The 56839-nt window shown below is 71.9% G+C and carries 50 protein-coding genes and 2 pseudogenes (2 of these 52 running past the window's edge); 25 read left to right on the forward strand and 27 right to left on the reverse strand.

Going from position 1 to position 56839, the window contains the following annotated elements; genetic code table 11:
* The 4 genes in view from ACLF6P_RS10245 to ACLF6P_RS10260 are tightly spaced (at most 33 nt apart) and all read right to left on the reverse strand, a layout consistent with a single transcriptional unit that may run on beyond the window.
* Positions 1 to 439: the 5' end (the start) of an adenylate/guanylate cyclase domain-containing protein gene (locus ACLF6P_RS10245; protein WP_415949648.1), read on the reverse strand. 623 nt of this gene lie to the left of the window's left edge; 439 of the gene's 1062 nt are visible here — the first part of the coding sequence; the start codon lies at positions 437 to 439; its stop codon lies off the left edge, out of view.
* Entirely contained in the window at positions 436 to 885 is a 450-nt protein-coding gene (locus tag ACLF6P_RS10250; protein ID WP_415949649.1) for a universal stress protein, read from the reverse strand. Before ACLF6P_RS10250 ends, ACLF6P_RS10245 begins: the two co-directional genes overlap by 4 nt.
* Before the next feature lie 33 nt (positions 886 to 918).
* Positions 919 to 2760 carry a GMC oxidoreductase gene (locus ACLF6P_RS10255; protein WP_415949650.1) on the reverse strand — a complete coding sequence of 614 codons (1842 nt, stop codon included), beginning with the start codon at positions 2758 to 2760 and terminating at the stop codon, positions 919 to 921.
* Positions 2753 to 4666: an AMP-dependent synthetase/ligase gene (locus ACLF6P_RS10260; protein ID WP_415949651.1), complete on the reverse strand. Its 1914-nt coding sequence runs from the start codon at positions 4664 to 4666 to the stop codon at positions 2753 to 2755. Before ACLF6P_RS10260 ends, ACLF6P_RS10255 begins: the two co-directional genes overlap by 8 nt.
* A gap of 164 nt (positions 4667 to 4830) precedes the next feature.
* Between ACLF6P_RS10260 and ACLF6P_RS10265 the strand changes: the two genes are divergently transcribed.
* Positions 4831 to 5298 (forward strand): SCP2 sterol-binding domain-containing protein, encoded by a 468-nt coding sequence (locus ACLF6P_RS10265; RefSeq protein ID WP_415949652.1) that lies wholly within the window; start codon positions 4831 to 4833, stop codon positions 5296 to 5298.
* A 1-nt stretch (position 5299) separates the two neighbouring features.
* Positions 5300 to 6532, forward strand: a complete 1233-nt coding sequence (locus ACLF6P_RS10270; RefSeq protein WP_415949654.1) for an acyl-CoA dehydrogenase family protein — start codon at positions 5300 to 5302, stop codon at positions 6530 to 6532.
* A gap of 36 nt (positions 6533 to 6568) precedes the next feature.
* Here ACLF6P_RS10270 and ACLF6P_RS10275 read toward each other — a convergent pair whose 3' ends face one another.
* From ACLF6P_RS10275 to ACLF6P_RS10335, 13 genes are all read right to left on the reverse strand, one after another.
* Positions 6569 to 8128, reverse strand: coding sequence for an ABC transporter ATP-binding protein (locus tag ACLF6P_RS10275; RefSeq protein ID WP_415949655.1), 1560 nt, complete (start codon positions 8126 to 8128; stop codon positions 6569 to 6571).
* On the reverse strand, positions 8125 to 8970 hold the full coding sequence (locus ACLF6P_RS10280; RefSeq protein WP_415949656.1) for an ABC transporter permease: 846 nt from the start codon (positions 8968 to 8970) through the stop codon (positions 8125 to 8127). Before ACLF6P_RS10280 ends, ACLF6P_RS10275 begins: the two co-directional genes overlap by 4 nt.
* On the reverse strand, positions 8967 to 9920 hold the full coding sequence (locus ACLF6P_RS10285; RefSeq protein WP_415949657.1) for an ABC transporter permease: 954 nt from the start codon (positions 9918 to 9920) through the stop codon (positions 8967 to 8969). The genes ACLF6P_RS10280 and ACLF6P_RS10285 overlap by 4 nt, the downstream gene beginning before the upstream one ends.
* Complete coding sequence (locus tag ACLF6P_RS10290) at positions 9917 to 11539, reverse strand: ABC transporter substrate-binding protein (protein ID WP_415949658.1); 1623 nt, start codon at positions 11537 to 11539, stop codon at positions 9917 to 9919. Before ACLF6P_RS10290 ends, ACLF6P_RS10285 begins: the two co-directional genes overlap by 4 nt.
* A 66-nt stretch (positions 11540 to 11605) precedes the next feature.
* Positions 11606 to 12403, reverse strand: coding sequence for a class I SAM-dependent DNA methyltransferase (locus ACLF6P_RS10295; RefSeq protein ID WP_415949659.1), 798 nt, complete (start codon positions 12401 to 12403; stop codon positions 11606 to 11608).
* Between the two features lie 11 nt (positions 12404 to 12414).
* On the reverse strand, positions 12415 to 13674 hold the full coding sequence (locus tag ACLF6P_RS10300; RefSeq protein WP_415949660.1) for an MFS transporter: 1260 nt from the start codon (positions 13672 to 13674) through the stop codon (positions 12415 to 12417).
* A complete protein-coding gene (locus ACLF6P_RS10305) occupies positions 13671 to 14726 on the reverse strand; it encodes a mandelate racemase/muconate lactonizing enzyme family protein (protein ID WP_415949661.1) in 1056 nt (351 codons plus the stop codon). Before ACLF6P_RS10305 ends, ACLF6P_RS10300 begins: the two co-directional genes overlap by 4 nt.
* Positions 14723 to 15805: a PLP-dependent cysteine synthase family protein gene (locus ACLF6P_RS10310; protein WP_415949662.1), complete on the reverse strand. Its 1083-nt coding sequence runs from the start codon at positions 15803 to 15805 to the stop codon at positions 14723 to 14725. Before ACLF6P_RS10310 ends, ACLF6P_RS10305 begins: the two co-directional genes overlap by 4 nt.
* A complete protein-coding gene (locus ACLF6P_RS10315; RefSeq protein WP_415949663.1) occupies positions 15802 to 16650 on the reverse strand; it encodes a Rossmann-like domain-containing protein in 849 nt (282 codons plus the stop codon). The genes ACLF6P_RS10310 and ACLF6P_RS10315 overlap by 4 nt, the downstream gene beginning before the upstream one ends.
* A complete protein-coding gene (locus ACLF6P_RS10320; protein WP_415949664.1) occupies positions 16647 to 17903 on the reverse strand; it encodes an ATP-grasp domain-containing protein in 1257 nt (418 codons plus the stop codon). Before ACLF6P_RS10320 ends, ACLF6P_RS10315 begins: the two co-directional genes overlap by 4 nt.
* Before the next feature lie 234 nt (positions 17904 to 18137).
* Positions 18138 to 19439 (reverse strand): helix-turn-helix domain-containing protein, encoded by a 1302-nt coding sequence (locus tag ACLF6P_RS10325; protein WP_415949665.1) that lies wholly within the window; start codon positions 19437 to 19439, stop codon positions 18138 to 18140.
* 15 nt (positions 19440 to 19454) lie between these two features.
* Positions 19455 to 20633 (reverse strand): PucR family transcriptional regulator, encoded by a 1179-nt coding sequence (locus ACLF6P_RS10330; RefSeq protein ID WP_415949666.1) that lies wholly within the window; start codon positions 20631 to 20633, stop codon positions 19455 to 19457.
* Between the two features lie 207 nt (positions 20634 to 20840).
* Positions 20841 to 23159: an ATP-binding protein gene (locus ACLF6P_RS10335; protein WP_415949667.1), complete on the reverse strand. Its 2319-nt coding sequence runs from the start codon at positions 23157 to 23159 to the stop codon at positions 20841 to 20843.
* A 296-nt stretch (positions 23160 to 23455) separates the two neighbouring features.
* Between ACLF6P_RS10335 and ACLF6P_RS10340 the strand changes: the two genes are divergently transcribed.
* The 10 genes and pseudogenes from ACLF6P_RS10340 to ACLF6P_RS10385 all read left to right on the forward strand — a co-directional run bounded on the left by ACLF6P_RS10340 (position 23456) and on the right by ACLF6P_RS10385 (position 34146).
* On the forward strand, positions 23456 to 24313 hold the full coding sequence (locus ACLF6P_RS10340; RefSeq protein ID WP_415949668.1) for an alpha/beta hydrolase family protein: 858 nt from the start codon (positions 23456 to 23458) through the stop codon (positions 24311 to 24313).
* A gap of 175 nt (positions 24314 to 24488) precedes the next feature.
* A pseudogene (locus ACLF6P_RS10345) lies at positions 24489 to 26279 on the forward strand (hydroxysqualene dehydroxylase).
* Between the two features lie 353 nt (positions 26280 to 26632).
* Positions 26633 to 28855, forward strand: a complete 2223-nt coding sequence (locus ACLF6P_RS10350) for a glucose PTS transporter subunit IIA (RefSeq protein WP_415949669.1) — start codon at positions 26633 to 26635, stop codon at positions 28853 to 28855.
* 160 nt (positions 28856 to 29015) lie between these two features.
* The gene (locus ACLF6P_RS10355; RefSeq protein ID WP_415949670.1) at positions 29016 to 29867 is read left to right on the forward strand and encodes a PRD domain-containing protein; all 852 of its coding nucleotides are present in this window, start codon (positions 29016 to 29018) and stop codon (positions 29865 to 29867) included.
* A 72-nt stretch (positions 29868 to 29939) separates the two neighbouring features.
* Complete coding sequence (locus tag ACLF6P_RS10360) at positions 29940 to 30494, forward strand: DUF3995 domain-containing protein (RefSeq protein WP_415949671.1); 555 nt, start codon at positions 29940 to 29942, stop codon at positions 30492 to 30494.
* On the forward strand, positions 30484 to 30993 hold the full coding sequence (locus tag ACLF6P_RS10365) for an RNA polymerase sigma factor (protein WP_415949672.1): 510 nt from the start codon (positions 30484 to 30486) through the stop codon (positions 30991 to 30993). The genes ACLF6P_RS10360 and ACLF6P_RS10365 overlap by 11 nt, the downstream gene beginning before the upstream one ends.
* Entirely contained in the window at positions 30990 to 31490 is a 501-nt protein-coding gene (locus ACLF6P_RS10370; protein WP_415949673.1) for a hypothetical protein, read from the forward strand. The genes ACLF6P_RS10365 and ACLF6P_RS10370 overlap by 4 nt, the downstream gene beginning before the upstream one ends.
* Before the next feature lie 235 nt (positions 31491 to 31725).
* Positions 31726 to 32283, forward strand: coding sequence for a GlcG/HbpS family heme-binding protein (locus tag ACLF6P_RS10375; protein ID WP_415949674.1), 558 nt, complete (start codon positions 31726 to 31728; stop codon positions 32281 to 32283).
* 100 nt (positions 32284 to 32383) lie between these two features.
* Positions 32384 to 32980, forward strand: a complete 597-nt coding sequence (locus tag ACLF6P_RS10380; RefSeq protein WP_415949675.1) for an ankyrin repeat domain-containing protein — start codon at positions 32384 to 32386, stop codon at positions 32978 to 32980.
* Entirely contained in the window at positions 32977 to 34146 is a 1170-nt protein-coding gene (locus ACLF6P_RS10385) for a hypothetical protein (RefSeq protein ID WP_415949676.1), read from the forward strand. Before ACLF6P_RS10380 ends, ACLF6P_RS10385 begins: the two co-directional genes overlap by 4 nt.
* Before the next feature lie 111 nt (positions 34147 to 34257).
* Here the strand turns inward: ACLF6P_RS10385 and ACLF6P_RS10390 are convergent, their stop codons facing one another.
* A complete protein-coding gene (locus tag ACLF6P_RS10390) occupies positions 34258 to 34461 on the reverse strand; it encodes a hypothetical protein (RefSeq protein WP_415949724.1) in 204 nt (67 codons plus the stop codon).
* Positions 34462 to 34514: 53 nt separating this feature from the next.
* Between ACLF6P_RS10390 and ACLF6P_RS10395 the strand changes: the two genes are divergently transcribed.
* The 4 genes and pseudogenes from ACLF6P_RS10395 to ACLF6P_RS10410 form a co-directional block, all read left to right on the forward strand.
* Positions 34515 to 34733 carry a MerR family DNA-binding protein gene (locus ACLF6P_RS10395; protein WP_415949721.1) on the forward strand — a complete coding sequence of 73 codons (219 nt, stop codon included), beginning with the start codon at positions 34515 to 34517 and terminating at the stop codon, positions 34731 to 34733.
* A gap of 307 nt (positions 34734 to 35040) precedes the next feature.
* Positions 35041 to 35796, forward strand: coding sequence for a GNAT family N-acetyltransferase (locus ACLF6P_RS10400; RefSeq protein WP_415949677.1), 756 nt, complete (start codon positions 35041 to 35043; stop codon positions 35794 to 35796).
* A complete protein-coding gene (locus tag ACLF6P_RS10405; RefSeq protein ID WP_415949678.1) occupies positions 35793 to 36869 on the forward strand; it encodes a lysophospholipid acyltransferase family protein in 1077 nt (358 codons plus the stop codon). The genes ACLF6P_RS10400 and ACLF6P_RS10405 overlap by 4 nt, the downstream gene beginning before the upstream one ends.
* Positions 36870 to 36963: 94 nt before the next feature.
* A pseudogene (locus ACLF6P_RS10410) lies at positions 36964 to 37329 on the forward strand (DedA family protein); the annotation flags it as partial.
* 180 nt (positions 37330 to 37509) lie between these two features.
* Here ACLF6P_RS10410 and ACLF6P_RS10415 read toward each other — a convergent pair.
* Both ACLF6P_RS10415 and ACLF6P_RS10420 read right to left on the reverse strand, forming a co-directional pair.
* Positions 37510 to 38067 (reverse strand): YbaK/EbsC family protein, encoded by a 558-nt coding sequence (locus tag ACLF6P_RS10415; protein WP_415949679.1) that lies wholly within the window; start codon positions 38065 to 38067, stop codon positions 37510 to 37512.
* A gap of 199 nt (positions 38068 to 38266) precedes the next feature.
* Positions 38267 to 39022, reverse strand: coding sequence for an acyltransferase (locus ACLF6P_RS10420; RefSeq protein WP_415949680.1), 756 nt, complete (start codon positions 39020 to 39022; stop codon positions 38267 to 38269).
* Between the two features lie 165 nt (positions 39023 to 39187).
* Here ACLF6P_RS10420 and ACLF6P_RS10425 point away from each other — a divergent pair, with 165 nt between their 5' ends.
* Entirely contained in the window at positions 39188 to 39727 is a 540-nt protein-coding gene (locus tag ACLF6P_RS10425) for a gamma carbonic anhydrase family protein (protein WP_415949681.1), read from the forward strand.
* A gap of 66 nt (positions 39728 to 39793) precedes the next feature.
* Here the strand turns inward: ACLF6P_RS10425 and ACLF6P_RS10430 are convergent, their stop codons facing one another.
* A complete protein-coding gene (locus tag ACLF6P_RS10430) occupies positions 39794 to 42331 on the reverse strand; it encodes a beta-glucosidase (protein WP_415949682.1) in 2538 nt (845 codons plus the stop codon).
* Between the two features lie 372 nt (positions 42332 to 42703).
* A complete protein-coding gene (locus ACLF6P_RS10435) occupies positions 42704 to 43156 on the reverse strand; it encodes a DUF4442 domain-containing protein (RefSeq protein WP_415949683.1) in 453 nt (150 codons plus the stop codon).
* Positions 43157 to 43311: 155 nt separating this feature from the next.
* On the opposite strand from ACLF6P_RS10435, the gene ACLF6P_RS10440 reads away from it, so the two are divergent.
* Complete coding sequence (locus ACLF6P_RS10440; RefSeq protein ID WP_415949684.1) at positions 43312 to 44409, forward strand: hypothetical protein; 1098 nt, start codon at positions 43312 to 43314, stop codon at positions 44407 to 44409.
* Between the two features lie 63 nt (positions 44410 to 44472).
* On the opposite strand, the gene ACLF6P_RS10445 is transcribed toward ACLF6P_RS10440, so the two are convergent.
* The 3 genes from ACLF6P_RS10445 to ACLF6P_RS10455 all read right to left on the reverse strand — a co-directional run bounded on the left by ACLF6P_RS10445 (position 44473) and on the right by ACLF6P_RS10455 (position 47054).
* Positions 44473 to 45312: a spermidine synthase gene (locus ACLF6P_RS10445; RefSeq protein WP_415949685.1), complete on the reverse strand. Its 840-nt coding sequence runs from the start codon at positions 45310 to 45312 to the stop codon at positions 44473 to 44475.
* A gap of 269 nt (positions 45313 to 45581) precedes the next feature.
* Positions 45582 to 46442: a patatin-like phospholipase family protein gene (locus tag ACLF6P_RS10450; protein ID WP_415949686.1), complete on the reverse strand. Its 861-nt coding sequence runs from the start codon at positions 46440 to 46442 to the stop codon at positions 45582 to 45584.
* Positions 46443 to 46643: 201 nt separating this feature from the next.
* Positions 46644 to 47054: a hypothetical protein gene (locus tag ACLF6P_RS10455; protein WP_415949687.1), complete on the reverse strand. Its 411-nt coding sequence runs from the start codon at positions 47052 to 47054 to the stop codon at positions 46644 to 46646.
* A 205-nt stretch (positions 47055 to 47259) separates the two neighbouring features.
* Here ACLF6P_RS10455 and ACLF6P_RS10460 point away from each other — a divergent pair, with 205 nt between their 5' ends.
* The 7 genes from ACLF6P_RS10460 (at position 47260) to egtD (ending at position 55068) form a co-directional block, all read left to right on the forward strand.
* A complete protein-coding gene (locus ACLF6P_RS10460) occupies positions 47260 to 48189 on the forward strand; it encodes an aldose 1-epimerase family protein (protein WP_415949688.1) in 930 nt (309 codons plus the stop codon).
* 9 nt (positions 48190 to 48198) lie between these two features.
* Positions 48199 to 49635, forward strand: coding sequence for a sugar porter family MFS transporter (locus ACLF6P_RS10465; protein WP_415949689.1), 1437 nt, complete (start codon positions 48199 to 48201; stop codon positions 49633 to 49635).
* Positions 49636 to 49717: 82 nt separating this feature from the next.
* Complete coding sequence (locus ACLF6P_RS10470; protein ID WP_415949690.1) at positions 49718 to 50524, forward strand: hypothetical protein; 807 nt, start codon at positions 49718 to 49720, stop codon at positions 50522 to 50524.
* A gap of 68 nt (positions 50525 to 50592) precedes the next feature.
* Positions 50593 to 51966, forward strand: a complete 1374-nt coding sequence (gene egtA / locus ACLF6P_RS10475; RefSeq protein ID WP_415949691.1) for an ergothioneine biosynthesis glutamate--cysteine ligase EgtA — start codon at positions 50593 to 50595, stop codon at positions 51964 to 51966.
* A complete protein-coding gene (gene egtB / locus ACLF6P_RS10480) occupies positions 51963 to 53348 on the forward strand; it encodes an ergothioneine biosynthesis protein EgtB (protein ID WP_415949692.1) in 1386 nt (461 codons plus the stop codon). The genes egtA and egtB overlap by 4 nt, the downstream gene beginning before the upstream one ends.
* On the forward strand, positions 53348 to 54103 hold the full coding sequence (gene egtC / locus ACLF6P_RS10485; RefSeq protein ID WP_415949693.1) for an ergothioneine biosynthesis protein EgtC: 756 nt from the start codon (positions 53348 to 53350) through the stop codon (positions 54101 to 54103). The genes egtB and egtC overlap by 1 nt, the downstream gene beginning before the upstream one ends.
* Positions 54100 to 55068 carry an L-histidine N(alpha)-methyltransferase gene (egtD, locus tag ACLF6P_RS10490; RefSeq protein ID WP_415949694.1) on the forward strand — a complete coding sequence of 323 codons (969 nt, stop codon included), beginning with the start codon at positions 54100 to 54102 and terminating at the stop codon, positions 55066 to 55068. Before egtC ends, egtD begins: the two co-directional genes overlap by 4 nt.
* Before the next feature lie 62 nt (positions 55069 to 55130).
* On the opposite strand, the gene ACLF6P_RS10495 is transcribed toward egtD, so the two are convergent.
* Entirely contained in the window at positions 55131 to 56216 is a 1086-nt protein-coding gene (locus ACLF6P_RS10495) for an alpha/beta hydrolase (RefSeq protein ID WP_415949695.1), read from the reverse strand.
* A 181-nt stretch (positions 56217 to 56397) separates the two neighbouring features.
* On the reverse strand, positions 56398 to 56839 hold the 3' portion of the coding sequence (gene tuf, locus ACLF6P_RS10500; RefSeq protein WP_415949696.1) for an elongation factor Tu. Its footprint extends 752 nt past the window's final position; the window shows 442 of its 1194 coding nt (coding positions 753–1194); its start codon lies off the right edge, out of view; its stop codon occupies positions 56398 to 56400.

Below are 56839 nucleotides of genomic sequence, written 5' to 3' on the forward strand. Positions count from 1 at the left end.
GGTCGTCGGTGTGTTCCATCAGCCAGGCCCACAGCGTGTGCACCTGCCACTCGGCGAGCCTGGACAGATGCTGGCCGAGCGCCCTGGTCATCATCGTCTCGCTGTCCTCGGTGATGAGGCCCGCGGCGATGAGGCGCTCGCCGACCAGCAGGGCGGCGACATCGGCGTCCGTGAAGCTGACGGCATCGTCGTCGACCAGCGGGAATCCCAGGGCCCGCCAGATCTCGTGGGTGCGCTCGGGCGGCACCCCGGACTTGGCGACGATGTCGGCCCTCGTATGGATCCGCTCGCCGCCGAGCAGGATCGGCTCGACGCGCCGCCACAGGGCCTCGGCCTCCTCCGCGGATTCCACCGGCTCGTGCGGCTCCGCCGAGTGCGGTGACTTCGGTGGCTGCTGCCATTCCGGGGGCTGCGGTGACTCCGGCGGTGGCGCGGTCATGTGGTGTGCACGATCAGTACGTCGAGTCGGGCCTTGCGGGCGACGTCCGCGGGCACCGAGCCGAGAATGCGTCCGGTGAGCGAGCGCAGTCCGCGGTTGCCGACCACCAGCAGATCGGCCCGGTGCTCCTCGGCGACCCGCGTCAGGGCGGCCACCGGATCACCCTCGACCGCCACCGTCCGCACCGGGTCGGCGCCCTGGGCGACGGCCCGGTCCCTGGCGCTCTGCAGGGTGTCCATGGCGGGCGCCGAGCCGACGACCTGGTAGGCCTCGTCGCCGAGCTGATCACGTGCCTTCGCCAGATCACGGCCGCGCATCGGCAGATAGGCGCAGGCCACGACCAGCTCGGCCGCGCAGGAAGCGGCGAGCCGCGCCGCTTGTTCGACAGCGCCGAGAGACGACGGTGATCCGTCGGTGCCCACGACGACGGTGCGGTATCCGGGCATGAACCAGACTCCTTGCTTCGGGATCCACTTGTTTCACCGAGCGGCCTGGTGCCGCCCGCCGGGCGGGGTCACCCGCCATTCGCCGAAGGCGCCCTCGGGCACCACGGGCCTGCGGGGCGCGACCACCACCGGGGGCAGGTACCCGGCGTTCTGGTCCGGCCTCGGGTCGGGCTCGCCCCGGTTCGGCCACAGGGCCATCGCCCGCTCGGCCTGCGCCGTGATCGTCAGCGAGGGGTTGACCCCGAGGTTCGCGGAGACCGCGGCGCCGTCGACCACCGAGAGCCCCGGATGTCCGTACACCCGGTGGTAGGGGTCGATGACGCCCTCCTGCCGATTCGCCCCGATCGGGCAGCCGCCGAGGAAGTGCGCGGTCATCGGCCGGCCCGTCAGCTCCCCGATGTTGGTCCCGGCGAACCCGCCGATGCGCTCGGCGAGCAGCTTCGCCGCCTCCCAGCCCTGCGGGATGTGCACCGGGTTGGGCGTCCCACGGCTCTGCTCGACCGTGAGGCTGCCGCGCCGGGTGAGCCGGGTGGTCAGGGAGTTGTCGTGGGTCTGCATCACCAGGCCGATGATGGTCCGCTCCGACCAGCGGTAGGTCGTCGCGGTCCTGGCCACGAGCACGGGGTGCCGGGCGAAGGCAAGGAGCGCGGCGAGCGGTTTGGGGATGCGCTGCGAGTACTGCGGTACGCAGATCAGCGCCATCAGATTGGAACCGCGGCCGTAGCGGACGCTCTCGATATGGGTGGCCTCGTCGGTGAGCATCGACGAGGTGATGGCCACGCCCCGGGTGAAGTCCGGTTCCTCGCGGGTGCCGCGCGCCCTGCGGTACCGGCCGGGGAAGGTGAGCGCGCCCACCAGCGCCTCGGAGTTGGTCCGGGTCAGCTCGCCGAGGCACGGGGACAGTCCGGGCAGGAGGTTCCGCCGGCGCATGTCGTGCAGCAGCGTCTGTGTGCCGTACGTGCCCGCCGCAAGGACGACGTACCGGGCGCGCAGCACCCGCCGGGCCCGCCTGCGGCGCTTTCTGGGCGTGGGCGCGGCGGTCACCTCGAAGCCGCCGTCGGCCACTTCCGTCACCGCCGTGACCGTGGTGAGCGGGTGGATCACGGCGCCCGCCCGCTCGGCGAGGTACAGGTAGTTCTCGGTGAGGGTGTTCTTGGCGCCGACCCGGCAGCCCGTCATACAGGACCCACACTCGGTGCACGCGGTGCGCGCGGGGCCCGCGCCGCCGAAGTACGGGTCGGGAACCTCGGCGCCGGGCGCGCCCCGCGCCTCGCCCGAGCCGTCTTCGCCGTCACCGAAGAAGACCCCGACCGGGGTGAGCCGGAAGGTGTCCCCCACGCCCATCGCCTCGGCCGTCGCCTTCAGATGGACGTCCACCTCGGTGGTCGTGGGGTTCTGTCTGACGCCGAGCATGCGCCGGGCCTGGTCGTAGTACGGGGCGAGTTCACTGCGCCAGTCGGTGATGGAGGACCACGGCCCGTCCTGGAAGAAGGCGGGCGGCGGTACGTAGAGGGTGTTGGCGTAGTTGAGCGAGCCGCCGCCGACTCCGGCGCCCGCGAGGATCATGACCTTGCGCATCGCGTGGATGCGCTGGATGCCGTAGAGGCCGAGGCGTGGGGCCCACAGATAGTCGCGCAGCGCCCAGGAGCTGGTGGGCAGGTCCTGCCGGCCGAAGCGGCGGCCGGCTTCGAGGACTGCGACGCGGTAGCCCTTCTCGGTCAGGCGCAGCGCCGAGACGGATCCGCCGAATCCGGACCCGACAACGATGACGTCGTAGTCGTAGTCGTCCTCGCTGGACAGCTCGTCGGCGCGGCCGGATGCTGCCGCACGTCCGGATTCGCAGCCGGATTCGCGGCCGTATGTCCCATCAGCCATAGAGCGCCTCGATCCGGTCCCCGTACACGTCCGCGACAGCCTTTCGTTTGATCTTCAGCGAGGGGGTGAGCAGACCGTTGTCCTCGGTGAACTCCCCCTCGACGATGGTGAATTTGCGGATGGACTCGGCCCGCGAGACGGACTCGTTGGCGTAGTCCACGGCCTTCTGGACGCCGGCGATCATCCGTGGATCGCGGATGATCTCGGATATCGGTGTGTCCTTCGGCATCTTGCGCACCGCGAGCCAGTACTCAACCGCTTCGGGATCCAGGGTGACGAGTGCGGCCACGTAGGAGCGGTTGTCGCCGACGACCATGCACTGGCCGATGGGCGGCCGGCTGCGCAGCCGGTCCTCGAGCTGGGTGGGCGAGACGTTCTTGCCGCCGGAGGTGACGATGATGTCCTTCTCGCGGCCGGTGATCCTCAGATAGCCGTCCTCGTCGAGTTCGCCCAGGTCGCCCGTGGTGAACCAGCCGTCACGCAGGACCTCCTCGGTCGCCTCGGGATTGTTCCGGTAGGAGTCGAAGACGATGCCTCCGCGGACCAGCACCTCGCCGCCGTCACCGATGCGTACCGCCGTGCCGGGCACCGGCAGGCCGACGGTGCCCGGGCGCGGGCCGAGCGGCGGGGTGACGGTGGCCGCGGCGCTGGTCTCGGTGAGGCCGTAGCCCTCGAAGATGACGATGCCCGCCGCCATGAAGAAGAGGTTGAGCCGCCGGTCCAGCGGTGAGCCGCCGCTGATGGCGTAGCTCAGCCGGCCGCCGAGTTCCTTCCTGACCCGGCGATAGACCAGCAGGTCGTACAGGGCCCAGGCCAGGCGGAGGCCGAGTGTCGGTCCCTTGCCCCGGTCCAGGAACTTGTCGAGGAAGGCTTCTCCGTAGCGCACCGCGATCCGGTCCGCGCGCTCGAAGGACGAACCGCGGCCGATCTTCTCTGCGGTGGCCCGTGCGGTGTCGTGGATCTTCTCGAAGAGATAGGGGACGCCGACGACGAACGTCGGCTTGAAGGAGCGCAGTTCGGGCCTCAGTTCGTCCGGCTTGATGCTCGGGCAGTGGCCGATCTCGATCCGGCCGATCATGCAGGCGAGCTGGATGGTGCGGCCCAGGACGTGCGCAAGGGGCAGGAAGAGCAGGGTCGACGCGACCTGTCCGGTGACCTCCTTGAAGATGGGGTGCAGCAGCTCGACCGTGTTGGCCGCCTCGGCGAGCAGGTTGCCGTGGGTGAGGACGCAGCCCTTGGGCCGGCCCGTGGTGCCGGAGGTGTAGCAGATGGTGGCGACGGTGTCGGGGGTGAGTGCCGCCCGCCGACGGCCGACCTCCTCGTCGGGTATGTCGCGGCCCAGTGTGGCGAGTTCGAGGATGGCGCCCTCGTCGAGTTCCCACTGGCGGGGCGGCTCGGACAGCCGGGAGACGGCCTCCTTGGCGGTGAGGGTGTGGTCGGCCGTCTCCGTGATCAGGTAGGCGGCGCCGGAGTCCCGGATGATCCATTCGATCTGGTCGGCGGAGGAGGTGGCGTAGATCGGCACGGTCTGGCCGCCGGCCGCCCAGATGGCGAAGTCGAGGACCGCCCATTCGTAGCGGGTGCTCGACATGAGGGCGACCCGGCCGCCCGGTTCGAGCCCCGCGGCGATCAATCCCCTGGCCGCGGCGGCGACTTCGCGCGCGAATCCGGCGGCGTCCACCGGCCGCCAGGTGCCGCCCGACTTGCGGCGCACGACGACGGCGTCCGGTTCCTCGGCCGCGTTGGTGAAGGGGACATCGGCGGCGGAGCCCGTGCGGCCCGTCGGGGCGAGCGGGGCGGCGCGCACTTCCCGTACGACGCCGTCCTCCCTGATCAGCTCGACGGCGGCCCTGCTCGCCAGATCGCCGCGCTGCTTGGCTCGTTTCAGATCCTTGCGTACGCCCATGGTCGGCTCCGTGGTTGGCCTGACGTGTTGTGACGCGCGGTGGTGCACAGCAACTGCCGTTCCGTCAACTTACCCGCGCGTAAAGAAAATTCAAGGAGGTCTGGCAATCTTCTGACTCGCAAGTAAGCTTACTCTAGAGTAAGTAATCGACCGAGGAGGCCCTCGTGGCACGTGGCAACACCCCCGAGAACCTGGCGGACCTGGACTTCGCGAACATCTCGCCGCAGGAGTTCGCGAAGATCGTCAAGAGCCTGTCCGCCAAGGAGATCAAGGAGATGGCCCAGGACGCCGCCCTGCGCGCACGCGTCCTGCAGGAGGTCTTCGGCCGGATGGAACGGCAGTTCAAGCCCGAGGCGGCGGGCTCGCTCCGGGCAGTGATCCGCTGGAAGATCAGCGGGGTGAGCGAGGCGGTGTACGAAACCGCCATCGCCGACGGCGCCGTCACGGTCCGCGAGGGCCGCTCCGAGGCGGAGCCCCGGGTCACCCTCGTCATGGCCGACGCGGACTTCCTCAAGCTGGTCTCCGGCAACAGCAACCCGGTCACGCTGTTCATGACCCGCAAGCTCAGGATCGCGGGCGATGTCGCCCTCGCCTCCGGACTGACCCGCTACTTCGACATCCCCAAGGCCTGACATGTCATCCACCAACAGCTCCGGCTTCTGCCTCGACCTCACCGAGGACCAGCGCGACCTGCGTGACTGGGTGCACGGCTTCGCCGCATCCGTGGTGCGGCCCGCCGCCGCCGAGTGGGACGAGCGCGAGGCGACCCCCTGGCCGGTCATCCAGGAAGCCGCGAAGATCGGCCTGTACGGATTCGAGTCCCTGGCCGACCTGTTCGGCGACCCCTCCGGCCTCTCGCTCCAGATCGCCAACGAGGAACTGTTCTGGGGCGACGCGGGCATCGGCATGGCCCTGTTCGGCACCTCGCTCGCCGTCGCCGGGATCTTCTCCTCCGGCACGCCCGACCAGCTGGCCGAGTGGGTGCCGCAGTGCTTCGGCGACGAGAACGATCCGAAGGTGGCCGCGTTCTGCGTCTCGGAGCCGCAGGCGGGCTCGGATGTCTCCTCGATGCGCACCCGCGCCCGCTACGACGAGGCGAAGGACGAGTGGGTGCTGTCCGGCCAGAAGGCCTGGATCACCAACGGCGGGATCGCGAACGTGCATGTCGTGGTCGCCTCCGTCGAGCCGCCCCTCGGCGCCCGCGGTCAGGCCGCGTTCATCGTCCCGCCCGGCACCAAGGGCCTCGAAGGCGCGAAGAAGATCAAGAAGCTGGGGCTGCGTGCCTCGCACACCGCGGATGTCTTCCTCGACGACGTACGCATACCGGGCAGTTGCCTCCTCGGCGGCAAGGAGCGCCTCGATGCCCGGCTCGCCCGGGCCCGCGAGGGCACCACGGGCGCGAAGGGCCAGGCGGCCATGGCCACCTTCGAGGTCAGCCGCCCGACCGTGGGCGCACAGGCGCTCGGCATCGCCCGCGCCGCGTACGAGTACGCGCTCGACTACGCGGGCGAGCGGGAGGCGTTCGGCCGCCCGATCATCGAGAACCAGTCCATCGCCTTCGCCCTCGCCGATCTGCGCACCGAGATCGAGGCGGTCCGGCTGCTGATCTGGCAGGCCGCCTGGATGGCCCGCGGCGGCCGCACCTTCGACGCCGGCCAGGGCTCCATGTCCAAGCTGCGCGCGGGCGAACTGGCCGTCGCGGCGAGCGAGAAGGCGATCCAGGTGCTGGGCGGGGCCGGCTACAGCCGGGAGCATCCGGTGGAGCGCATGTACCGGGACGCCAAGATCTACACCATCTTCGAAGGCACGAGCGAGATCCAGCGCCTCGTGATCGCCCGCGCGATCTCGGGGCGGCAGATCCGCTGACGGCGGCGGCCCGGGGCGGCCGGCCGAGGGTGCCGCTCAGCCCACGGGCCGGGCGCCCTCCTTCCTCCCGCCCCGAGGCCCCCCTCGCGCGCTTTCCACCAGCGCGACGGTGAGGGGGTGCTTCGGGGCGGTGAGAACCTGCTCCGACGCACCGTCCTCGACGATGCGACCGGCGTCCACCACGGCGATCCTCGTGGCCAGGGCAGCCGCATCGAGGTCGTGGGTGACGAGGACCAGGGACAGATCTCGCCGCTCCCGCATCAGTCCGCCGAGCAGGTCGAGCATGCCTGCCCGGGTGACCGCGTCGAGCCCGGAGGTGATCTCGTCACAGATCAGCACGCGGGGTCGGGCGAGCAAGGCGCGGGCGAGGGCGGCCCGCTGCACTTCGCCGCCCGACAGCCGTGCGGGCCTGCGCCGGACGGTCTCCTCCGTCAGGCCGAGGGCGCCGGCGGTCCTCACCGCCTCGGCCAGCGCACCGGCCCCGGTCAGCCCTCGCAGCCGAACCGCGGTGCGGGCCATCTGCGCGAGTACGGAACGGTGTTCGTCGAAGGAGGCCCTGGCGTCCTGGAAAACGTACTGCACAGCGGCCAGTTGCTCTCGCGTCCGGTCCCGCAGGCTCCGCGGGAGCGGCGTACCGTCGAGAAGCAGCTCGCCGTCGTGGTTCCGGTGGAGGCCGGCCAGGCAGCGGCCGAGCGTGGTCTTGCCACTGCCCGAACGGCCGAGGACCGCGAGGCACTCGCCTGTACGGAGGTGCAACCCGGCGGCGCGGAGCACCGTGCTGCGGCCGTGCCTGGCGGTGAGGCCGCGTACGTCCAGCACCGTCCTTCCCGCGCCGGTCCGCCACGCACGCTCCCCGGCCCTGGCCGCCGTCAGGAGTTCGGCCGTCCATGGATGGCGCGGTGCGAGCCACACCTGCTCGGCCGGACCCGACTCCACCACGTGCCCGTCCCGCATGACCAGGACCTCATCGGCGAGTGCACGGACGACGTCGAGGTCGTGGCTGAGCAGGACGACGGCGATGCCCTGCCCGGCGACGTGCGCCAGCTGCTCGACGATGCGCTGCTTGGTCAGCGCGTCCTGTCCCGTGGTCGGCTCGTCAGCGACCAGCACCCTGGCCCCGAACAGCAGTGCCTGTGCCAGGACGACGCGCTGCTGCTGGCCGCCGGAGAGCTGGTGCGGGTAGCGCGTCAACACCGCGGCCGGATCTTGGAGCTGGGCCAGGGACAGTGCCCGGAGTACGCCCTCCTCCACGGCGGCGCGCCGCTCACGTCGGGGCAGGTGCCGTACCTGTCCGGCGGCGATGTCCCGCAGGAGGGCGCCGACTCGGAGCGCGGGGTTGAGGACGGATCCCGGGTGCTGTGGCACGTAGCCCACCAGCCCCTCGGGTACGCGTACGTGGCCGGAGACCCGGGCTCCGGCCGGGTACGCGCCGAGCAGGGCGAGGCCGGTGGTCGTCTTGCCGCTGCCGGAGGCACCGACCAGCGCGGTGACGCTTCCGCGCCGGACCTGGAGGCTGACCGCCTCGACGATGGGTCTGCCGTTGATCTCGATGCACAGGTCCGCGATCTCGGCGACGATCTCCGTGCCCGTGTTCACGTCCGATTCTCCCTCTTCCCCGGACTCCCCGGACTCCCCGGACTCCCCGGGCTCCCCGGGCTCCCCGGGCTCTTCTCCATTGCGGCGTCGGCCAGAAGGTTGCCGCCCATGGTGAGGGCGACGATCAAAAGCGCGGGCACGACGACTGCCCACGGCTGGACGAACAGTCCGGCGCGGTTGCGGTCCACCATGACCGCCCAGTCGGCGGCGTCCGGTTCGACACCGACGCCGAGGAACGCCGCGGTGGCCACGAGATAGAGCACCCCGGTGAGCCGTACGCCCGCGTCGGCGGCCAGCGTCCGCGTGATGGACCTGCCGACATGGCCGACAGCCGTCCGCCACCAGGTCTCCCCCTGCATCCGCAGTGCCTCGGTGGCCGGACGGGATGCCACCTCGGCCGCACAGGCGCGCACGATACGGGCGGCGTCCGGGATGTTGACGAGCGCCACGAGCAGCGCGAGCCCCACCGTGCCCGGTGTGTAGACCGCGGCGACGAGCAGGATCATCAGCAGCGACGGTACGGCCAGCAACACGTCGAGTGGCCGCATCAGCAGTTCTTCCAGCCACGTACGGTGAGTCAGCGCGCTGATCAGGCCGAGCGGCAGCGCGGCCAGATAGGCGAGCCCGGTCGCCGCGAGCGCGATGACGACCACGGAGCGGCCGCCGAGCAGCACCTGCCGCCCGACGTCCCGGCCGACGAAGTCGGTACCCAGCCAATGCCCGCCGCCCAGGGTGAACGAGGCCGCGCGTTGTCCCGGATCGCCCGCGACCAGCGGCCCGAACAGGGCGAGCAGCAGGGGTACGCCGATGACGACGGTTCCGAGCGCGAAGCGGGTCCTCATGCCGCCACCTCCGCCCGGGGCGCGAAGCGCCGGGTGACCAGGTCGGCGCCGAAGTTGAGGACGACGGTGGTGACGCCGAAGACCACGGCGAGGCCCTGCACGACCGGGACATCGCGCTCGGCCACGGCGTTCATCAGAACGGTGCCGAGCCCCGGGATCACGTACAGCGCCTCGACGACGATGACGCCGCCGAGGAGCCAGTCGATGGTGCGGGCCAGCTGCTGGGCGGCGGGGGTGATGGCGTTGGGCAGGCAGTGTCCGTACCGGACGCGGGCGCCCGGAATGCCGTAGCGGCGGGCCTGGGCGGCGTACGGGGAGGCCAGCGCCTCGATCATGCCCGCACGCACCAGCCGGGAGAGGGAGCACACCGGACGGAACATCAGGATCAGTGTGGGGAGGACCAGCGCGGCCGGATGGGAGAGAAGCTCGCCGCCGTACCCGACCGCGGTCGGCGGCAGCCAGCCGAAGCGCAGGGCGAACACCGTGATCAGCAGCATCCCGAGCGCGAATTCGGGGACCGCGTACACGCCGAGGGTCACGGAGCTGACGAGTCGGTCGACCGGCCGGCCTTCGTGGCGGGCGGCGAGCACGCCGAGGCCGATCGCGACCGGGACGAGGAGCGCCACCGTGAGCCCGGCTAGCAGCAGCGTCGGTCCGAAGCCGTCGGCGATGTACGTCGTGACGGGCCGCCCCGAGGCAAGTGAGGTGCCGAAGTCGCCGCGCACGAGTCCGCCCGCCCAGTCGAGGAGGCGTTCGTGCGCGGGCCGGTCGAGGTCCATGGCCTCCCGGATGGCCGCGATCCGCTCCGGGTCCGGGTGGTCCCCGGCGAGTGCGACCGCGGCGTCGCCCGGCAGCGCCTCGGTGAGCGCGAAGACGAGCAGCACGACGGCCGCTGTCTGTGCCACACCGAGGAGCAGCCGCCGGACGACCCAGGAGCGGTGCCCTCTCATGCCAGCCAGACCTCGTCGAAACGCGCCCAGTCGAGCGAGTTGGCGGGCGCGTCGGACCGGACGCCTCGGACGTTGCGGGCGGTGCCGAGGATCCAGTCGGCGAAGCCCCAGATCAGGAATCCGCCCTCGGAGTGCAGACGGCGCTGCATGCGCCCGTAGACCGCGGTGCGCTCCGCCTTGTCCCGGGTGGACTGCGCCTGCTGGTACAGGGCGTCGAAGTCCTTGTGCTGCCACTTGGTGGCGTTGGTGGTCGAGTCGGTGAGCAGGCGCTGCGCGATGTGGGCCTCGATGGGCATGGCGCCGGAGCGGTAGGAGGCGATGGTGCCGGAGTCGAGGATGTCCTTCCAGTAGCTGTCCTTGCTGCCGGTCCTGATCTCGACGGTGACACCCGCCTTGGCCGCCTGGTCGCGGAAGATCGCGGCTGCCTCGGTGAACCCGGAGGCGACGGGTGAGGTGTCGAGGGTGACCTTCAGGTTCTCGGTCCCGGCCTGCTTGAGCAGCTCCCTGGCCCGGTCGAGGTCCTGTGCACGCTGCGGGAGGCTCTCCGCGTAGTACTCGTATCCCTTTCCGAACAGGTCGTTGCCGATCTCGCCCGCGCCGGACAGGGCTCCGTCGACCAGTTCCTGGCGGTCGGCGATCAGGAAGAACGCCTCCCGCACCCGCTTGTCGTCGAACGGCGCCCGGTCGGTCTTCATCGCGAAGCCCTGCATGGCGCTCTTGCGGAGGCGCACGATCTCGATTCGGCCCCTGCCCTCATGCGCGCGGGCCGTGGTGGGGCCGAGTTCGTGGGCGTATTCGACCTGGCCGCCGAGCAGGGCGTTGCCGCGTGCGGACTCCTCGTTGGCGACGAGGAACTGCAGTTCGTCCAGGTAGGGGGCACCTCCCCAGTAGTCGTCGTTGCGCTTGAAGACGGCCGAGGTGCCGGGTGTGAAGGAGACGAAGCGGAAAGGGCCGCTTCCGACCGGCTTGTGGTCGAAGTCCTGCTCACCCCGCGGCACGATGTAGGCGCCGAACGCGGCCAGCACGTTGGGGAATTCCGCGTACGGCCGCCGCAGGACGAACTCGATCGTACGTGCGTCCAGCGCCCTGCTCGCTTCGAGATCGATCGGCTCCAGGGAAGCCTTGGCGCGGAACGCCTTCTTCGGATCGGTGATGCGGCGATAGCTGTACAGGACGTCGTCGGCGGTGACCGGCTCGCCGTTGTGGAAGGCGGCCTGGCGCAGAGTGACCTTCCACCGGTCCAGGCGCGCGTTGGGCTCCCATCCGGAGGCGAGGCGTGGCACGGCGGACAGGTCATGACCGTGGTCGGCCAGCTTGTCGAAGAGGGCCTTCGCGCGAGCGGCGTCCGAGAAGAGGTTGGCCCGGTGCGGGTCGAGGGTCTCCGAGGCGCCACCGCCGGCGAACGCGGCACGGAGCCGTCCGCCGCGCTTGGGCCTCTCGCCGGCCTTGCCGGCCGGGTCGGCGGCGGGAGCGTTGCCGGTGCAGCCGGTGAGCGAGAGCGCACCGAGACCGGCCGCACCTCCGGTCAGGGCGAGGAACCCGCGGCGGTGGAGGCCGGGGAAGCGGGCAGGGGCGAGCGGCGGCTCAAGGGTGTTCAGCGGTGACTCAAGGGTGTTCATCGGCGTGGTCCTTGCTGCGCTGGTGCGCACGGTTGTCGGTGTGGAGCGGCAGATCGTCGAGTGAACTCAGTGGTGATGCGCCAGACGCGCGATGGCATGGAGCCGGTCGGCGCCGGCCGTCTCACCAGGCGGGTCGCCCTCGCGCCACGGGGGCGTGGTGCGGGGACCTGGTCCGTCGTGCAGTGCGAGCACGTCGAAGCCGTGAGCGGCCAGGAGGCCACGCAGTTCCTGGGGGAACAGCAGCCGCCATGCGGAGTGCTGCTCGACGGGTGCGCCCCCTTCGCCCACGGACCACACCCGGCTGCGGCGCAGGAGCTGCGCGGTCCTGTCGAGGCGCATGGTCGTGGTGGCGCGGTAGCTGATGCCGTCGGCCTCGAAGCCGCTCACCGAAGGGGTGTCGAGCAGTTCCGTACGGCCGAGGAAGAAGGCGCCGTTGCGCATCTCCGTGACCAGCAGGCCACCGGGCGTCAGGGAGCGGCGGCACGAGGACAGGAAGCCGTCGAGCTCGTCATTGGTGTGGCAGTAGAGCAGGGCGCTGTCCAGGCAAACCACCGCATCGAAGCTCCCGAGATCGAAGTCGCGCAGATCGGCCCGGACGTACTCGGGTCCTGGGTGGCGCTCACGGGCGTACGCCAGCATGGCCTCCGACAGGTCCGCGCCGGTGACCGTACGGCCGGTCGCATGCAGGTGGCCGGCGTCCCGGCCCGTGCCGCAGCCGATGTCGAGGACGCGGGGCCCCGGAGCCCCGTACCGCCGTAGACAGTCCTCGGCCCAGCGTCCGGCGAGCCGCCCGGGATCGGGGAAGCGGGCTTCGTACAGCGCGGGATGGTCGGTGAGCAGGTTTCTCGTGCGTCGTTGTGTCATTCCGTGTCTCCTCATGCCGCGAGCGGCGAGCGCTCGGCAGGGACGGGCAGGGCTCGGCGGCGGTGCAGCCAGGCGACAGCGGCGGCGGAGACGAGGCCGAAGCACAGGCAGCAGGCCCAGGGCAGCCACCGCAGTCGTGTGTCCTCGCCGACGTCCATGGCCCAGCCGACGAGCGCGTTCCCCACCGCGGCGGCAATGCCTGACACCATGTAGAACAGCCCGAAGCAGGTGCCGGTGAGCTCCGGTCGGGCGAAGCCGGGGGTCAGTTCCATCACGAACGGCTGGGCCATCATCACGCCCGTGTAGAGCAACAGGGCGCCTGCCAGCACGGGCAGAGCGCGCAGAGCCGCGTCGACTGGGCCGGCGGGGGCGGTCTCCGTCCCCGCCACCATGATCGGCGGCACGAAGGACAGCCCCATCAGCGCCAGTCCGGCACCGATCCACCGTGCCCTGCTGCCCCTGTGCTGCAGTGCGCGGGTGAGACGCAGCTGGAGCAGCAGGTTGCTCAGCGTGCCGACGAGGAAGATCAGACCGGCCGCACCGTCCCAGCCGGTGGCGCGCCTCGCGCCCTCGGGAAGCAGCAGGTACAGCTGGTTCTGCAGGGTGAAAAGCCCGACCATGGCCAGGGCGAAAGCCAGGAAGCGGCGGTTGCCGATCACCTCACGCCAGTCCGCGAGAAGGCTGTTGCCGGTCGGCGGGACCTGGCGGGCCGGAAGCACCATGGCCTGGGCGATGGTGAGGACGGCGAAGATCCCGGCCGCGGTGAGCGCCGACGCGCGGAAGTCGACGAGCAGCAGGGCGCTGCCGATCAGCGGACCGAGCAGCGCGCCCGTGGTGGCGAAGACGTGGAACAGCGCGAACGCCTCTGCCTTCCGCTGCCCCGCCTCCAGGGCGAGATACGCGCGCACGGCCGGGTTGAACAGTGCTCCGGCGAATCCGCTGAGCACGGAAGCGCCCAGTAGTACGGGCAGGCCGTCGCCCAGTGCGAACAAGGCGAAGCCGACGGTGCGAAGGGCGCACCCGGCGATGATGACGCCCCGTGCCCCGAGCCGGTCCGAAGCCGACCCGCCGATGAGGAACAGCCCCTGCTGGCTGAGGTTGCGGATCCCGAGCACGATGCCGACCACCACCGCCGACATCCCCAGGTCCTCGCTCATGTGCAGGGCGAGGTAGGGGACGAGCAGGTAGAACCCCGTGTTGACTCCGAGCTGGTTGACGAGGAGAAGCCGGATCGCGAGCGGGAACCGCCGCATCTCGTGCCATGTCTTCATGGCCGTGGCTCCTCGGTGCGGCGGCGCACCCCGAGGCCGGGCTTCCGTTCGGCGCGTACGGTGCCGTCGGTGCCGCCGATGCCGGTCCACGGGTCGTGGGCGAGCAGCAGATGCCCGTCGAGGTCGATCCACCGGGCGCGGTCCGCGAGATGGACGGCGGGGGCGATACCGAGCGTGCTGGCGGTCAGGCAGCCGAGCATCAGGTCCGTGCCGGTGCCTTCGATCAGTTCGGCGATGCGCAGCGCTGCGCCGACCCCGCCGCACTTGGCGAGCTTGACGTTGATGCCCTGTACGCGTCCCGCGAGGCGGCGGGCGTCCTCGAATCCGACCGCGTCCTCGTCGGCGATGAGCGGGAGCGGTGAGCGTGCGGCGAGCTTGGCCAGTCTCTCCGGGTCACCGGGTGCGAGGGGCTGTTCGACGGCCTCGACGCCGAGTCCGGCGAAGAGGGGCAGCAGCCGCTGCGCGGTGGTGAAATCCCAGGCTCCGTTGGGGTCGAGCAGCAGGCGCACGTGAGGGGCGGCCGCGCGTACGGCGCGTACCCGGTCGAGGTCGTCGGCCGGGTCCGGTGAGCCTGCCTTCACCTTGAGGACCGTGAAGCCGTGCCGGGCGAGGCGGCCTGCCTCCGCCGCAGCGACGTCCGGAGCCGTGATGCCGATGGTGCGGGCGGTGGCCGCGGATGTGGCTGTGGCCGAGCCGAGGAGCCGGTGCACCGGGAGGCCCGAGCGCTTGCCGATGAGGTCGAGCAGTGCGGACTCGACAGCGGCGGTCACGGCCGGTGGAACCCCGGCGCCAGGACGGTCCGGGTCCCCGAGGGCGTCGAGTGCGCTCTCGGGGTCGGCGAAGCCTGCCAGCCACTGCGAGTCCGCGTACAGCAGGTGCCCCAGGGTGTCGGCGTCGAGACCGTAGTACCCGCTGGTGACGGCCTCTCCGTAGCCGTGGAGGCCTTCGTGTTCGAGGTCAAGCCACACTGCCTCACGGGCAGCCATCGTGGCGCGGGATATCCGTAGTGGCCGGGTGAGTTGGAGGTCTACGGTCTGCTGGCTTGCCTTCACCGGTTCACTTTCGGGGTGTCGTCGAGGGGGTCGGTGACGGCCCGGCACCGGGTCCAGCCCGTCGCCTCCGCTGCCGCGGGATGCGGGATCTCCACCGGGCGGGTGGTGGTGGTCGCGAGGTCGAGCCGGTGGGCCGCCACGAAGCCGTCGTCGTACACGCTGCCGAGATAGCGGTGCGGCCCGTCGGGGAAGACGGTGGCGACCACCGCGCCGGGGTGGACGCGGGAGGCCCAGGCCGCGACGAGGGCCACGGCTCCGGTGCTCCAGCCACCGCTGACGAAGTTGCCGACGGCCAGACGCCGGCAGGCGTCCGCGGCCTCGGCGGGTCCGACCCAGTGGACCTCGTCGAAGGCTCCGTAGGCGACGTTGCGTGGATGAATGCTGCTCCCGAGGCCGCGCATCAGCCGGGTCCTGGCGGGCTGGCCGAAGATCGTCGACCCGGTGGCATCCACTCCGATGAGCCGGAGCCCGGGCCACCGCCTTCGCAGGGGGCCGATGATTCCGGAGCTGTGGCCTCCGGTGCCGACGCTGCACACCAGCACGTCGAGATGGTCGAGCTGGTCGGCGAGCTCGGCCGCGAGCGACTGGTAACCCCTGGTGTTGTCGGGGTTGTTGTACTGGTCGGGCCAGTACGCGTCCGGCAGCAGCTCAAGGAGCTCGCGCAGCCTTCCGAGCCGGGCGGCCTGCCAGCCACCCTCGGCAGCGGGTCGGTCGACCAGCTCGAGCCTGACTCCGTGGGCCTGCAGCAACTGCCGCATCGACGGCTCCAGTTCGATGTCGCCGACCAGCACGATCGGGTGCCCGAGTGCCTGTCCGGCGAAGGCAAGGCCCAGTCCGAGCGTGCCGGAGGTCGACTCCACCACCGGGGCGCCCGGGCGCAGTTCGCCGCGCTCCTCCGCGCCGAGCAGCATGGACACGGCGGCCCGTGACTTCATCCCACCCGCGCCGAGGCCTTCGAGCTTGGCCCAGAATCCGGGCTGTGGGCAGGGCAGGTCGACGGTGACGCGGGCGAGCGGGGTGCGGCCGAGCAGGCCGAGGAGTTCCCGGTTGCCGGGGTGGGTGAGAACGGCCGCGGTCACAGGGCGGCTCCGAGCTGAAGCCGCCCGTACCGGTGGATGACACCCGGGCCGCCGTCCAGCCAGAAGAAGGGGTACGGCTCCGCGCACACGGCGCTCACTCCGGAACCGATGAGACGCGGCAGCACCGCGCTGCCGGTCTGGGCGAACATCACCAGAGGCTTGCCGTGCCGCAGCGCATGCTCACGCAAGGCCTCGAAGCTGCCGTTGCCGAGCGTCATGCCGGACACGAGGAGGACATCGCAGCGGACCGCCTCGGCGAGAGCGTCGGTGTGGACCGGCTCGCCCCATTCGGTGGTACCGCCCTTGAGGTCGCAGGGTACGTATGTCAGGTCCCGCGCCCGCAGTGCCTCGAGGATCGAGTTCACCACTCCGACGACGAGCACCCTGGCCTGCGGCCCGGCGTCGATCAGCTCCACGACGGCTCGCGCCCGCGCGCGGGACTTGGCCAGGGAGGGGCCGGCGGGCAGGGGGCAGGTCTGCGCTCCGTTGACCGGGGCGTGCGGCAGGATGTGCATCAGGTACGCGTCCAGGGCGGCCACCCGCACGGCCGGCAGGTGGTGCCGGAGGAGCCGGGCGACATCGGCCCCGACGCAGTCCTCCACGGCCTCGTCGGGCAGTGTGCCCGGCTCGACGGCGCAGGAGCCCACGGCTTCGGCCACGCGCAGACTCAGTACCTCGTTGCGGTAGCCGCCGCTGCGTCCGGCATGCCGCACCGCCTGCCGAGTGGTGAACGCCACCGCGACCCGCAGCTCGTGCGGGTCCGGCCCCATGTCCCCGGCGAGAACACGCCGGACAAGCTCACCGTACGAAGCAGCCGTGGCCCGCATACCGGTGACGGCGGTCATCGGCGCACCACCCGGGGGCTGAGCTCGGCCAGCAGAGCTTCGACACGGCCGCGGGCGCCGAGGCCCTCCGCGTCGCCGGCCATGACGTGGCCCAGGTAGTCGTTGTTGCTGTCGGCCGCCTTCGCCGCCCTGCCCGGCTCGGCGAGCTGGAGCTCCAGCAACCCGGCTGCCTCGCGCAACTTCTCGACGCCGTCGACCGCCTCCAGCACTCCCTCACGGTCCGACATCAAAAAGCCGATGGCGGCGCTGTGCAGACCGGTGTCCCGGCGCGTCAGGTCGGGGGTGCGTCCGAGGGCCACGTCGATACAAGCGGCGGCGAGGTCGATCCCGGTCACGTGCCGTACGAGTTCGGTGATGCGGTTCCCCGCCGGCCGGGGGTTGACCTCGATCACACGCGGCCCGTCGGCGGTCAGCTTGATCTCCGTGTGCGCCACGACTGCGTCGAGGCCGAGTGCCTTCAGGGCGCTCAGGGCCGTCTCCGCGGCCGCCTCGGAGTCGGCCGGCGAGAGTTCGGCCGGATGCATATGGCCGGTCTCCACGAACGCCGGCGCTCCCGCGACGCTCTTGTCGGTCACGCCCACCACGTGTGCGGTGCCGTTGTACGACACGGTCTCCACGCTGACCTCGGGCCCCTCGAGCAGCTCTTCGAGCAGTACGGCGGCGGCGCGGCGCTGCCCACGGGCATTGACCGGGAAGGCGTCGACCGCGCGGAAGGCATGTGCCAGCGCGGACTCGTCGTCGACGCGCCGTACGAACATCCCTGCGCACAGGTCCACCGGCTTGAGCACCAGGGGGTAGCCGATCCCGCGGGCGGCGCGGGCAGCCTCGGACCGGTCCGCGCACACGGCGAAGCGGGGCCCCGGAAGGCCGGCCTCGGCGAGGGCCCGGCGGGTCGCGTCCTTGCGGCATGCCGAGTCGACCGCCTCCGGAGTGGGGCCGGGCAGGCCCAGCCGCCCGGCGATCCGCGCGGCCGCGGGGAGGTAGTAGTCGCAGGAGGTGATCACTCCGTCGAAGTGCAGCACCTCATGGGCCCGCAGCGCGAAGGCCGCCAGAGTCTCGGCGTCGTTGGTGTCGGCGGTCAGCACATTGCGGGCGCCGAGAAGTGGGTGGGCGGTGCCCTCGGGGGCCACACGGAGGTAGTGGTGCAGATCGCGGGTGAGGAAGGTGAATTCATGGCCCCCCTCCAGGATCGCCCGGGGGAACAGTCTGCTCATCGACCCGACCCAGCTCTCCACCATCAACAAGTGAGCCACGACATCTCCCCTTCACCGCGCGGTTGTGGCCATTCGGCACACCAACAGGGCCCCCGGGCATGCCGGGTTGGCCAAGGGAGAACTTATCGATAATCGTTTTCATTGTCATCTAGCGGGTCGTCGGTTCTCGGTATCCGAGACTTGAGATCCCCATGCCGTCAGCCACCACTCAGGGCGTATGCCGGTCGGCGCGCTGTGTGTGCCGCGCGTATGCCGGTCGGCGTCCTTCGAACCTCACAAGTCCCCGAGGCGAGGCTCCAGCGCCCGGAGCGCCAGTTCGATGGCGAAGCGGCGGTCGGGGTCGGTCAGCCGGCCCCCGCAGGCCTTCTCCAGGTTGCGCACCCGGTAGCGCACGGTCTGCGGATGCAGATGCAGCAGCTCGGCCATCCTGAGGGTCGCGCCCCGGGTGTCCAGCCAGGCCCGCAGGGTTTCGGTCATGCTGCGGCGCTGCATCGGCGTGAGGGCGTCGAGGAAGGCGAGCTGGCGTCGCACGAGGGTGTCCGCGAGTTCGGGGTCGGCGAACAGGCACAGGGTGACCAGGTGTTCCTCGCAGTCGATGAGCGGCCCGGCATCGATGACCCCGGCCTCCGCGAGCCGCAGCCCGCGTCGCGCCCAGCGCAGCGACCGGGCCGCTTCCTCCAGGGCGACGGGCGGGCCGACCGCGGCCCGGACGGTGCCGAGGGCGGCGCGCCAGCGGGCCCGGCGGGCGGCGTCGACGGGGGCGGGGCAGAGCGCGTACGGCTGCGGGTCCTCGAAGTCGACCAGCATGTCGGGCTCGACCGCGCCACGGGCGGGAGGCCGGCCACGGGCGTAGGCGATGAGCGCGACCTGGTCGGGGATCGGCCATCGCGCCCGCTCGGCGAGTTCGGTGAGCACCGTGCGCGGGCTCGGGGCATCGGCCCGCATCACTTCGGCGAGCAGACGCCGTCGGCTCTCCTGATCTCCGGGCGTCTGCGCCCGGGCAGCCCGATGGCCTTCGCGGGCGATCTCCACCAGCTCGTCGATATAGGCGAAGAGCTGGTCGGCGAAGGCGATCACGAGGCTGCCGGAGATGCTGCGGCGCCGCGCGACACCACGGCCGCGGTGCAGCGCCAGACGCACTCCGATACGCAGGGCGGTCTGCATCGTGTCCAGGCCGCGCCCCTGCTCCGCCTCGTGGCGCCCCAGGCACCGGAAGAGTTCGTCCCGCCGCTCGGTCGAGCACCGCGGGTCGCCGACCCGCTCGACGAAGGTGCCGAGCGCCTGTTCCACGATGAGCCGGACCGATGCTCCGGTCGGCTCGTCGGCAGGCTCCGCGTACTCCGGGATGGCGCGGCGGATCTCCGCGCTGACCTCCTGGACGAGGCCGGGGAGCTCGGGGCGCATGACGGCCGCGAACTCCGGCGGCAGGTTCCCGCAGGGGTGGCCGCTCTCCGCCGCGGGCATCGTGGCGGTCGCTGTCGGGCGGCCGCCCGGCACCGCGGGCGGGCCGGCGGTGCCCGACCACCCGGGACGGTGGGCGGCACCGGCGGCGTACTCAATCGGCTGCTGCGTCATGTTCGGCGCCCCGCGCTAGGGCCGGCTGCTGTGCAGCGCACGGACGGCGGTATACAGCAGGGCCGTGTCGGCCGGGTTGTCCAGCGACTTCCCGGTCAGTTCCGCGACACGGTTCAGACGGTTGCGGACGGTGTTGCGGTGGCAGTAGAGACGCGATGTCACCTCGGCGATCGAGCCCCCGGCCTCCAGCCACGTACGCAATGCCTCCAGGAGCAGGTCGCGTTGCGGGTGGCCGAGTACGGGGCCGAGGACGGCGGTGACCGCACGGCCGGCGATGCCGGGGCTGGCGGCGGCCAGTGCGGCAATGGGATCGTCGTCCACGGTCACGGCCCTCCGGGCGCCACGCGGCAGTGATGCCCGCGCCAAGGTGGCCAGGTGCAGCGCCCCCGCGGTATCGCGCAGCGCCGGGTACGAGGGGCTGACGCCGACCCGGCCCCGGGCCGCCGCGTCCAGGGCCGCGACGGCCCGCGTGGCGCCCTCCCCTCCGGGCACCGCCACGAGTCCGACGAGGCCGTCGGGGCGGTGACGCCACACCGCGTCGAACACCGCGAGCCGCAGCGCGGGTTCCAGCCCGTCCGCACCGACCGGGTCCGCCACGACACAGACGTACGGTCCGGGGTCGGGCAGGCCGAGGGAGCGGGCGGCGCCGCCGAGGGCGGACCAGTCCCCGAAGCGGCCGTCGAGCAGGGCGTCCAGGAGCACCGTGCGGCGGCGCTCGTCGTGCTGGGTGAGCTCGCCCAGGGCCTCGCGGTACGACTCGCTCACCACCCTGTGCATCTCGTCGGCCGTGCGCCACAGGATGTGCAGGGCGTCCGAAACCTCCGCGACACCGGCCCCGCGGCACTGCGCCTGATCGAGGGTCCGGCGCCACAGGGCCTGCTGCCCGATGCGGTACGCGTGCAGCACGGGCACCAGCGGCACGCCCTGCCCGGCCCTGCGGCGCGCGGTCTCCCGGCAGTTCACGTGCTCCGCGCGCCGCCCGCCGGCGATGCCCTCCAACTGCTCGTGCACATTGCGGCCGACGAAGTCGTGGACGTCCCTGTGTTCGGCCCGGCCCATCCCTCCGTAGGCGGGCTCGTTGACGGTGATCGCGGTGAAGACCTCGTCGGCGAACTCGTCCGCCTTCGCGAGCAGTTCACCCGCGCATCCCGAGAGCAGCGGGGAGGAAACCGGAAGTGCAGCGGTCTGTGGCATGGCGTCATGGAAGCACCGGGTCGCGGCCGCCGGAAGCCGGATGCCGCCCGTGGCGGACACCTGCGTATGAAGGATACGTACGGGGTACGCAACATCACCGATGCGCCCGGCCCGGGCCGCTTCCGGCCTGAGGTCCCCGACGCCGGTCCTGGCCTGTGCCGGCCGGGTTTCCCCGGCGGCCGATCACGCGGAGCCCGCCTGTTTCGCTCACACCTGCCGGCTGTGGACCAGCGAGGCGATCTGCGTCCGGTTCTGCAGTCCGAGCTTTCCGAGTACCCGCTGTACGTGGGTGTCCACGGTCCGCCGAGAGATGACGAGGCGCGCGGCGACATCGCGGTTCGTCAGTCCCTGGCCGACGAGCTCCGCGATCTCGCGTTCCCGCTCGGTGAGTCGGTCGAGCTCGTCGGCGGGCGCCGGTATCTCGCCGGGGTCCTGTTCGAGCGCGAAGCGCACCGCCTCATCCCGGCTCAGGGCCCGGCCGGTGGCGTGCAGCCGCTCGTACCGTGCCGGGCCGATGGCCTCCCGGGTGCTGCGCGTGTGCTTGCCGTGCGGGATGCGCACGCCGATCTCCGGATCGGCGCCGATCTCGGCCCAGGCGCTCGCGGCGGCACCGAAGAGGACGGCGGCACGCTCGAACCGACGTGTCCGGTCCGCGATCCAGGCGTGGGCTTCGAGGTGGTAGGCCATGCTGCCGACGGAACTCATCCGGCCGCAGATCGCCACGCCTTCGCGCGCCGCCGCAAGGGCCTGCTCCGGCTCCCCGAAGCCGACCTCGACGGTGGCGATCCCGAAGAGCGCCATGGCGCGGCTGTACCACTCGCCGCAGGACCGGCTCAGCCGCAGCATCCGGCGCAGCGAGGTCCGGGCGGCTTCCATGTCCCCGCTGCGGTACACGATGGTGACGCCGTGGATGAACAGCGGATGGAGTTCGCGGCGCACGTCGCCACGGGCCCGGAAGAAGGCAGCCGCCTCCGCGGCGAGCTCGGCCGCACCGGGGGCGGGGCCGATCACACAGGTCAGGCTGCTGACGTAGGAGCGGTGTGCGGCGAGCAGTTCGGCATCCGGCCCCTGCGGGAGCCGCGCCGCGGCCGCAAGGCGCTGCCCGGCGCAGTCGACGTCGTCGCGCCACAGCGCGTGCAGCGCGGCGACCGCGAGCGCGAACGGCCGGTCCGGGTCGTCCGGCGGTGCGGCGTCCAGTGCTCGCTCCAGCCAGGTCTCGGCTTCGAGGCTGCAGCCGATGAGTTTCCAGTACTCGTCGAGCCGGGCGGCGATACCGAGGGCCGCGCCGGCCTCACCAGGCTCCGTGAGCGTCCAGTTGAGCGCGGCACGCAGGTTCGCCTGCTCCAGGCGCAGGCGGCCGACCCAGTCGAGTTGGCGTGCGCTCACCCACTGGGCGTCGGCCTGCAGTGTCAGCCGGTCGATCCAGTCGCGGTGCGCGAGTGCGGCGGCCCGCAGCTCCCCGCGCTCCTCCGCCTGCGCGTGACCGTACTCGCGCAGGGATTCCAGCATCCGGTAGCGGACCTCATCGCCCTGTTCCTCGCGGAGCAGCACGGACTTGTCGATGAGGCCGTCGACCGCGTCGAGGACCGACTCCGGGGGCAGATCCTCACCGGCGCAGACCCGCGCGGCGGCGTCGAGCGGGAAGGAGCCGGCGAAGACCGACGCCCGTCGCCACAGCGCCTGTTCGGCGGGAGAGCAGAGCCCATGGCTCCACTCCATGGTCGAGCGGAGCGTGCGCTGGCGCGGAGGTCCGGAGCGTGGTCCCGTCGCGAGCAGGTCCGTGACTCCGCCGGCAAGCAGCTCGACGAGCTGCTTCGGCGACAGCGACCGCATGCGTGCGGAGGCGAGTTCGATCGCCAGGGGCAGACCGTCCAGATGCCGGCACACCTCGGCCACGGCCGCGCAGTTGTCCCGGGTCAGGGCGAACGAGGGCTCGACGGCCGTGGCGCGGTCCACGAACAGGCGCACGCCGTCGTAGCGGCCCGCCCGCGCGACGGTCAGGGCCGATTCGCTGTCCGGTACGGCGAGCGCGGGCGTACGGACGACCCGCTCCCCGGCGACTCTCAGTGATTGCCGGCTGGTCGCGAGCACGGTCGTGCCGGGGCACGCGGCGAGCACCTCGGCGGCGAAGTCGGCGCAGGCGTCGATGAGGTGCTCGCAGTTGTCGAGGACCAGGAGGATGTGCCGTCGGCCCAGATGCCCGAGGACGGTCTGCTCGAGCGGTTCCCCCTGCCTCGCCGTCAGCCCGAGCCGCCCGGCGACGATGTTCACCAGGAGGGCGGCGTCCCGCAGTTCGGCCAGCCCGACGAAGCAGCTGCCGTCGGCGAAGGACCGCGCGGCGGACGAGGCGGTCGCGAGCGCGAGCCGGGTCTTGCCGACCCCGCCCGGTCCGGTCAGGGTGACCAGCCGCTCGGATTCCAGGAGCGCACGCAGCTCGGCGCCCTCCCGTCTCCGGCCGATGTAGCGGGTGACGGCGCCGGGGAGGACTCCGGGAGCGGCCGTGTACAGGTCTTCCTGCGTGCCCATCTGCCCCCTGCCTCCCGCGCGTATCGACTGTGCCCCCCTTGCGAGGGGGCCCAACGCTAGCCCACGCCGCCACCGCCGAACAGACGAGGGAGGACCGCTGTCGGGTGGTGTCGTCGGCTGCTGTTTGTGCGTCGGCACAGCGGTACTTGGTCTGGTGTACACACTTTCCGCCGCAGATGTATCGGCTTGGCCACCGCTGTGCAAGCGTGAGCCCGCTCCATACCGACTGGTAGGTGGCAGTGGGCCCCTTCTGCCACGCGAGACAGACCTGCCACGCGACACAGAGAGGAAACACCATGGGACACCGCCCCTCCCCCGTTCGCCGGTTCCGCCGCCGGTTCGCCGTCCTGGCCGCCACGACCGCCACGTTCGCCGGGGTGCTCGCCATGAACCCCGGTGCCGCGACCGCGGCGACCACGTCCGCGGCGAGCGCATCCACCACGTACCCCGTGAAGTCGGTGAGCGTGCCGGACTCGGCCGCCCCCGGGTTCGGCGGCGGCACCATCTACTACCCCGACGGGGACGGCCCGTTCGCCGCGGTCGCCATGTCGCCCGGCTTCCTCGGGAATCAGGGCAATCTGGCCTGGCTCGGCAAGGAACTCGCCTCGCAGGGCTTCGTCGCGTTCAGCATCGACACCAACACCATCTTCGACCAGCCCGCCTCCCGCGGCGATCAGCTCCTCGCCGCACTTGACCACCTCACCGAGAAGAGCACGGTCCGCGACCTGGTGGACGCCGGGCGCCTGGGAGTGATCGGGCACTCCATGGGCGGTGGCGGCAGCCTGGAGGCGGTGAAGACGAGACCGTCCCTCAAGGCGGCGATCCCGCTCACGCCCTGGAACATGGACAAGAGCTGGCCCGAGGTCACCACGCCCACGCTCGTCATCGGCGCGGAGAACGACTGGATCGCCCCCGTGGCCTCCCACGCGGAACCGTTCTACCGCAATACGCCCGGCACGCTCGACAAGGCCTACCTGGAGCTCAACGGAGCCGGGCACATGGCGCCGACCTCCGGCAACAGCACCATCGCGAAGTACGGCACCGCCTGGCTGAAGCTTTTCCTCAACGGCGATGAGAGCGCCGCCGCCACGCTGTGCCCGGGTCCCGCCAACAGCGGCGCGATCGAGGAGTACCGCAGCACCTGCCCGTTCTGAGCGCGGGCGGGTGAGCCCGACCGGCCCCGGGCGGCTCGGAGCCCGCGAGTCGAGGTGGCAGCGCCGCCGGGGCACCGGTGCCGGCCGTGGTCTTCCGGGTGCAGGAGATGACCCTTACGATCCCCGCCGGACCTGACTGTTACCCGCGGTAGCGCGGACAAGGGGGACGAGGATCATGCCGGTCGACAGCACGCGCAGGAAGTTCGTGGCAGGTGCGGGGGCCCTGGCGGCGGGCGGTGTCACCGCCTTGGGCCTCGCCGGTACCGCCGAGGCCGCCGACGCGGCCGCCGGTGAGACGGGGCGCGCCCCGTCCGTCGCCGTTCTCGGTGGCGGGGTGGCAGGCCTGACCGCCGCCCATGAACTGGCCGAACGAGGCTTCTCCGTCACCGTCTACGAACGCCGCGCACTCGGCGGGAAGGCCCGCTCGATGGGTGTCCCGGACAGCGCGAAGGGGAACCGGGCACCGCTCCCCGCCGAGCACGGCTTCCGGTTCATCCCGGGCATCTACCACAACCTCCCCGATACGATGCGCCGCATCCCGTTCCCCGGAAACACCAACGGAGTCTGGGACAACCTCGTCGCACCCCGCGAGATGTCCTTCGCGCGCACGGGCAAGGAGGACCTCCGCTTCCCCATCCCATGGCCGGGGCACAAGCCCGCCGAGCTGAGCCTCGACGAGATCCGCCGCGCCCTGACCGCCGCCCTGGAGACCATGTCCGGGCTGCCGCCGCACGAGGCCGCGTACTTCGTGAACCGCGCAACCGTCTTCCTGACGAGTTGCGACGAGCGCCGTGACGACACGTAGGAGCGCACGACCTGGTGGGATTTCGTGCGTGCCGAGCAGATGTCCGAGGACTACCGGAGGATCCTGGCGGTCGGCGTCACCCGCAACATCGTCGCCACCAAGGCCGAGGAGGCCTCCACCCGCACCGTGGCCACGCTCGGCGAGGCCTTCGTGTTCAACGCGCTGGGCCGGGGCGCCGACGGTCCGCCCGACCGTATCCTCGACGCCCCCACCAACGAGGCGTGGATCGATCCGTGGGAGGCCCATCTGCGCAGCCTGGGTGTGGAGTTCAGGATCGGCTGGACGCTGCGCGAGCTGGCGTACACGGGTGGCTCGGACGCCATCGACGCCGCCGTGGTCGAGGACCCCGACGGAACAGTGCGGCGGATCACCGCGGACCACTACATCTGCGCGCTGCCCGTGGAGCACGCCATACGCACCTGGGGCGCCGCACTCAAGGCCGCCGACCCGCAGCTTGCGCGCTGCGAGCTGCTGCAGACCGACTGGATGACGGGCATTCAGTTCTATCTGACCGAGCCGACCCCGATCCTGCACGGCCACCTCAACCTCATCGACTCCCCCTGGTCGCTGACCGCCATCGCCCAGGCACAGCACTGGCCGGACCGGGACTTCCCGGCCGACTACGGCGACGGGACGGTCGCCGACTGCCTGTCGGTGGACATCTCCGAGTGGGACAAGGAAGGCATCCTCTACGGCAAAACCGCCAAGCAGTGCACGCGCGAGGAAGTGGCCCGCGAGGTGTGGGCCCAGCTGAAGGCAGCGCTCAACGACACGGGCAGGACGGTTCTACGGGACGGCGCACTGCATTCCTGGTTCCTCGACCCGGGGGTGTCCGGGCTCGGCACCCCGCACCCGGTCAACGAGGACGAGCTGCTCATCCACCCCGTGGGGACCCTGCACAACCGGCCGTCCGCCGCGACAAAGGTGCCGAATCTGTTCCTGGCCGGCGACTACGTGGCCGTCGACATCGACCTCGCCACCATGGAGGGCGCCAACGCGGCGGCGCGGCAGGCCGTCAACGCCCTGCTCGACCGTGTGGGCTCGGGCGCGGAGCGGTGCGCGGTGAAGCCGCTGTTCCGCCCTCGTGAGCTGGAGGCCCTCAAGCGGCACGACCGGTGGCGCTACCGGATCGGCCTGCCGAACCTGTTCGACATCGGATGAGCTGCGGCGGCACCGGATGTGCTGCGCGGCCTCGACGGGCGGCGGACTCCCGCGTCCCCGTCCCGGCCCCGTACCCCCTCACCCTCTTGACTCGTACCCCCTCACCCTCTTGACTCGTACCCCCTCGCCCCCCTCTTGACCCCGTGCTTAACCCGTGCCTACAGTGACGCCCGATCGATCCCGATCACAGGGTTGTTACTCCCTTGACGACGTCACCGTCGTCCGGAGGGAGGCAAGGCCTGGGAAACGCCGTATGCGCGGCGTTTCCCAGGCCTTTTTTGTTGCCCTGATGCGGGCGGGGACGGTCGCGGACCCCTGTAGGACAGCAGCACCAGAGGATGCGAGGAAGCATCATGAGTACACCCGCGTCGGGCACCGACGTGCTGGCGGAGGAGATCCTCCGCGGCGTCGGAGGGCCCGGGAACATCGAGAGCCTCACGCACTGCGCGACGCGGCTGCGCTTTCAGCTCCACGACGGATCGAAGGTCGACCAGAGCGCTCTGGACGCCCTCGACGGCGTCATGGGCACGGTCCCCCAGTCCGGCGACCGCTTCCAGATCGTGATCGGCGGCGCCGTCGCCCGCGTCCACTCCGCGATCATGAACCTGCCGTCCATGACGGCCGGCGGCACACCGCGGCCGCAGACGGACGCCGAGGTCAAGGCCGAGATCCGCGCCAAGGGCCGAGGCCGCTTCTCGTGGGTCGACAACTTCTTCGAGTACCTCTCGGACTCGTTCCGCCCGCTGATGGGTGTGCTGCTCGGCTCCTCGCTGATCATCGCGATCGCCTCGGTGCTCGACGCGCTCGGCTTCGTGGACTTCCGCGCCGAGGACAAGTCCGCGACCTGGGTGTTCGTCGATGCCATGTGGCGTTCGGTGCTGTACTTCCTGCCGATCTTCGTCGCGTACAACGCGGCCAGGAAGCTGAGGGTCGACCCGTGGGTCGGCGCGGCGGTCATGGCCGCGGTGATGACCCCGAACTTCACGGGGATGCTGAACTCCGACATCCCCGGCGTCACCACGACGACCAACGAGACGCTGAACACCACGCAGTCCGTGGCGGACGTCTTCGGTATGCCGATGCAGCTGAACGACTACGGCGGCCAGGTCTTCGTGCCGCTCCTGATGGTCGCCCTGCTCGCCCTGGTCTACAAGGGACTGCAGAAGATCTTCCCGGAGAGCGTGCACATGGTGTTCGTGCCGTTCTTCAGCATGCTCGTGATGATCCCGGTGACCGCCTTCCTCATCGGCCCGCTGGGCATCTGGGCGGGCAACGGCCTCGGCGAGGGTCTGTCCTGGCTGAACAGCAACGCCCCGATCGTCTTCGCGATCCTCATCCCGCTGCTCTACCCCTTCCTGGTGCCGCTCGGCCTGCACTGGCCGCTGAACGCGCTGATGCTGCAGAACATCAACACCATCGGCTACGACTTCATCCAGGGCCCCATGGGTGCGTGGAACTTCGCCTGCTTCGGCGCGACCGCCGGTGTGCTGCTGCTCTCGCTGCGCCACCGCGAGAAGGAGATGCGCCAGACCGCGACCGGCGCCCTTGCGGCGGGGCTGTTCGGCGGCATCTCCGAGCCCTCGCTGTACGGCATCCACCTGCGCTTCAAGCGGATCTACCCGCGCATGCTCGTCGGCTGCCTCGTCGGCGGTGTGATCGTGGGCGTGCTCGGCGGTGTGGACACCGAGGCCTTCGCGTTCACCTCGCTGCTCACCATCCCCGTCTTCGACCCGATGCTCGTCTACACCATCGCGATCACGGCCGCCTTCTTCACGGCGATGGCGCTCGTGTACTTCTCCGACTTCCGCACCACCGAGGAGCGCGCCGAATTCAACGCCCAGCGCGATGCGGCCGAGGCGGCCGAGGCGGCCGAGGCCGCGGGCGCGGCCGACGGCGAGGGTGCACCGGCCGCGGTGCGCGCCGAGGCGCAGGGCGAGGGGCCGGCCGGCGCGCAGGCGCCGGCCGGGGAGCGCGAGCTCGTGGGCGCCGGGGTCGGGGCGGGCGCAGGTGAAGCGGCCGGGGCTTCCGTGGCGTCCGGGGCTTCCGTGACCTCCGATGGTTCCACGACGGCCGCTGCTTCCGTGGCCGCCGCTCCGTCCGCGAGCCGCACCGCCTCCGCCGCGACCGTCGAGCTCGCCGCCCCGGTCGCGGGCCATGTCGTCTCCCTCGACGAGGTCGGCGACCCGGTATTCGCCTCCCGCGCACTCGGCGAGGGCGTCGGCATCGACCCGGCCGACGGGCGGATCCTCGCCCCGGTCGACGGCGAACTCGTCACCGTCGTCGACACCGGCCACGCCTTCGGCATCCGTACCGCGGACGGCATCGAGGTGCTCGTGCACGTCGGCGTCGACACGGTGCAGATGAAGGGCGAGGGCTTCGACGTACGGGTGGCCTCGGGGCAGCGGGTCTCCGCCGGAGACCTGCTCGTCGTGACCGACCTCGACGCCGTACGCACCGCCGGGTACTCGCCGGTGACGCTGATGACCGTCACCAACACCACCGAGCTCGCCTCGGTGGAGCCGCACACGGGGCAGGCCGTCGAAGCCGGTGCCCCGGTGGTGAGCGTACGAAGGTGACGATCGCCACACGAGGGTGACGATCAGCCCTGGATACGGGGCGCGCATCACCTCCGCGGTGGCGCGCCCCGCCTCGGCGAGGCGGTGGAGACGGCATGCGGGTCCGGCGATGCGGGATCATCGGTGGGGTACGGACCACGCACGGGAAGGAGGAGCGCCGGTGGAGGCACTGCGCGTCCTGAACAACAACGTGGTCCTCGCGCGCGACGAGAAGGGCCAGGAGGTCATCCTCACCGGGCGCGGAATCGGCTTCGTCTCCCGGCAGGGCAAGCCCATCGACCCCGAGCTGATCGTGCGCGTCTTCGTACCGGCCGACGGGCGCGATCCCGATCATCTGGCCGAGGCGTTCTCCCTGATCGGCGAGGACGTGCTGCGGGCCGTCGTCATCGCGCTCGACGAGGTGGGCATCGAGGGTCGCGAGTCCACCCGGCCCACGCTCGCCATCGCGGTCGCCGACCATGTCGCCGGGGCGCTGGACCGGGCCGCGCGCGGCCTGGTCGTCGAGTACCCGCTGCAGGCCGAGGCGCAGGCGCTGTACGCGGCGGAGTACGCGCAGGCGCAGCAGCTCCTCGCCGCGATCAACAAGCGCGTGGACGGTCAGCTCGATCCCTCCGAGGCGACCGCGCTCGCGCTTCACCTGGTCAACGCGGGCTTCGCCTCGGGTGACCTGTCCTTCACGTACACGATGACCGGGGTCATCCAGCAGATGCTGGCGGTCGTCTCGGAGCAGTACTCCCTGGCCGTCCCGCAGGACTCGGTGAGCGCGGCCCGGTTCATCACCCATGTGCGCTACCTCTTCGTACGCATCCAGCAGCACCGGCAGCTGAAGGGCCACGAGTCCACCATCGGCAAGGGCATCCGCCAGCACTATCCGGAGGCGACGGCCACCGCGCAGCGCCTGGCGACGATCGTCGAGCTGCGCCTGGGCCAGCCGCTGAGCGAGGACGAGGTCTCCTATCTGGCCCTGCACGTGGCCCGGATGACCATGGAGTCCGACGAGGAAGTCGCCTAGGGGGGTCCGGCGGATCATGCCGCCGGACACCCCTGGTTCGCCTATGTGACCTGCCGCACAGGGAACGTTTCCGTGCGGGTGCTCCTCCTCGGGGTGTCGGAGTTGTTCTTCCACACCGAGGGGGATCTTGTGGTGGATCTCGATGCGCGGCGGCGGGCGGCGCGGGCCGTCGCCTGCCTGCTGGCGCTGGACGGGCTCGCGCATCTGTACTGGGCGACCGGGGTGACCTGGCCCGCGAACGACGAGCGGGCGCTGTCGCGCGCCGTCGTCGGTGCCGAGGTGTCCTTCGCGCCACCGGTGGTGCTGCCGCTCGCGCTGATGCTGTTCACCGCCGCGGCCGCCGTGCTCGCGCGCGGGTACGGCAGGGGCGGGCGGCTCGCCGGTCTGGTGTCGTACGGCGTGGCGGCGGGCCTTAGCGTACGGGCGCTGGCGGGCGTGGCCTGGGCGGTCGGCTTCCTTGACGATGCCGGGCCGGCCTTCCACTGGCTCAATCTGCTGCTGTACACGCCGGTCTGTCTGGTGTTCGGATGGCTGGTGGCCACCCGCGTGGCCCCCACGACGGCTGCCATCGGCCGAGGGCGTGCCCAATCCCCCACCTGGGTGGAAGAGTTCCCCCGTGAGCACTGAGCGCAGGGACCGGGGCGTGGCCCTTGCGCGTGCGGCACGGGACGGGGACTCGCTCGCCCTGCATCAGCTCCTGGACCATCTGACCCCGTACGTCGCACGCATCTGCACCCCCATCGCCCTGGCCGAAGGACCGGACGCCACCCAGGAGACCCTGCTCGCCGTCTTCCGCGCCCTGCGCTCCCTGAAGGATCCGCAGGCGCTGTACGGCTGGGTGCGGGCCATCGCCGTACGTGAGGCCGTGCGGATCGCCCGGCGCTCCGCACGGCAGCGGCCCGACCGGCTCGCAGATGTTCCCGCGCCGGGCGATCCCCAGCTCGCCGCGGACATCGACGACGTGCTGGCCCGCCTCTCCCCCGCGCACCGCGCGGTCCTGGTGCTGCGGGACATGGAGGGCCTCGACGAGGAGACGGCGGCCGCGCTGCTCGGCGTGCCGCCCGGCACCGCCAAGTCCCGGCTGCACCGGGCCCGGTCGAGTTTCAGGAAGGCATGGTCGTCATGACGGAGCAGGAAATGACGGACTGCGGGCCGGCGGACCACGGGATCGATCCGGTGCGGAGGCTGCACATCATGGCGGCCGGAATACGCGGCGCCCGGGTCGTCGAGGACGTGCTGCCGCTTCCGTACGGCGAGGTGTGGGCGGTGATGGCCGATCTGGAGGGCGAGTTCGGGCGGTTCCAGCCGGACATGCGCGAGGTGCGGGTGCTGTGGAGCGCGGACGGGCGCGTCGAGGCGCTGGCCCGCAGCAGGTACGGCTTCCGCGCGCATCTGCGCGGCTATCTGCGGCCCGGCTGGTGCTGGCTGCAGAGCAGGTTCCTGATCGTCGGTATGGCGGCGGCCCCGGCACCGGGCGGCGCCACCCGGGTCGCGTTGACCGGGGGTGTACGGATGCGGGTACCGCGGCGGGCCCCCGCAGTCGTCCCGTTCGGCACGGCGGCCGAGCTGTCCCGGGCGATGGAGCGGCTCAGGGAACGGGCGGGCGAGCGGGTGAACGGGTGAACGCGCGAGCGGGGCCCGTGATCATGGGGATGCCCCGCCTGGCGGGGCCGCCTGCACGTGGTTCCGGGCCGCGCATCCACCGATCGGCCGACCCCCTAGTCAACCGTCCTGTGCGGGACTGAGGGCCGGTACGCCGAGGCCGGGAAGGGGTCCGCAGCGCCAGGATGGACGGTGCAAGGGGGCGGCCGACGGGGTCTGTGCCCCCGGTGACCTACGGACTCAGGAGATCGGCTCGATGAAGCACGTCAAGCAGGCTTTCCGGCGTACACGCGTGATGACCGGAGGCGCTCTGGCCGTCGCCATCGCCGCCGGTGGCATCGGTGTCTACTCCGCGGGGGCCTCCACCGACGAGGCGCCGGCCGTCGTCGCGGCGGCCGCCGAGGGCAATGTCATGCAGTCGGACCACCTGATGATCGAGGCCGCCCAGGAGGCCGCCGAGGCCGCACTCGAAGAGGCCGCGAAGCAGAACCAGCGCGTCACCGTCGCGATCGTCGACCGCGACGGCAACACCGTCCTCACCCTGCGTGGCGACGGTGCGGGCCCGCAGTCCTACGAGTCGGCCGTGAAGAAGGCGTTCACCGCCGTCTCCTGGAACGCCCCGACCTCCGAGCTGGTCAAGCGCCTGGAGAACGCGCCCGATCTGAAGGACATCCCGGGCACCCTGTTCCTCGCCGGCGGCGCCCCCGCCACCGTGGACGGCGCCCCCGTCGCGGGTATCGGTGTCACGGGTGCCCCGTCCGGCGCCATCGACGAGGAGATCGCCCAGGCCGGTATCGCCGCCCTGAGCGAGTAGCGCACCACCGACGGCGTACGCCAATCCCCGCCCCGGCGTACGCCGTCGGCCCCTCCCCCCCACCCGACGTCGGCCCCTTTCCCCACCCGAGGAGCAGCACATGTCCACCACAGACCGGGACCTGCTGACCGCGGTCCTCTCGGACGACGCCGCCGCCGTACGCGCGGCGCTCGCCGACGGGGCCGATGTCGAACACCGCGACGAACACCGTCGTACCCCGCTCCTGATCGCCGCGGCGGACGACTGTGTGGCGGCCGCCGAGGCACTGGTCGCCGCCGGTGCCGATCCGAACGCCCAGGACGACCGCTCCGACAGCCCCTGGCTGGTCACCGGCGTCACCGGCAGCGTCCGGATGATGCGTGTGCTGCTGCCCGCGGGTCCTGATCTGAAGCTGACCAACCGCTTCGGCGGCATCTGCGTGATCCCGGCGGCCGAGCGCGGCCATGTCGACTATGTCCGTGCGGTCCTCCGCGAGACCGATATCGACGTGGACCATGTGAACCGGCTCGGCTGGACGGCGCTCCTCGAAGCGGTCATCCTCGGCGACGGCGGCCGTGCGCACCAGGAGATCGTGGAGCTCCTGATCACCGCGGGCGCCGATCCGAAACTCGCGGACGGCGACGGCGTCACCGCGCTCGCGCACGCCGAGAGCCGCGGCTTCGAGGAGATCGCTAGTCTGCTGAGGGCCGTGCGATGAACCCTCGCACCCTGCGCGCGCGGGGCCGCGGGCCCCGGCTGCTGTCCTCGACGGCGGTCGCACTCGGCATCGCCGCGCTCCTGACGAGCTGCTCACGGAGCGAGTCGCACGTCGGCACGTCCTCGCCCTCGCCCGCCCCGTCTGCCAAGGCGAGCCTCGAACCGGGGGCGGACGGCTCCCCGGCCAGGACTCCCGAGGGGACGCTGCTCGTCGCGGACTTCGACGGCGACACGGTCACGTTCGTCGATCCCGACGAGGGCCCCATCGCCTCCGTGGAGGTCGGCAGGGCCCCGTACGGTCTGACGGTCGGTGAGGACGGCCGCGCCTGGGTGGCCACGGCGGAGGGTGTCGCGGTGGTCGACACCCTCGAACGCGAGCGCCTCGCGCTCATCGCGTACGAGACGGAGGACCTCGGCCCGGTCACCGACGGCGAGTACCGCGGCGGCGGCATGGGCATCGCGCTCGCCCCGGACGGCAAGCAGGTCTACGTGGGCGTCAACGTGCCCGGCGGGAACGGCACCGTCGAGGCGATCGACACCGGCAGCCTGAAGGTGACGGGCACCGCGGACGTGGGCCGGCGGCCCTTCGACGTGGATGTCTCGCCGGACGGTTCCGAGGTGTACGCGACGAACCACGACTCCTTCGACGTCACCGTCGTCGAGCCCGGCTCGATGGACACCCGGCGCATCGAGGTGGCCCCGTACGGCACCGAGGGCGGACTCGGCTCCTGGCTCAAGCCGCACTACGCGGCGGTCCGCCCGTCCGACGGGAAGCTGCTGCTCCCGTTCGAGGGCGAGCGGCTCGTGGTCCTCGACCCCCGGACCGGGAAGTCGGCCCTCGAGGAGATGACGGCGAACACCCACCAGCACGGCGCGCAGAGCACCGAGGACGGCACGCTCCTCGCGGTCGGCACCGGGCCCATCGACCCCGGCGTCGACGAGGGACCCTCGCTCACGGTCCGTGCCCCGGACGGCAAGGAGAAGGTGATCCCGCTGGAAGGGCCACACGAGGACGTGGCGGTCTCGGCCGACGGCGACACCGCATACGTGACCGGCGGCTTCACCCGCGCCGGCTACTGGAACGGCATCACGGTCGTGGACCTCGACAGCGGCAGGACACACCGGCTGCCGGCCGGCGAGCGCCCGTTGGGCATCGCCGTGCTGTGATCCGGGAAGGCACGTCCGAGGCCGGCAGGCGCCTGCGGATCGCGGCGCCCCGGTCCGCGGGCGTCCCTGCCCCGCGAGCGCCGCGGCCGCGATGCCGCTGCTGCAGCAGGCCTACGATCCCGCTTCCGCGAGCACGGCCCGCAGGGACTCCACCGTGGGCGCGCCCTCGACCACGCCGTCCGGGCCCGGGTACAGGCGGCAGCACACGCCGGGCCGGGCCCCGTCCCCTGCGAACGGATCGCGGCCGTCGAGGAGCAGCGTCGGCGAGCCGGTCATGCCGAGCCGGGCCGCCTCCTGTTCGTCGTGTACCTCCACCGTCTCCAGCCGGACCGTGCGGCCCGCGAGCGCCGCGTCGCCCCCTCGCCGAGATCCGTTCGATCCTGCTGTTGCGCGACCGCGGGCAGGTGCCGTGCGCGCAGGTCACCCGGCTGATCGACGGACATCTCGCGGAAATCGACGAGCGGCTGCGGGAACTGCGCAGGACCCGTTCCACGCTGCGGGCCCTGGCCGCCCGCGCGGCCGGTACCGACCCGGCCGAGTGCGCCGAGGCCGGCGTGTGCACGATCCTCGAGTCATCTGTCGAGTGACAGCCGCTCCCGCGAAGTCACCGGCCCCTCCCGCGAAGTCACCGGCCCCTCCCGCGAGGTCACCGGCCGCTCCCGCAGGCGCGGCCCGCGGGAGCCCGGGGGCGTCCCCCACGCGACCCTGACTTTCCCTCATTCTCCCCTGACAAGTGCCGGAAATCTTTGACGCGTTCACCGCCCGGCTGCACCGTGGAACGGACCGGGCCGCCGAGCGGGAACTCGACGGCCCGTGCATGACATGAGCGGTCCGCGCGGGCGATGCGACTCGATGCGCGCGGACGTCCCCAGCGTATGGAGAGCAGGTTTCAGCATGCCCAGTCCTGCACCGTCCACTGTAACCGCCGCCTCGGCCGCCTACGCGGTCGCGATCGCGGACACCGCCGAACAGGTGCGTGCCGCACAGCAGTTGCGTCACGAGGTCTTCGGCGGCGAGCTCGGAGCCCGGCTGCACTCACCCCGGCCGGGCCTGGACATCGACCCGTTCGACGCCGTCGCCGACCATCTCGTCGTCACCGAGACGAACAGCGGCGAGGTGGTCGGCACGTACCGGCTGATACCGCCGGGCCGCGGCGGAAAGCTGTACGCGGAGAGCGAGTTCGAACTGTCCGGGCTCGACCCGATCCGTTCACAGCTCGTCGAGGCGGGCCGCTCCTGCGTCCACCCCGATCACCGCACCGGCGCGGTGATCAACCTGCTGTGGTCGGCGCTCGCCCGGTATGTCCTGCTCTCCGGGCACGCCTACCTCGCGGGCTGTGCCTCCGTCCCGCTCGACGACGGCGGCCGCGCGGCGGCGAGTGCCTGGCTGCTCGGCAACGCCAAGCACACCCCGCCCGCCGAACTGCGCGTGCATCCGCACCGGCCGTGGCAGCCCGCCGGACCGCTCGACGCCGCGCCCTCGTACGCCGATCTGCCGCCGCTGCTGCGCGGCTATCTGCGGCTGGGCGCCTGGGTGTGCGGGGCGCCCGCGTACGACCCGGAGTTCGGCGTCGCCGACTTCTATGTGCTGCTCCCGATGGCCAATGTCCCGGAGCGCTACCGGCGTTACTTCCTGGGCGAGGACCGGTGAACCCGGTCTGGGCGGTGCACTCGCCGTGCACCTCCTCCTGTGTGCGCGACCGGGCCCGCCCGGTGTCCGCCCGTACGGCGCTGCGCCGCATCACGGACTTCGCCGCGGTAGTGGCGGGCACGGCCACCCGTCAGCGCACGCTCACGGACCCAGAGGCGGTGCGGCTGCGGGCCCAACACCTGCTGGCCGCGCTGGAGGTCCGGCAACTCGACGGACACGGTGGGCCGGGTGCGGCCGGGGCCTGGCGCCCGAGCGGGGAAGGCGCCGCGCTGAGTGCCCCGGGGCCCGTCGGCACGCTGATCGTCGCCAACCACATCTCCTGGCTCGATGTCATCGCGCTGCTCGCCCGCGAGCCGGTCACGCTGATCGCCAAGCGCGAGGTCGGCGGCTGGCCCCTGGTCGGCGGGCTCGCCCGCAGGGCGGGGACCTGTTTCATCGACCGGGACGGCTTCCGGCGGCTGCCCGAGCAGGTTGCGGCGGTCCGGCAACTGCTGTGTGCGGGCCGTTCGGTGGCGGTCTTCCCGCAGGCCACGACGTGGTGCACCGAGCACGGGGGCACGTTCCGGCGGGCCATGTTCCAGGCCGCCGTCGACGCCGGAGCCCCGGTCCGCCCGGTGACCCTCGCCTACCGGCAGCACGGCGTCCCCACGACGGTGGCCGCCTTCGTCGGCGAGGACGGCTTCCTGCCGTCCCTCGGGCGGGTGGCACGGGCCGACGGCCTGTCCGTGAGCGTCGAACCACACGCGTTCCTGCTGCCGGGGCTCGGCCGGGACCGGCGCGGGCTGGCGCGGGCAGCGCAGGAGGCGGTGCTCACCGAGGGGGTCGCGGCACACGGAAGGCCCCCGCACGGAAGGCCGGCGCGCAGAAGGCCACGCGCGGCACCGGACGGTAGGTTCGCGGCGCCAGGCGCCAGGCTCGCGCCGCCGGACGCCGGGTTCGCGCCGCCGGACGCCGGGTTCGCGCCGCCGGACGCCGCTCCCCCTCCCGCAGCTGCCACTGCCCCGCCCGCGCCTGCCACCGCCCCGCCCGCGGCCGCCACCGCCGGTCCGCCGCACCCGTCCGTCCATGCTTGACGGCTATGTCCAGACCCTGCGAGAGCTGCTCGATTCCCCCTGGATCTGGCTCGCCGTCTTCCTGACCGCCGCCCTCGACGCCCTGCTGCCGTTCATGCCGAGCGAGACCACCGTCGTCACAGCCGCCGTCCTCATCGGCCCGGTCCCGGACCGGCTCGCCCTGCTGACCTTGCTCGCCGCGACCGGCGCGCTCGCCGGCGATCTGGCCGGGCACGCCCTCGGACGTCGCGCGGGTCCGCGGCTGGTCGCCCGGCTGCTGCGCGGCGAGCGCGGTCGCCGCCGCTACGCGTGGGCCAGGACCGCCCTGGCCCGGCACGGCCCGCTGCTGATCATCGCGGGGCGGTACGCGCCCGGCGGCCGGGTCGCGGTCGGACTCACCACCGGCGCCCTGCGCTATCCCGTGCGGCGCTTCGCCCGCTACGACGCGCTCGGCACCACGGTGTGGGCCGTCTTCGCGGTCGGCGCGGGCGCCCTGGGCGGCGCGGCCTTCGCCGACCGTCCGCTCCACGGCCTCGCCGCGTCCTTCGCCCTGGTCACCGCGGTCTCGCTCGCGGTGGAGTGTGTACGCCGCCGACGGTCACGTGCCACCGGCGCCCCGCCCGGCCGCGTACCGCCGAAAGCCGGGCAGTCCCGGAACGGCTCAGGCGGTTCCGAGACCGTCGAGCACCACCGCACCCGGCAGTTCGGCGAAGGCTTTCCCCGGGACGATCAGCTTGCCGCGCCGGCGGCCGCTGCCGATCAGGACATGCGGCGTGTCGACGACGGCCGAGTCGACCAACAGGGGCCAGTCCGCGGGCAGTCCGATCGGCGTGATGCCGCCGTACTCCATGCCCGTCTCGCCCGTGGCCAGGTCCATCGGCGCGAAGGAGGCCTTGCGGGCGCCGAGTTGGCGGCGCACCACACCGTTGACGTCGACCCGCGTCCGCGAGAGCACCACGCACGCGGCCAGTGACGTCTCGCCACCGCGCTTGCCCGCGACCACCACGCAGTTCGCGGACTGCTCGATCAGCTCAGTCCCGTGGTGCTCCACGAACACGGCCGTGTCGGCGATGTCCGGGTCGGTGTCCACGTAGACGAACTCGGCCGCGGGCACGGTGCCGCGCCAGCGGCGTACGGCTTCGGCGACCGGGCCGGTCAGGAGGTCGAGGCAGTCGGGGGCGGGGCGGGCGTCGGCGAAATCGCCGAGGGGAGCGCGCATGACGGCACGTTAGCAGTGGTCCGGATGCCGGTCAGCGCGCTTGCGGGATCTGGACGGCCATGGTCGTCTCCAGGGGAGTGGCCGCCCGCCACGGTCGAGCTCAGGCGGACGACCTGCTCCTCGGGCACGATCCGCACCGCTGACCGCCCTGTTCGTGTTCGAGCAGGGCGGTCAGCGGGACCGCGGGCGCGGCGGCAGCTCAGCGCACCTGTGCCCCGTGCTCCTCGTCCGGCAGTTCGGCGAGCGCGAGCAGTTGCTCGGAGGTCATGCCCGCCGGTATCGGCACGGGCGGCGGGGTCCGCAGCGGCGGCTGCCAGCCGGTCTCCGGCTCCCAGCGGCGTACGACCTTGGCCGGGGCACCCGCCACCACCGCGTGGTCCGGCACCTTGCCGCGTACGACCGCACCGGCGGCCACCACGACATTGCGGCCGATCCGGGCGCCCGGCAGGATCACCGCGCCCGTGCCGATCCAGCAGCCGGGGCCGATCTCCACGGACTCCATGCGCGGCCACTGCTTGCCGACGGGCTCGTGCGGATCGTCGTAGCTGTGGTTGGTGGAGGTGACGTAGACGTAGGGACCGAAGTAGCAGTCGGCGCCGATGGTGATGTCCGTATCGGCGATGACATGGCTGCCGCGCCCGAGGACGACGCCGTCGCCGATGCGCAGGATCGGCTCGGGGCCGAGGTCGAGGTCCGGCATCATGCCGGCGGTCAGGGTGACCTGTTCGGCGACGATGCAGTGGTCGCCGAGCTCGATCCAGGGCTCGCCGAACACGGTGCCCTGTGGGAAGGCCAGCTTGGTGCCCGGCCCGATCCGGCGGAAGTGCAGCCTTCCGGGGCGCTCGGCCGTGACGGCTCCGGAGCGCTGCACCCAGCGCCAGCCGGCGTGCACGGCGCGCGTGACGAGGCGGCGCCGGGCCGCGGCCAGCGATGAGAACGTGTTCCTGTTCGGCACCCGGACACCGTACTCATGCCCGCGTGCGGCGGCGCCGGACACGGGCTGTGATCTTCACCCCACCCGCGGGCGCCGGCGGCCGCGTCGCCTACCGTTCCACCGGGCGCACAGCACAACACAGCACAACCGGCCGATGACGGCCGATGACCTACGAGGAGTACGGCGATGGCAGAGCGGGCGTTGATCGCAGGGGTCGGCGGCAAGGATCCCGAGGTGCACCCGGAGGCGTTCACCGCACCGACCTCGGTCGTGATGGGCGAGGTGGAGCTGAAGGCGGGTGCGAGCCTGTGGTACCACGCGGTGCTGCGCGCCGACTGCGGTCCGATCGTGCTCGGCGCGGACAGCAACATCCAGGACAACTGCACGGTCCATGTCGACCCCGGTTTCCCCGTCACGATCGGCGACCGGGTCTCCGTCGGCCACAACGCGACCGTGCACGGCTGCACCGTCGAGGACGACTGCCTCATCGGCATGGGTGCCACGGTCCTCAACGGCGCGGTCATCGGCGCCGGTTCCCTCGTCGCCGCGCAGGCCCTGGTGCCGCAGGGCATGCAGGTGCCGCCCGGTTCCCTGGTCGCGGGCGTACCGGCGAAGGTGCGGCGCCCGCTGACGGAGGAGGAGCGCGAGGGCATCAGGCTGAACGCGGCGATGTACACGGAGCTGGCGAAGTCGCACCGCGCGGCCCACGACGGGCCCGAGGCGTAGCCACCGCCTCACGGTCACCACGCCACCGCTCGACGGCCCCTGATTGACCGCTCGACCGCCGCCTGGTCACCCTTTCACCGTCACCTCGGTTCTCAGCCGCAGATCACCGGCCGACGCGCCCACCCGGACCGTGCGCCGGCCGGTGCCGCGGACCCAGGCGTGGCGCTCGGCGTCCCATGACTCGAGCGATCTGCGCGCGATCCTGAGCGTGACCCGTCGCTCCTCGCCGGCGCGCAGGCTGAGCCGCCGGTAGCCGGCGAGGGCCAGCTCGGGCTGGTCCAGGTCGAGTTCGGGCGCGGGACCGAGATAGACCTGCGGGATGGCGACCCCGGTACGCCGTCCCGTGTTGCGGACGGTGAAGCGGGCTTCGAGTCCGCCGTCGTCCTCGCGTACGGCGAGATCCTCGTAGCGGAACGAGGTGTACGAGAGTCCGTGCCCGAAGGGGAACAGCGGCCGCTTGCCCTCGGCCGCGTACCACCGGTAGCCGAGGTGCACGCCCTCGGTGTACTGCTCGCGGCCGTCCACCCCCGGGTAGCGCACGGGGTCGCCGGCGGTCGGGTGCGTGGCGTCGTCGCGGGGGAAGGTCTGGGTGAGGCGGCCGCCGGGGTCGCTGTCGCCGAAGAGGACCGCGGCGGTGGCGGCGGCGCCCTCCTGGCCCGGGTAGTACATCTGCAGCACCGCGCCGGTCTTGTCGAGCCAGGGCATCGAGGTCGCCGAGGAGGTGTTCAGGACCACCGTCGTACGGGGATTCACGGCCGTGACCGCCTCGATCAGCGCCTCCTGGTGCCCGGGCAGCGCGAGGGTGGTGCGGTCCCGGCCCTCGGTGGCGTCCTCGTAGGCGAAGAGCACCACACTGTGCGCCTGCTCTGCCGCGTCGACGGCGGCGGCGACATCCCGCTTCCGCGACTCGGGGGTGACCAGACGGAGGCGGAAGACCGCGCCCTGGTCACCGCCCTTGGCCGTGATCTTCAGCCGCCGCTCGCCACGGGCCACATCGAGGCTCCTGTGGCGGACGGTGAGCCCGTCGGGCGCAGCGGTCACCAGGCCGCCCGCGAAGAACTCCCCGACGCCCTCGGCGACCGGGAACAGTTCCTCGCCGTCCAGGAGCACCTCGGGCCGCTCGCCGGAGTAGTGGATCACGAAGGTCCACTCCCCCGCCGCGGAGGCCTCCAGCTTCCCGTCGTACCTCCAGGTCTCACCCGCTCCGATGCCCTGTCCCTCGGAGTCGAAGCCGGGGCTGAGCGCCTTCGCGGGGATCGCCTTGCCGTACACGTCCTCGCCGAGCGCGTACGTGACCTGCGCACCGCCCCCGGCGCGTTCACGGAGCGCGGCGAGCGGGGACTTCGCCCGGTCGGGGATGACATGGACGCTGCCGCCGCCGCTCACGAAGGGGTGCTCGCCGGTCGGGCCGATCACCGCGATGCTGCGGGCCGAGCGGCCCGCGAGCGGCAGCGTGTCCTTGCGGTTGTGCAGGAGCGTGGCGCCCGCCTCCGCGATCTCCCGGGCGGTACGGGCCCCGGCCGCGGCATCGCGCGCGGGGCGTCTGCCGGCGGATCCGTCGAGCAGTCCGAAGCGGTCGAGTACGGAGAGCAGCCGCCGCACGGAGCGGTCGACGGCGGATTCCGGCACGCTTGCGTCCCGTACCGCCTTCCCGAGGGCGTCGCCGAGGTGGATGCCCTCGGGCATCTCCATGTCGAGGCCCGCCGTGATCGCGCGTACGGTGCTGTGCGCGGCGAACCAGTCGGTCATCACCCAGCCGTCGAAACCCCACTGCTCCCGCAGGATGTCGGTGAGCAGTTCCCTGCTCTCGCAGGCGTAGGTGCCGTTGACCTTGTTGTACGCGCCCATGACGGAGCCCGCGCCCGCGGCGACGGCCGCTTCGAAGGGGCGCAGTTCCGTCTCGTGCAGGGTCTGCTCGTCCGCGGACACGTCGACGCGGTCGCGGTTCTTCTCCTGGTTGTTCAGGGCGAAGTGCTTGACCGTGGCGATGAGGCCCTCGTCCTGGATGCCGCGGATCTCCTCGGCGACCAGATCGGCGGCGAGCAGCGGGTCCTCGGCGAAGGTCTCGAAGTTACGGCCCGCGTACGGGGTGCGGATGAGGTTGCACATCGGCGAGAGCAGCACGTCCTGGCCGAGCGCGCGGCCCTCGCGGCCGATGACCTTGCCGTACGCGCGGGCGAGCGACGGATCGAAGGTGGCGGCGAGGAGCACGGGGGCGGGCAGGGCGGTCGCGGGCTTCTCGACGCGGACCCCGGCGGGCCCGTCGGCGAGCCGCAGCTCGGGGATGCCGAGGCGGGGGACACCCGGAATGTAGCCGGCCTGGCCGAGCGGCTCGGGGTCCTCGGCACCGTGCAGCAGGGAGATCTTCTCGTCCAGGGTCAGCCTGCCGAGCAGCGCTTCCACGCGTGGCCCGGCGGTGCGCTCCGGCCTGCGGGCGGCGCTCGCCGTCCGCTTGGCGGCGGCCGCCGTCGGCGCGGGCGAGGCCGCGCAGGCCGTCGCGGCGGCGGCCACGGCGACGGCGCCGCCCGCCAGGCGCAGCGCGGAGCGGCGGGAACGGGGGCGGCCCGCCTCGGATCCGTCGCCGTTCGGGGCACTTGCGGTCATGGGCCGTCACTCCTCGCACGCACTGGCATTGCCACGGGCTGTTCCGGGCCTGCCCCCCTCCCGCCGTCCCGCAGCGGATCACGCCGGGGAGGCTTGAGGGCGGCCGGGCCCGGAACGCACTATGCGACAGAGGCGGGCCGACAGACCGTCGGACACCGCGGGTCGGGCCGGGGAAAGCCCTCACTGTCACTGACACGCGTCAACGACGCACACACACCGCGCACACGCGTCTCGCCCGCACATCTCCTGCGCACACCCGCACATCTCCTGCGTACATACGGAACGCGCCCGCCGCGGGGTGGGGTGCGGCGGGCGCGTTCGTATTGCGGCGGACCGGGATCCGGGCCGGTCGCTCAGGCGGCGAGGAGGCTCTCAGCTGTTGGGGCGCAGGGTCCAGACGACCGTCATCTCACCGGTCACGGCACCGTCCTCGCGGCGGATCTCGATCGCGACGGGGAACTCGGGCCGCTCGCCCTTGTCGAGCTCCGCGATCACATCGGACACCGGGCGGCCCAGGGTCGCCACCGCGGTGACCGGGCCCATGGCGAGCTTCTTGTACGCGATGTCGGCCCGGACCGCGAGCGGCACCGCACGCGAGAGCTGGTCGCCGAAGGCGGCGAGCACGATCGCGCCGCTCGCGGACTCCCCCAGCGTGAACATGGCGCCGGCGTGCGGGCCGCCGACGTGGTTGTGGAAGTCGCCCTGGTCGGGCAGGGACACCTCGGCCCGCTCGGGGGTGGTCTCGCCGAACTCGAGGTTCAGCGTCCGGGCCATCGGGACGGTCGCGGCGAGCATCTCGCCGATCGACATCTGGTCTGCGCTCATGAACCGCATGTTACCGGTCAGTAGGCCGGCTTGGCCATCCCCTCACCCGTAGCCTGCCTCCGATCATCCGCATGTCGTACCTGCCGTGTGCCGAGCGCGTCACAATCGGGGGTGGCCGTGGCCGCGCCCCGGGTGCCCCTCTATCGTTAGGCGCCATGTGGCCAGGACAGCAGCCGCCCGGGGGCGAGCAGAACCCGCAGGACTCCAACCAGAACCCGTACCAGCAGCCGGGGTACCAGCAGCCGAATCCCTACCAGCAGCAGGGATATCAGCAGCCGAACCCGTACGAGCAGCAGGGCGGCACCCCGCAGGCCGGGGCCCAGCCCGGTTACCAGCAGACAGGCGCCGAACAGTGGAACGCGCCGAGCCTGGCGGGTGCGCCGCAGGGCGGTGGCAGCGGCAGCGGCAGCGGCGGTGACAACCGCACCAAGCTGGTCGCGATCATCGCGGCCTCGGCCGTGGTCGTGGCCGCGGGTGTGACCGGCTACCTGGTACTCGGCAAGGACGACAAGGACGCCGAGGCGAACTCCGCCAAGGGCGGTGGTGGCGGCGACAAGACCGCCACGGCCTCGCAGAGCCCCTCCGGCTCCGCCTCCGCGTCCCCTTCCGAGGAGGAGGAGAACCCGCGCGGCACCGGCTCCGCGATCGACCCGGTCATCCCGGGCTGGAAGGTCGTCGTGAACCCGCGGCACGGCACCGCCTTCGACGTACCGCCGGAGTGGAAGGTCGACTCGCCCGGCATGATGATCGGCTTCGAGGACGAGAAGTCCGAGGACGGCAAGCCGCTGATCATCATGTCCGCACCCGCCTACTTCAAGGAGAACTGGTGCGAGTCGGACGAGGACAAGGACGGCGATTCCGAGAGCACGGCGCTCGCGACGGCCGGCACCAAGGGCGCCAACGGCGCCAAGAACTTCGATGACATCATCCTCAGCGACCCGCCCCGCTGGGTGTACGGCGGCTATACGCAGCCGGACAAGAAGAGCATGACGTGGGACAAGAAGGCCACGCCCTACACCACCAAGGCCGGCATCGAGGGCGCGTACGGCTGGGCCCGCTCGAAGGACACCCCGGAGAAGGGCAAGTGCGCCACGGACGGCAAGGCGATCACCTTCGGCTTCAAGAACTCCGCCGGTGACTTCGTCTCCTGGACGCTGCACGGTCCGACGGGTGTCGACGACGAACTGCCGGACAAGACCATCATGAAGATCATGAGCACGGTGCGGCTCGCGGGCGACCCGACCAAGAACTGAACCGGCCGGTCACGCCCGATCCGGCTGATCCGGCCGGTCACGCCCGATCCGGCTGATCCTGCTTCAGCCGATGCTGAACGCCCCGCCGGGCGGTTCCGGTGACGGGACCGCCCGGGAGTCCTCGACCGGGGCGGCGGCGCCGGTGAACCGGGCCAGCGCCTCGCCCCGCACCACACGTGCGGGGAAGGCGTCGGCGGCCATGCGGCGAGCCAGGTCGGTGGTGTCGAGTTCCTCATGGGAGGCAAGCAGCACCGCGTTGCCGAAGCGGCGGCCGCGCAGGACGCCCGGCTCGGCGATCAGCGCCAGGTGGCCGAAGACCGCCCGGAACGTGGCGAGCTGCGAGCGCAGGAAGTCGAAGGGCGCGCCGTCGGCGAGGTTGGCCAGGTAGATGCCGTCGGGGCGCAGCACCCGCTCGGCCTCGCGGGCGTAGCCAAGCGTCGTGAGGTGCGCGGGCACCCGGGAGCCGCCGAAGACATCCGCGACGATCAGGTCCGCGCTCGCGCCCGCCGCCGATTCCAGCCAGGTACGGGCATCGCTCCCGTACGTCCGTATCCCCGCCTCCCCGGCCACCGGAAGCCGCTCGCCGATCAGCGCGAGCAGGCCCCGGTCGGCCTCGATGACGTGCTGGCGGGAGCCGGGGCGGGTGGCCGCGAGGTAGCGGGGCAGGGTGAGGGCTCCGCCGCCGAGGTGCACCACGTCGACCGGCCCGTTCGCATAGGTGTCGAGGGCGTGGCCGAGCCGGCGGGCGTACTCGAATTCGAGGTGCGTCGGATCGTCGAGGTCGACGTACGACTGCGGCGCGCCGTCCACGGTCAGGAGCCAGGCCCGCGGCCGGTCGACATCGGGCATCAGCTTGGCGGCGCCGTGGTCCACGGTGCGCATCACAGGTATCGGCTCGTCCACCGCTCCATTGTGCCGGGGACGGCACGGTGTCCGCGGTGGTCCGGTGGTCTTTTCGCATCCGCCTGCGAGCCTGCAAGGCACGAACCGGCTTGCCGGGGACACGGTTCAGACGGCACTGGCCGGGCGGATGTCGCTGGGCATGTCCCAGCGTGGGGTCCTGCCAATGGTCCCGCACCGCGAACCTGCGGTGGATGTGACTTCGGCGCAGCAGCCAGCGGCGCGCGAGGATCATGAATCGGCATGGTCGGCTGAGCCGAGTTCTCGGTCGTTCACGGCCGAGAAGTCGGCTCCTGCCAGAGCCGCCTGACCTCGGCCACGTGGGCCGCCGCCTGTGCCAGACCCGCGCGGGCGGCCGGGGCACGGCGGGCCGGGTCGAGTACGTTGCGGCCGAAGGCGCGGCGGGCCTCGCGGGACGGCGTGATCAGGACGACCTCGGCGCCCGCCTCGCGCAGCCGCGCGGCCTGGGTGCGCGGGCCGGGCAACGGTCCGCCGCCGAGCGCTATGGGGGCGATGACCAGGACCTTGGCGTAACCGGCGGCCAGGTGGGCGTTCGCGGAGGAGTGGATGCCGCCGTCGATGTAACGCCGCCCGTCGATCGTGATGGGCGGCCACACCCCCGGCACGGCGCAGCTCGCGGAGACCGCGTCCACCAGGTCCACGCCGCTGTCGCGGTCGAACGGGGCGAGCTCCCCGGTGGCCGCGTCCACCGCCGTGGCCACCAGGCGCCGGCCCTCGGGCCAGTCGTGCGAGAGCAGCCGGTTCGCGATCACCTCGCGCCGCTGTGCGGCCGGGACAGTGTGCGTGGCGGCAGCCAGCGCGCCCATCCGGACGCCGTAGGCCTTCTGGTCACGCGAGCGCAGCACGTTCCAGGCATAGCGGGCGAACATCGCCGTGCCCATGGCGGCGCTGAGCTCCCCCTTGGGGTCGGCGAGCTGGCGCTCGTAGAGCTCGCCGAGGCTCAGCACACCCGAGGTGAGCTGAGCACCGACCACGGAGCCCGCCGAGGTACCGACGACGAGATCGGCGCCGGTGACATCCACGCCCGCCCGGGCCAGTCCGTGCAGCAGTCCGATCTCCCAGCCGACGCCGGTGAGTCCGCCGCCGCCCAGCACGAGTGCCGTGTCGCCCATGAGTCCTCGTCTCCCTGTCCGCAACTGCCGTACCCGGTCCGTCCCCTGAGCCGCAGTCAAGGGTATGCGGACCGCCGCTCGGCATGCGCGGGGGCGGCGCGGCCGGGCTGATTCCCGGCGATCCCAGTGGCGCGTCAGGGAGCACGTCCGCGATCGCGCCACCGACCGCGCCGATGCCCGTGACCGCGCCCGCCACCGACGTCAGAGCGGCACAGCCGCCGTCAACGGTGCGTCCGCGGCACCGTCCCGTACCGCGGCCGCCGCATCGGATACGGATAGGCCCGCCACCACCAGCAGATCCCGCACCACAAGCCGCACGGCGTCCCCGCCCGTTCCCGCGTCCGACGGCACCGCGGCGGCGGCCGCGAGAGCGGCGCGCACACAGCCTCGGCGTCCGGCGCTGCCCTCAGGTGCGCTCGCGCAGGCCTCCAGAACCTGTGCCAGCGCGCGCGTGGCACGGATCAGCGGACCGCGCGAGGCCTCCGGGGAGTCGGCCGTCAGGCGGGCGAGGCTGGTACAGCCGGCCAGCCACCAGGACAGCGCGCAGGCCACGGCCTGCTGCACGACGGGCCACAGCCGACCGTGCAGGCGCCTGCGCACGCGTCCGAGCATCGCACCCACCACCGCCGGCCCACCTCCCTGTGCTCGGAGCGTGTCGGCCAACCCGCGCCCGGTGGGATCAGCGATGCGGAGGCAGCCGGTCCGCGCACTCCGGACACGCGCAGAGGCGGCCGAATGGCGGAGCGGGTTCACTCGGTTCGCGGACAGAACCGGCGCGCCTGTGACAGCGGCGCGCGCGGAGGTTACCCATCGCAGCATGGGCGATGAGCTGAGCGGGGCGCAGTACGGCCTCGTGGCCGGGGACTACCGCGCGACCGTCACCGAGGCAGGCGCCGGCCTGCGCGAACTCACGCACCGCGGAGAGCCGCTGATCCTCTCCTACGGCGTCGACGAACCGGCACCGGCGGCCTTCGGCCAGCTCCTTGTCCCGTGGCCCAACCGGGTCGACCGCGGCCGCTACGCCTTCGACGGGGCCGAGCACCAGCCCGACATCTCCGAGCCCGAACTCGACTGCGCCATCCACGGCCTGGTCCGGTGGGCGAGCTGGATTCCCGTCGAGCAGTCCGCCGACCGCATCACGCCGGCGTACCGGCTGTACGGCTCCGCCGGATACCCGTTCCGGCTGAGTCTCACCGCCGAGTACGCGCTCGACGCCCGGACCGGGCTGACCGTACGGCTCACAGCCACGAACACCGGCGCGCGCTCCGCCCCGTACGCGCATGGCACCCGCCCTTATCCGACGGTCGGGGAGGCCGTCGACGTGCGCACGCTGCGGCTGCCCGGCCGCCGCTATCAGCCGGTCGACGCGCGCATGGTGCCCAGCGGACCGACCGTCGACGTGGCGGACACGCCCCACGACTTCACCGCCGGGCGGCTCCTCAAGGACCAGACCATCGATGTGGCCTTCACCGAGCTCGACCGGGACGCCGACGGCCGGGCATGGGTCGGCCTGGAGGGCACGCTCCGCGGCGTGCGGTTCTGGTCGGACACCGCGCAGCCCTGGCTCGAGGTGTACACCGCCGACCGGGTGCCCGTCGACAACCGGCGCCGTGGCCTCGGCGTGGAGCCGATGACGGCACCATCGAACGCCCTGGCCAGCGGCATCGATCTGATCCGGCTGGCATCCGGTGAGTCGTACGTCGGCTCCTGGGGCTTCATGACCGGCCCGACCACTCCCGCAGCCTGAGGACACGACATGGTGCAGGGGTTCTCCCGCGAGCCCGGTACGAGCGGCCCTCTGACGGCGGTCCCGCCGGCTGGGCTCCGCAGGATCAAATGGTGGGCGGCGGCCATCGCCGTGGGCGGGTTCCTGTTCGGCTTCGACACCGGGGTGGTGTCCGGGGCCCTGCTGTACATCCGGGAGGACTTCGGCCTCAACTCCTTCCAGCAGGGCAGCGTGGTCAGTGTGCTGCTCATCGGCTCGGTCATGGGTGCGATGGGCTCGGGCGGACTGGCCGACCGCTGGGGGCGGCGTCGGCTGCTCGGCGCGGCGGGCGCGGTGTTCCTGGTGGGCACCGTTCTCGCGGTCGCCGCCGGCGGATACGTGACGCTGCTGATCGCCCGTATCGTGCTGGGCCTCGCGGTGGGCACCGCCTCCGCCCTGGTGCCCGTCTATCTGTCGGAGATCTCACCGACCGCGATCCGCGGGCGGCTCCTGACGATGAACCAGCTGATGATCACCGTGGGCATCCTGGCGGCCTACCTGGTGAACATGGTGTTCTCCGGCGGCGGCCACTGGCGGGCCATGTTCGCCTGCGGCGCCGTACCGGCGTTCATCCTGCTCGCGGCATCCCTGTGGTTCCTGCCGGAATCGCCGCAGTGGCAGATCGCGACCGGGAGGGCGGACCTGGCGAGGAAGGCCATCGCCTCGGTGACCGACGAGGCCACCGCGGACCGGCTCGTGGCGCGCGCACAGCAGCGGATGGCCGACGAGCAGAACGCCTCCCGCGACAACGGCGGCCGGCGGCTGACGGCTCCCGACGTGCGTCCCGCACTGGTCGTGGGCCTGACGCTGGCGGCGGTGCAGCAGTTCGGCGGCATCAACACGATCATCTACTACGCGCCGACCATCATCGAGCAGACCGGCCTGAGCGCCTCCAACTCGATCGTCTACTCCGTGGCCATCGGCGTGATCAACCTCCTGATGACCCTGGTGGCGATCAGACTGGTCGACCGGCTCGGCCGCCGCCCGCTGGTGATGATCTCGCTGGCCGTGATGGGGATCTCCGTCTTCCTGCTCGGCCTCGCCTTCGTCGCGGACCTGAGCTCGGGCCTGACGCTGCTCTTCATGGTCGTGTACATCGCGGCCTTCGCCGGCGGTCTCGGCCCGGTCTTCTGGACGCTGATCGGCGAGATCTTCCCGCCCTCGGTACGCGCCCAGGGCTCGAGCGCCTCCACCGCGGTGAACTGGGTGTCCAACTTCGTCGTCAGCCTCTGCTTCCTGCCCCTGGCCGGCGCCATCGGACAGGGGGAGACCTTCTGGGCCTTCGCAGCCATCTGCGTCGTCGCGTTCCTCTTCGTCAGCCGCTACCTGCCCGAGACCCGCGGCCGCGATCCGGAGCAGATCCAGCAGGACCTCAGCCGCCGCTTCGGCCGGGAACCCGGGGCGCCGAGCACCACGAAGACACCCTGACCGGCCCGGGGGAGCCGAGCACCCACGAAGGCCGACCGGCCCACACCGGAACCATTCGCAACCCGGACGGAAGCAACCCCGCATGATGGAGACCACACTCCCCGCGTCCCGGCTCGAACCCTCCGACGCCCTCGTGCTGTACGGCATCTCGGGCGATCTGGCGCACAAGATGCTGCTGCCCGCGGTGTACCAGCTCACCCTCGCCGGAAGGCTGGGCGTTCCGGTGATCGGGGTGGCTGCGACGGACTGGGACGACGCGACCCTGCGCAGACAGGCCGGGGAGGCCGTCCTCGCGACCGGCACGAGCATCGACGAGGAGGCCTTCGACGCCTTCGCGGCCGGCCTGTCGATCGTCACCGGCGACTTCGCGGACGGGTCGACCTTCGAGCGGCTCGAGGCCGCGCTCTCGGGCTTCGGCTTCGTCACGCACTACCTGGCGATTCCGCCGGGCCTGTTCACCACCGTCGCCTCGTCGCTGGCCCGGGCCGGACTCAACCGCGACTCCCGCCTCGTCGTCGAGAAGCCCTTCGGCCACGACGGCGCATCTGCCCGCGAGTTCCAGGAGGAACTCAGCCGGCACGAGGAACTCAGCCGGCACTTCAACGACAACCATCTCCTGAGGGTGGACCACTTCCTGGGCAACGCCGCCGTTGAGTCGCTCATGGCGGCGCGCTTCGCGAACACGTCGAACCCGTGCTCAAGCCCGGCACCGCCCCCGTCGTCTACGACCCCGGCGGCTGGGGCCCGCCCGAGGCGGACCGGCTCCCGGGACTGGCGGGCTGGCACTCGCTGGGGCCCACCCTGTTCACCTGAGCCCATCGCCACGCGGAGTTCGCCTGAGCCCATCGCAACGCGAACCCCAGTACTAGGCAGCTGTCTGCCGGGGTAGGCCCCCGGGGCGCGCTCATTCTTGTCACCCAAGTGCACGGTTGCATCATCCGAGCAGGAAGGGACCACATGCCTCTGCAACACGGACGCGAGCCCACGGGGAAGCTCGGCGAGCTCGAGGCCGAACAGCTCATTCGGGGAATCTGCTTCAAGAACGGCCCACCGCGCCGCACCGGCGTGGAGCTCGAATGGCTGCTGCAGGACGCGTACGACCCGTTAAGTCCTGTGGCTCCCACCCGACTCGCCTCCGCCGTCGCCGACGTACGGACCCTCCCGTTGCGTTCGGCGGTCTCGGTCGAGCCCGGCGGCCAGCTGGAACTGAGCTCGCCGCCCACGGACTCCGTCGACGCCTGCGTCGCCTGCGCACAGGCCGATCTCGCGCTCGTACGGAAGGTATTGGAGAGCCACGGTCTCGTCCTCTCCGGCCACGGTCACGACCCGTGGCATTCGCCCCGGCGGCTGCTGGCCGAGCCCCGCTACCGGGCCCTCGAGACGTATCTCGACCGGTTCGGGCCCGCAGGCCGCTCCATGATGTGCAGCACGGCCTCCGTGCAGGTGTGCGTGGACGCCGGTGAGGCCTCGGACGGCGTGCACGGCTACGAGCGCCGCTGGCGCTTCGCCCATCTCCTCGGCCCCGTCCTCCTCGCGGCCTTCGCCCACTCCCCGCTCAGCGGGGGCGTGCCGACCGGCTGGAAGTCCACCCGACAGCATGTCTGGGCCTGTCTCGACCCGGCCCGCTCCTCCGCACCCGCGGATGGCGGCGATCCCCGCGCCGCCTGGGCCGCGTACGCCCTGGACGCTCCCGTGCTGTGCGTCAGGAACGAGGAAGGCCCCTGGACCGTCCCGGAGGGGCTGAGCTTCCGGGACTGGGTGCGCGGGCGCGGTCCGAGGCCGGTCACGGAGGATGACGTCCTCTACCACCTGACCACCCTGTTCCCGCCGGTCCGCCCGCGCGGCCATCTCGAACTGCGCATGATCGACGCGCAGCCCGGCGCGGACGGGTGGGTGGTGCCGCTCGCGGTGACCACCGCGCTCTTCGACGATCCGGTGGCCACGCGGGCCGCCGCGCGCGCCCTCGAATCGCTGACCGGCCCGCCGGGTGGTCCGACGGTCACCCCTGCTTACGGCCTGCCGGACGGGCCGACGGACGGGCCGGTGGACGGGCCGGTGGACGGGCCGGCAGACGGGCCGGCGGATGGCCCTGACCGCGGACCACGGCATCCGCTGTGGTCCGCCGCCGCCCGGCACGGTCTGGCGGATCCGCGGCTCCACGAGGCCGCGGTCGTCTGTTTCACGGCGGCCTCGAAGGCCCTGGCCCGTACGGGGGCGTCCCCGGCGGTGCGCTCGGCGGTCGACGGCTTCTACGAACGCTATGTCGCCGCAGGTCGCTGCCCCGCCGACGACCTGCTCGACTCCGTCACAAGGAGGGACATCGCCTCATGACCGCCCACGACCTCGACCCCGGCCCCAACCCCGGCCCCGGCGATTCCGCCGTGGACCTGTCTCCCGAGGCGCTGCAGGACCGTGCGGTCGCGGCGCTCACGACGGCGCGTGACCGCACTGAGCTGCTCACCACGTGTGTGGAGGATCCCGAACTCACCGCGCAGCACTCGCCCCTGATGTCCCCGCTGGTATGGGACCTGGCCCACATCGGCAACCAGGAGGAGCAGTGGCTCCTGCGCACCGTCGGCGGCCAGGAGGCGCTGCGCCCGGACATCGACTCGGTCTACGACGCCTTCGAGCATCCGCGTGCGGAGCGCCCCTCGCTGCCGCTGTTGCCCCCGGGCGAGGCGCGCCGCTACCTCGGTGACGTCCGTACGCGGGTCCTCGACGTCGTCACGCAGGATCCCTTGCCGGACGCCGGACGCCTCACCGAGGCGGCCTTCGCCTTCGGCATGATCGCGCAGCACGAGCAGCAGCACGACGAGACCATGCTCATCACCCACCAGCTGCGCCGCGGACCTGCCGCCCTGACCGCTCCCGCCCCGCCGCCTGCGCCGGAGGACGCCTCGGCGCTCCCCCGGGAGGTGCTGGTGCCGGGTGGGCCGTTCAGCATGGGCACCTCCGTGGAGCCCTGGGCCCTCGACAACGAGCGCCCCGCGCATGAACGTTTCGTCCGGGACTTCTTCATCGACACCGCACCCGTCGGCAACGGCGCCTACACGGACTTCATCGAGGACGGCGGCTACCGCGACCCGCGCTGGTGGGCCCCGGCGGGCTGGGCCCACGTACAGGAGCACGGGCTGAGCGCCCCGCTGTTCTGGAAGCGCGAAGGCGGCCGGTGGCTGCGGCGCCGGTTCGGTGTGGTGGAGCCCGTGCCCGCGGACGAGCCGGTGCTGCACGTCAGCTGGTACGAGGCCGATGCCTTCGCCCGGTGGGCCGGACGCCGCCTTCCCACGGAGGAGGAGTGGGAGAAGGCCGCCCGGCACGATCCGGCGACCGGCCGCTCCAGGCGCTACCCCTGGGGCGACGCCGATCCTGCCGACCGGCACGCCAACCTGGGGCAGCGTCACTTGCGTCCCGCCCCCGTGGGCAGCTATCCCGATGGGGCCTCGCCGCTCGGCGTCCGGCAGCTCATGGGCGACGTATGGGAGTGGACGGCGAGCGATTTCCTGCCGTACCCGGGGTTCGTCGCCTTCCCCTACCGGGAGTACTCCGAGGTGTTCTTCGGGAGTGAGTACAAGGTGCTGCGGGGCGGTTCCTTCGCCGTCGACCCGGTCGCCTGCCGCGGCACGTTCCGCAACTGGGACCATCCCGTCCGCCGCCAGATCTTCTCCGGCTTCCGGACGGCCCGGGACGGCGGATCCGTCCGCGAGGAGTTCTGATGTGCCGTCACATCGCCTACGTGGGACCCTCCGTCCGTATCGAAGAGGTGCTCGTCGATCCTGAGCACGCACTGCTGAGGCAGTCCTGGGCACCGCGGCGCCAGCGCCACGGCACCGTGAACGCCGACGGCTTCGGTGTCGGCTGGTACGCGGACGGGGACCCGGTGCCCGGGCGCTACCGGCGCAGCGGCCCCATCTGGGCCGATCCCTCCTTCACCGATCTCGCACGCGTGGTGCGGACCGGGGCGCTGCTCGCCGCGGTACGGGATGCCACCGTGGCCACGGCGGACGGGGAGGCGGCGGCCGCGCCCTTCACCGACGGGCCCTGGCTGTTCAGCCACAACGGGGCGATGGCGGACTGGCCCGGCTCGGTGGCCGCGCTTGCCGCCCGGTTGCCTCCCGAGGACCTGCTGCGTCTGGAGGCGCGCTGCGATTCCGCTTTCGTATGGGCGCTGATGTCAGGCCGGCTCCGGGCCGGCGACGACATGCCGACGGCTCTCACGGGCGTCGTGGCCGAGCTGCACGAGGCGGCCCCCGCATCGCGGCTCAACTTCCTGCTCACCGACGGCCGGTCCATCGCCGCCACCGCATGGGGCGACACCCTCTGGTACCGCCGCCTGCCCGGAGCCGGGGTCGTGGTGGCCTCCGAACCGCACGATGACGGCGGCGGCTGGGTCGAGGCCCCCGACCGCTGCCTGCTCCACGCCACACCCACGGAAGTCCTTCTCACCCCACTCAAGGAGTCTGCTTCGTGAGCTCGTTCACCGTGACCCGCGCAACTCCCCTCGACGCGGGCGATGACTCCCTGCGCAGCGATGTGCTGCGGGGCCTGGGCGGCGGGCCGGTCAGGCAACTGCCCCCGAAGTGGCTCTACGACGCGCGGGGCAGCGAACTCTTCGAGGAGATCACCCGGCTCCCGGAGTACTACCCGACCCGCGCCGAAGCCGAGATCCTCCGCGACCGGGCGGCCGAGATCGCGGCCGCGACCGGAGTGCGCACCCTGGTGGAGCTGGGGTCCGGTTCCTCCGAGAAGACACGGCACCTGATCCGGGCCCTCACCTCGCTGGACACCTATGTGCCCGTCGACGTGAGCCGGAGCGCCCTGGAGCAGGCCGGCCATCGGCTCGTACGGGAACATCCCGGTCTGAAGGTCCATGCGCTCCTCGCGGACTTCCAGTCCGCGTTCGCCCTTCCCCCGGCTCCGGGGCCGCGCCTGGTGGCCTTCCTCGGCAGCACGATCGGGAACTTCCTGCCGGCGGAACGCGCCGAGTTCCTCGCCTCGGTCGCCGCTCTCCTCTCCCCCGGCGACGCCTTCCTCCTGGGCACCGACCTCGTCAAGGACCCGGATGTCCTCGTCGCCGCGTACGACGACAGCGCCGGTGTCACGGCACGGTTCAACAAGAACGTCCTTGCCGTGCTCAACCGGGAGCTCGGGGCGGACTTCGACCCGTCGCTCTTCGACCACGTGGCCGTCTGGGACGCGGAGAACGAGTGGATCGAGATGCGGCTGCGGGCCCGCGAGGAGCTCACGGCCAAGATTCCTCCGCTCGACCTCGAAGTGCGCTTCGAGCCCGGGGAGCACATCCGCACCGAGGTGTCGGCGAAGTTCCGGCGCGAGGGCCTGGGCACGGAACTCGCCGCAGCCGGGCTCGAACTGCGCCACTGGTGGACCGACAGCGCAGAGCGCTTCGCCCTGTCCCTCGCGGTCAAGTCAGGCTGACGGCGGGCATCCCGCCGCAAAGGACAGGGGGCGGCCGCCGCCGTCCCCTGTCCGCGCCGGGCTCAGACCCCGAACTCCTCCTTGATGTGCGGGACGAGGTGGCGCAGGCTCTCGGACCAGCAGCGGCCGTTGTGGCCCCCGTTGCAGTCACCCCAGTTCGCGCCCGCACCGTAGTCGTACCAGTTGACGGGGATGTTCTCCGCCTCCAGGGCGTTCTTCATGTTCACGGAGGAGCTGTGCAGCCAGAACTCCATGAGGTCCCAGTCCAGGACCGGGATCCCGCCGTTGCCGATGTAGATCGAGATGTCCATGCCTCGCATCGCGGCCGCGTTCTGGTTGGGATCGGCCTCGTTCCAGAGGTGGTCGTCGAAGGCGGGATACGGGGAGCCCCACAGGGCGTCGCTGTGCACACGGGGCTCGTAGGCGGCCACCAGTGAGGCGACCACGACCTCCCGCATGACCATCTGGTCCCGGCCGAAGTCGAGGTCGCCGGAGAGCGCGGCCACCTGGGAGAAGAGCTCCGGGTGCCGCTGGGCGTAGTGGAAGGCGCCGAAGCCTCCCATGGAGATCCCGGCGATGGCGCGCTTGTCCTTGGTGGGGATGGTGCGCAGGTTGGCGTCGATGAACGGGATGATCTGTTCGATGTGGAAGGTCTCCCAGTTCTGCGCCCCCGCGGCCGTGTTCTGGTCGAGCCAGTCCGAGTACCAGCTGCGCTGCCCGCCGTCGGGCATCACAATGATCATGCCGGATTCGCCGTTGATGGCGTCGCTGTACGTGACGCCCTCGTAGTCGTCGAAGTACGACGCCGGGTCGCCGGGCGAGCCGTGCAGCAGGTACAGCACCGGATACCCCTTCTCCGGGGCCGTGTAGTAGTCGTCCGGCAGCACGATCCGCAGGTGGTGCCGGCCGGCGACCTGCGGTGTGGTGTGGGTGATGACGAAGTCCGTCGGCGTGTTCTGCTCCACGATCTCCGGCTCGGTCGGCACCTGTGTGAGGCCGAAGCCGTCCGGCAGGTCGAGCGGTGCTGCGGGCTCCTGCGCCGCAGATGAGGCGGCTGCCTCCGGCACCGCGGCATGTGCCGTGCCCGCACCCGAGCTCAGTGCGAGACCGCAGACCGTCGCCAATACCGCCCATCTGCTGTACTTCATGCCTGACTCCCCCTCGTTGGCTACGTCACGCATTCAACACTCAACACCCGCTCATCCGCCGGGTTTTGAGCTCCGCACACAGCACCGGTTGTTCGGCGATCCACCGCTTCGAACCCACCTCCCACGGGAACGGGTCAGGCCCTCGCGAGGACTCCCGCGAGGGCCTGCCGGTCTCGATCTGCTACGCGATGACGTCGGTCACCGTTCCGGCACCCACCGTGCGTCCGCCTTCGCGGATCGCGAAGCCGAGGCCGGACTCCAGCGGGACGTCACGGCCCAGCTCGACCGTCATCGTGACGGTGTCCCCGGGCCGCGCGACCGCCGCTTCACCGAGGTCGACATCGCCGACCACATCCGCGGTACGGATGTAGAACTGCGGCCGGTATCCGGTCGTGAGCGGTGTCGTACGTCCGCCCTCGCGGCCGGACAGCACGTACACCTGAGCCCGGAAGCGGCGCGCGGGGAGCACGCTGCCTGGCGCCGCGACCACGTGACCGCGTCGCACCGCGTCACGCGGCACACCGCGAAGCAGCAGCGCGACGTTGTCACCGGCCTGCGCCTCGTCCATCGGCTTGCCGAAGGTCTCCAGGCCCGTGACCACGCTGTCGACCTCCGCGCCCAGC

Origin of the sequence: Streptomyces lothianensis (assembly GCF_047779955.1) — a bacterium.
Lineage (GTDB): Bacteria > Actinomycetota > Actinomycetes > Streptomycetales > Streptomycetaceae > Streptomyces.

Bases quoted from the DNA above. Each gene is read 5' to 3' on its own strand.
- ACLF6P_RS10250 (WP_415949649.1), bottom strand. From the start codon at position 885: ATGCCCGGATACCGCACCGTCGTCGTGGGCACCGACGGATCACCGTCG.
- ACLF6P_RS10255 (WP_415949650.1), bottom strand. From the start codon at position 2,760: ATGGCTGATGGGACATACGGCCGCGAATCCGGCTGCGAATCCGGACGT.
- ACLF6P_RS10260 (WP_415949651.1), bottom strand. From the start codon at position 4,666: ATGGGCGTACGCAAGGATCTGAAACGAGCCAAGCAGCGCGGCGATCTG.
- ACLF6P_RS10270 (WP_415949654.1), top strand. From the start codon at position 5,300: ATGTCATCCACCAACAGCTCCGGCTTCTGCCTCGACCTCACCGAGGAC.
- ACLF6P_RS10280 (WP_415949656.1), bottom strand. From the start codon at position 8,970: ATGAGGACCCGCTTCGCGCTCGGAACCGTCGTCATCGGCGTACCCCTG.
- ACLF6P_RS10285 (WP_415949657.1), bottom strand. From the start codon at position 9,920: ATGAGAGGGCACCGCTCCTGGGTCGTCCGGCGGCTGCTCCTCGGTGTG.
- ACLF6P_RS10290 (WP_415949658.1), bottom strand. From the start codon at position 11,539: ATGAACACCCTTGAGTCACCGCTGAACACCCTTGAGCCGCCGCTCGCC.
- ACLF6P_RS10295 (WP_415949659.1), bottom strand. From the start codon at position 12,403: ATGACACAACGACGCACGAGAAACCTGCTCACCGACCATCCCGCGCTG.
- ACLF6P_RS10300 (WP_415949660.1), bottom strand. From the start codon at position 13,674: ATGAAGACATGGCACGAGATGCGGCGGTTCCCGCTCGCGATCCGGCTT.
- ACLF6P_RS10315 (WP_415949663.1), bottom strand. From the start codon at position 16,650: ATGACCGCCGTCACCGGTATGCGGGCCACGGCTGCTTCGTACGGTGAG.
- ACLF6P_RS10325 (WP_415949665.1), bottom strand. From the start codon at position 19,439: ATGACGCAGCAGCCGATTGAGTACGCCGCCGGTGCCGCCCACCGTCCC.
- ACLF6P_RS10330 (WP_415949666.1), bottom strand. From the start codon at position 20,633: ATGCCACAGACCGCTGCACTTCCGGTTTCCTCCCCGCTGCTCTCGGGA.
- ACLF6P_RS10335 (WP_415949667.1), bottom strand. From the start codon at position 23,159: ATGGGCACGCAGGAAGACCTGTACACGGCCGCTCCCGGAGTCCTCCCC.
- ACLF6P_RS10340 (WP_415949668.1), top strand. From the start codon at position 23,456: ATGGGACACCGCCCCTCCCCCGTTCGCCGGTTCCGCCGCCGGTTCGCC.
- ACLF6P_RS10350 (WP_415949669.1), top strand. From the start codon at position 26,633: ATGAGTACACCCGCGTCGGGCACCGACGTGCTGGCGGAGGAGATCCTC.
- ACLF6P_RS10370 (WP_415949673.1), top strand. From the start codon at position 30,990: ATGACGGAGCAGGAAATGACGGACTGCGGGCCGGCGGACCACGGGATC.
- ACLF6P_RS10375 (WP_415949674.1), top strand. From the start codon at position 31,726: ATGAAGCACGTCAAGCAGGCTTTCCGGCGTACACGCGTGATGACCGGA.
- ACLF6P_RS10380 (WP_415949675.1), top strand. From the start codon at position 32,384: ATGTCCACCACAGACCGGGACCTGCTGACCGCGGTCCTCTCGGACGAC.
- ACLF6P_RS10385 (WP_415949676.1), top strand. From the start codon at position 32,977: ATGAACCCTCGCACCCTGCGCGCGCGGGGCCGCGGGCCCCGGCTGCTG.
- ACLF6P_RS10400 (WP_415949677.1), top strand. From the start codon at position 35,041: ATGCCCAGTCCTGCACCGTCCACTGTAACCGCCGCCTCGGCCGCCTAC.
- ACLF6P_RS10415 (WP_415949679.1), bottom strand. From the start codon at position 38,067: ATGCGCGCTCCCCTCGGCGATTTCGCCGACGCCCGCCCCGCCCCCGAC.
- ACLF6P_RS10425 (WP_415949681.1), top strand. From the start codon at position 39,188: ATGGCAGAGCGGGCGTTGATCGCAGGGGTCGGCGGCAAGGATCCCGAG.
- ACLF6P_RS10430 (WP_415949682.1), bottom strand. From the start codon at position 42,331: ATGACCGCAAGTGCCCCGAACGGCGACGGATCCGAGGCGGGCCGCCCC.
- ACLF6P_RS10435 (WP_415949683.1), bottom strand. From the start codon at position 43,156: ATGAGCGCAGACCAGATGTCGATCGGCGAGATGCTCGCCGCGACCGTC.
- ACLF6P_RS10440 (WP_415949684.1), top strand. From the start codon at position 43,312: ATGTGGCCAGGACAGCAGCCGCCCGGGGGCGAGCAGAACCCGCAGGAC.
- ACLF6P_RS10450 (WP_415949686.1), bottom strand. From the start codon at position 46,442: ATGGGCGACACGGCACTCGTGCTGGGCGGCGGCGGACTCACCGGCGTC.
- ACLF6P_RS10455 (WP_415949687.1), bottom strand. From the start codon at position 47,054: ATGCTCGGACGCGTGCGCAGGCGCCTGCACGGTCGGCTGTGGCCCGTC.
- ACLF6P_RS10460 (WP_415949688.1), top strand. From the start codon at position 47,260: ATGGGCGATGAGCTGAGCGGGGCGCAGTACGGCCTCGTGGCCGGGGAC.
- ACLF6P_RS10465 (WP_415949689.1), top strand. From the start codon at position 48,199: ATGGTGCAGGGGTTCTCCCGCGAGCCCGGTACGAGCGGCCCTCTGACG.
- ACLF6P_RS10470 (WP_415949690.1), top strand. From the start codon at position 49,718: ATGATGGAGACCACACTCCCCGCGTCCCGGCTCGAACCCTCCGACGCC.
- egtA (WP_415949691.1), top strand. From the start codon at position 50,593: ATGCCTCTGCAACACGGACGCGAGCCCACGGGGAAGCTCGGCGAGCTC.
- egtB (WP_415949692.1), top strand. From the start codon at position 51,963: ATGACCGCCCACGACCTCGACCCCGGCCCCAACCCCGGCCCCGGCGAT.
- egtC (WP_415949693.1), top strand. From the start codon at position 53,348: ATGTGCCGTCACATCGCCTACGTGGGACCCTCCGTCCGTATCGAAGAG.
- ACLF6P_RS10495 (WP_415949695.1), bottom strand. From the start codon at position 56,216: ATGAAGTACAGCAGATGGGCGGTATTGGCGACGGTCTGCGGTCTCGCA.